Source organism: Pseudidiomarina tainanensis (genome assembly GCF_900115255.1).
GTDB classification, from domain to species: Bacteria; Pseudomonadota; Gammaproteobacteria; order Enterobacterales; family Alteromonadaceae; genus Pseudidiomarina; species Pseudidiomarina tainanensis.
The window spans coordinates 114,952-172,622 of the sequence record NZ_FOYU01000001.1; the positions used below are offsets into that span (position 1 = coordinate 114,952).

49 protein-coding genes and 2 tRNA genes (2 of these 51 only partly in view) are annotated in these 57,671 nt (G+C 46.1%); 34 read left to right on the top strand and 17 right to left on the bottom strand.

From position 1 onward, the window contains the following. From ffh to tyrA, 6 genes are all read left to right on the top strand, one after another. Positions 1 to 449, top strand: partial view of a signal recognition particle protein gene (ffh, locus tag BM292_RS00555; RefSeq protein ID WP_092854248.1) — the 3' end only. 925 nt of this gene lie to the left of the window's left edge; the window shows 449 of its 1,374 coding nt (coding positions 926-1,374); the start codon falls outside the window, past its left edge; it ends in the stop codon at positions 447 to 449. Between the two features lie 107 nt (positions 450 to 556). Further along, positions 557 to 805, top strand: a complete 249-nt coding sequence (rpsP, locus tag BM292_RS00560) for a 30S ribosomal protein S16 (protein ID WP_055438631.1) — start codon at positions 557 to 559, stop codon at positions 803 to 805. 27 nt (positions 806 to 832) lie between these two features. Next, entirely contained in the window at positions 833 to 1,363 is a 531-nt protein-coding gene (gene rimM, locus BM292_RS00565; protein ID WP_092854250.1) for a ribosome maturation factor RimM, read from the top strand. Then, entirely contained in the window at positions 1,363 to 2,139 is a 777-nt protein-coding gene (trmD, locus tag BM292_RS00570; protein WP_092854252.1) for a tRNA (guanosine(37)-N1)-methyltransferase TrmD, read from the top strand. Before rimM ends, trmD begins: the two co-directional genes overlap by 1 nt. Positions 2,140 to 2,159: 20 nt before the next feature. Beyond that, the gene (gene rplS, locus BM292_RS00575; RefSeq protein ID WP_092854254.1) at positions 2,160 to 2,519 is read left to right on the top strand and encodes a 50S ribosomal protein L19; all 360 of its coding nucleotides are present in this window, start codon (positions 2,160 to 2,162) and stop codon (positions 2,517 to 2,519) included. Between the two features lie 98 nt (positions 2,520 to 2,617). Continuing rightward, positions 2,618 to 3,745, top strand: coding sequence for a bifunctional chorismate mutase/prephenate dehydrogenase (tyrA, locus tag BM292_RS00580; RefSeq protein WP_092854256.1), 1,128 nt, complete (start codon positions 2,618 to 2,620; stop codon positions 3,743 to 3,745). On the opposite strand, the gene BM292_RS00585 is transcribed toward tyrA, so the two are convergent. Beyond that, positions 3,719 to 4,096 carry a response regulator gene (locus tag BM292_RS00585; protein ID WP_092854258.1) on the bottom strand — a complete coding sequence of 126 codons (378 nt, stop codon included), beginning with the start codon at positions 4,094 to 4,096 and terminating at the stop codon, positions 3,719 to 3,721. The two genes, tyrA and BM292_RS00585, sit on opposite strands and share 27 nt — an antisense overlap. A gap of 58 nt (positions 4,097 to 4,154) precedes the next feature. Between BM292_RS00585 and BM292_RS00590 the strand changes: the two genes are divergently transcribed. Next, complete coding sequence (locus tag BM292_RS00590; RefSeq protein WP_092854260.1) at positions 4,155 to 4,787, top strand: cytochrome b/b6 domain-containing protein; 633 nt, start codon at positions 4,155 to 4,157, stop codon at positions 4,785 to 4,787. Here BM292_RS00590 and BM292_RS00595 read toward each other — a convergent pair. After that, positions 4,784 to 5,254, bottom strand: coding sequence for a c-type cytochrome (locus BM292_RS00595; RefSeq protein WP_092854262.1), 471 nt, complete (start codon positions 5,252 to 5,254; stop codon positions 4,784 to 4,786). The genes BM292_RS00590 and BM292_RS00595 overlap by 4 nt on opposite strands. Positions 5,255 to 5,380: 126 nt before the next feature. Here BM292_RS00595 and BM292_RS00600 point away from each other — a divergent pair, with 126 nt between their 5' ends. The 4 genes from BM292_RS00600 to BM292_RS00615 all read left to right on the top strand — a co-directional run bounded on the left by BM292_RS00600 (position 5,381) and on the right by BM292_RS00615 (position 11,887). After that, on the top strand, positions 5,381 to 8,482 hold the full coding sequence (locus tag BM292_RS00600; protein WP_092854264.1) for an amidohydrolase family protein: 3,102 nt from the start codon (positions 5,381 to 5,383) through the stop codon (positions 8,480 to 8,482). Continuing rightward, the gene (locus BM292_RS00605) at positions 8,479 to 9,765 is read left to right on the top strand and encodes an amidohydrolase family protein (RefSeq protein WP_092854267.1); all 1,287 of its coding nucleotides are present in this window, start codon (positions 8,479 to 8,481) and stop codon (positions 9,763 to 9,765) included. The genes BM292_RS00600 and BM292_RS00605 overlap by 4 nt, the downstream gene beginning before the upstream one ends. A gap of 149 nt (positions 9,766 to 9,914) precedes the next feature. Further along, positions 9,915 to 10,220: an STAS domain-containing protein gene (locus tag BM292_RS00610; RefSeq protein ID WP_092854269.1), complete on the top strand. Its 306-nt coding sequence runs from the start codon at positions 9,915 to 9,917 to the stop codon at positions 10,218 to 10,220. Positions 10,221 to 10,222: 2 nt separating this feature from the next. Beyond that, on the top strand, positions 10,223 to 11,887 hold the full coding sequence (locus BM292_RS00615; RefSeq protein ID WP_092854271.1) for an ATP-binding SpoIIE family protein phosphatase: 1,665 nt from the start codon (positions 10,223 to 10,225) through the stop codon (positions 11,885 to 11,887). A 2-nt stretch (positions 11,888 to 11,889) separates the two neighbouring features. Here BM292_RS00615 and BM292_RS00620 read toward each other — a convergent pair whose 3' ends face one another. Further along, positions 11,890 to 12,228, bottom strand: a complete 339-nt coding sequence (locus BM292_RS00620) for a translation initiation factor (protein WP_092854273.1) — start codon at positions 12,226 to 12,228, stop codon at positions 11,890 to 11,892. Positions 12,229 to 12,312: 84 nt separating this feature from the next. On the opposite strand from BM292_RS00620, the gene cysB reads away from it, so the two are divergent. Next, positions 12,313 to 13,287 carry an HTH-type transcriptional regulator CysB gene (gene cysB / locus BM292_RS00625; RefSeq protein ID WP_092854275.1) on the top strand — a complete coding sequence of 325 codons (975 nt, stop codon included), beginning with the start codon at positions 12,313 to 12,315 and terminating at the stop codon, positions 13,285 to 13,287. A 29-nt stretch (positions 13,288 to 13,316) separates the two neighbouring features. On the opposite strand, the gene BM292_RS00630 is transcribed toward cysB, so the two are convergent. From BM292_RS00630 to pabB, 3 genes are read right to left on the bottom strand one after another with little or no spacing between them, the layout of a single operon-like run. Then, positions 13,317 to 14,690: an L-serine ammonia-lyase gene (locus BM292_RS00630; protein ID WP_092854277.1), complete on the bottom strand. Its 1,374-nt coding sequence runs from the start codon at positions 14,688 to 14,690 to the stop codon at positions 13,317 to 13,319. A gap of 18 nt (positions 14,691 to 14,708) precedes the next feature. Beyond that, on the bottom strand, positions 14,709 to 15,305 hold the full coding sequence (locus BM292_RS00635) for a CoA pyrophosphatase (RefSeq protein ID WP_092854279.1): 597 nt from the start codon (positions 15,303 to 15,305) through the stop codon (positions 14,709 to 14,711). Then, positions 15,302 to 16,654 carry an aminodeoxychorismate synthase component I gene (pabB, locus tag BM292_RS00640; protein ID WP_233340215.1) on the bottom strand — a complete coding sequence of 451 codons (1,353 nt, stop codon included), beginning with the start codon at positions 16,652 to 16,654 and terminating at the stop codon, positions 15,302 to 15,304. Before pabB ends, BM292_RS00635 begins: the two co-directional genes overlap by 4 nt. 156 nt (positions 16,655 to 16,810) lie before the next feature. Between pabB and BM292_RS00645 the strand changes: the two genes are divergently transcribed. Further along, entirely contained in the window at positions 16,811 to 18,322 is a 1,512-nt protein-coding gene (locus BM292_RS00645) for a fumarate hydratase (protein WP_092854281.1), read from the top strand. Next, on the top strand, positions 18,315 to 19,685 hold the full coding sequence (locus BM292_RS00650; protein ID WP_092854283.1) for a DNA recombination protein RmuC: 1,371 nt from the start codon (positions 18,315 to 18,317) through the stop codon (positions 19,683 to 19,685). The genes BM292_RS00645 and BM292_RS00650 overlap by 8 nt, the downstream gene beginning before the upstream one ends. A 24-nt stretch (positions 19,686 to 19,709) precedes the next feature. On the opposite strand, the gene rnk is transcribed toward BM292_RS00650, so the two are convergent. The 4 genes from rnk to cysZ all read right to left on the bottom strand — a co-directional run bounded on the left by rnk (position 19,710) and on the right by cysZ (position 23,469). Continuing rightward, a complete protein-coding gene (gene rnk / locus BM292_RS00655) occupies positions 19,710 to 20,090 on the bottom strand; it encodes a nucleoside diphosphate kinase regulator (protein WP_092854285.1) in 381 nt (126 codons plus the stop codon). Positions 20,091 to 20,418: 328 nt separating this feature from the next. Further along, positions 20,419 to 21,777: a 30S ribosomal protein S12 methylthiotransferase RimO gene (gene rimO, locus BM292_RS00660; protein ID WP_092854287.1), complete on the bottom strand. Its 1,359-nt coding sequence runs from the start codon at positions 21,775 to 21,777 to the stop codon at positions 20,419 to 20,421. A gap of 72 nt (positions 21,778 to 21,849) precedes the next feature. After that, complete coding sequence (locus BM292_RS00665) at positions 21,850 to 22,674, bottom strand: hypothetical protein (protein ID WP_143434057.1); 825 nt, start codon at positions 22,672 to 22,674, stop codon at positions 21,850 to 21,852. Between the two features lie 39 nt (positions 22,675 to 22,713). Continuing rightward, complete coding sequence (cysZ, locus tag BM292_RS00670; RefSeq protein ID WP_092854291.1) at positions 22,714 to 23,469, bottom strand: sulfate transporter CysZ; 756 nt, start codon at positions 23,467 to 23,469, stop codon at positions 22,714 to 22,716. Between the two features lie 204 nt (positions 23,470 to 23,673). Between cysZ and BM292_RS00675 the strand changes: the two genes are divergently transcribed. The 3 genes from BM292_RS00675 to ligA are packed head-to-tail and all read left to right on the top strand — an operon-like array spanning position 23,674 to position 30,134. Further along, positions 23,674 to 27,120 carry an AAA family ATPase gene (locus BM292_RS00675; protein WP_092854293.1) on the top strand — a complete coding sequence of 1,149 codons (3,447 nt, stop codon included), beginning with the start codon at positions 23,674 to 23,676 and terminating at the stop codon, positions 27,118 to 27,120. A gap of 33 nt (positions 27,121 to 27,153) precedes the next feature. Further along, a complete protein-coding gene (zipA, locus tag BM292_RS00680; protein WP_092854295.1) occupies positions 27,154 to 28,089 on the top strand; it encodes a cell division protein ZipA in 936 nt (311 codons plus the stop codon). Positions 28,090 to 28,091: 2 nt separating this feature from the next. Beyond that, positions 28,092 to 30,134 carry an NAD-dependent DNA ligase LigA gene (ligA, locus tag BM292_RS00685; protein WP_092854297.1) on the top strand — a complete coding sequence of 681 codons (2,043 nt, stop codon included), beginning with the start codon at positions 28,092 to 28,094 and terminating at the stop codon, positions 30,132 to 30,134. 3 nt (positions 30,135 to 30,137) lie between these two features. Here the strand turns inward: ligA and BM292_RS00690 are convergent, their stop codons facing one another. Next, positions 30,138 to 31,751, bottom strand: coding sequence for a LysM peptidoglycan-binding domain-containing protein (locus tag BM292_RS00690; RefSeq protein ID WP_092856806.1), 1,614 nt, complete (start codon positions 31,749 to 31,751; stop codon positions 30,138 to 30,140). Positions 31,752 to 31,787: 36 nt separating this feature from the next. Then, positions 31,788 to 32,501, bottom strand: coding sequence for a hydroxyacylglutathione hydrolase (gloB, locus tag BM292_RS00695; RefSeq protein WP_092854299.1), 714 nt, complete (start codon positions 32,499 to 32,501; stop codon positions 31,788 to 31,790). Positions 32,502 to 32,566: 65 nt separating this feature from the next. Between gloB and BM292_RS00700 the strand changes: the two genes are divergently transcribed. Then, complete coding sequence (locus BM292_RS00700; RefSeq protein WP_092854301.1) at positions 32,567 to 33,292, top strand: class I SAM-dependent methyltransferase; 726 nt, start codon at positions 32,567 to 32,569, stop codon at positions 33,290 to 33,292. 29 nt (positions 33,293 to 33,321) lie between these two features. After that, the gene (locus BM292_RS00705; RefSeq protein ID WP_092854303.1) at positions 33,322 to 33,717 is read left to right on the top strand and encodes a rhodanese-like domain-containing protein; all 396 of its coding nucleotides are present in this window, start codon (positions 33,322 to 33,324) and stop codon (positions 33,715 to 33,717) included. Here the strand turns inward: BM292_RS00705 and rnhA are convergent, their stop codons facing one another. Further along, positions 33,718 to 34,188, bottom strand: coding sequence for a ribonuclease HI (gene rnhA / locus BM292_RS00710; RefSeq protein WP_092854305.1), 471 nt, complete (start codon positions 34,186 to 34,188; stop codon positions 33,718 to 33,720). Between the two features lie 238 nt (positions 34,189 to 34,426). On the opposite strand from rnhA, the gene dnaQ reads away from it, so the two are divergent. From dnaQ to BM292_RS00755, 9 genes are all read left to right on the top strand, one after another. Further along, entirely contained in the window at positions 34,427 to 35,113 is a 687-nt protein-coding gene (gene dnaQ / locus BM292_RS00715; protein ID WP_092854307.1) for a DNA polymerase III subunit epsilon, read from the top strand. Positions 35,114 to 35,257: 144 nt separating this feature from the next. After that, positions 35,258 to 35,334: transfer RNA gene (locus tag BM292_RS00720), tRNA-Asp, on the top strand. A 29-nt stretch (positions 35,335 to 35,363) separates the two neighbouring features. Beyond that, a tRNA-Asp gene (locus tag BM292_RS00725) sits at positions 35,364 to 35,440 on the top strand. Positions 35,441 to 35,478: 38 nt separating this feature from the next. After that, the gene (locus BM292_RS00730) at positions 35,479 to 35,826 is read left to right on the top strand and encodes a YkgJ family cysteine cluster protein (RefSeq protein ID WP_092854309.1); all 348 of its coding nucleotides are present in this window, start codon (positions 35,479 to 35,481) and stop codon (positions 35,824 to 35,826) included. A gap of 112 nt (positions 35,827 to 35,938) precedes the next feature. After that, positions 35,939 to 38,131, top strand: a complete 2,193-nt coding sequence (locus tag BM292_RS00735) for a M3 family metallopeptidase (RefSeq protein ID WP_092854311.1) — start codon at positions 35,939 to 35,941, stop codon at positions 38,129 to 38,131. A 180-nt stretch (positions 38,132 to 38,311) separates the two neighbouring features. Then, the gene (locus BM292_RS00740; protein WP_092854313.1) at positions 38,312 to 40,906 is read left to right on the top strand and encodes a TonB-dependent receptor plug domain-containing protein; all 2,595 of its coding nucleotides are present in this window, start codon (positions 38,312 to 38,314) and stop codon (positions 40,904 to 40,906) included. A 100-nt stretch (positions 40,907 to 41,006) separates the two neighbouring features. After that, positions 41,007 to 42,212 (top strand): EAL and HDOD domain-containing protein, encoded by a 1,206-nt coding sequence (locus BM292_RS00745; RefSeq protein WP_092854315.1) that lies wholly within the window; start codon positions 41,007 to 41,009, stop codon positions 42,210 to 42,212. An 84-nt stretch (positions 42,213 to 42,296) separates the two neighbouring features. Continuing rightward, positions 42,297 to 44,522, top strand: a complete 2,226-nt coding sequence (locus BM292_RS00750; RefSeq protein WP_092854317.1) for an NADP-dependent isocitrate dehydrogenase — start codon at positions 42,297 to 42,299, stop codon at positions 44,520 to 44,522. Between the two features lie 108 nt (positions 44,523 to 44,630). Continuing rightward, the gene (locus BM292_RS00755; RefSeq protein WP_092854319.1) at positions 44,631 to 44,873 is read left to right on the top strand and encodes a hypothetical protein; all 243 of its coding nucleotides are present in this window, start codon (positions 44,631 to 44,633) and stop codon (positions 44,871 to 44,873) included. A 43-nt stretch (positions 44,874 to 44,916) separates the two neighbouring features. Here the strand turns inward: BM292_RS00755 and BM292_RS00760 are convergent, their stop codons facing one another. Genes BM292_RS00760 through BM292_RS00775 form a run of 4 tightly spaced genes read right to left on the bottom strand, consistent with a single transcriptional unit; the run spans position 44,917 to position 48,280 of the window. Continuing rightward, a complete protein-coding gene (locus tag BM292_RS00760; RefSeq protein ID WP_092854321.1) occupies positions 44,917 to 45,516 on the bottom strand; it encodes an ABC-type transport auxiliary lipoprotein family protein in 600 nt (199 codons plus the stop codon). After that, entirely contained in the window at positions 45,513 to 46,400 is an 888-nt protein-coding gene (locus BM292_RS00765; RefSeq protein WP_092854323.1) for an MlaD family protein, read from the bottom strand. Before BM292_RS00765 ends, BM292_RS00760 begins: the two co-directional genes overlap by 4 nt. A 3-nt stretch (positions 46,401 to 46,403) precedes the next feature. Continuing rightward, positions 46,404 to 47,165, bottom strand: coding sequence for an ABC transporter ATP-binding protein (locus BM292_RS00770; protein WP_092854325.1), 762 nt, complete (start codon positions 47,163 to 47,165; stop codon positions 46,404 to 46,406). Then, the gene (locus tag BM292_RS00775; RefSeq protein WP_092854327.1) at positions 47,159 to 48,280 is read right to left on the bottom strand and encodes an MlaE family ABC transporter permease; all 1,122 of its coding nucleotides are present in this window, start codon (positions 48,278 to 48,280) and stop codon (positions 47,159 to 47,161) included. Before BM292_RS00775 ends, BM292_RS00770 begins: the two co-directional genes overlap by 7 nt. A 171-nt stretch (positions 48,281 to 48,451) precedes the next feature. On the opposite strand from BM292_RS00775, the gene dnaE reads away from it, so the two are divergent. The 6 genes from dnaE to BM292_RS00805 all read left to right on the top strand — a co-directional run. Then, positions 48,452 to 51,955 carry a DNA polymerase III subunit alpha gene (gene dnaE, locus BM292_RS00780; RefSeq protein WP_092854330.1) on the top strand — a complete coding sequence of 1,168 codons (3,504 nt, stop codon included), beginning with the start codon at positions 48,452 to 48,454 and terminating at the stop codon, positions 51,953 to 51,955. An 18-nt stretch (positions 51,956 to 51,973) separates the two neighbouring features. Continuing rightward, complete coding sequence (gene accA, locus BM292_RS00785) at positions 51,974 to 52,930, top strand: acetyl-CoA carboxylase carboxyl transferase subunit alpha (RefSeq protein WP_092854332.1); 957 nt, start codon at positions 51,974 to 51,976, stop codon at positions 52,928 to 52,930. Between the two features lie 16 nt (positions 52,931 to 52,946). Next, complete coding sequence (gene tilS / locus BM292_RS00790; RefSeq protein ID WP_092854334.1) at positions 52,947 to 53,981, top strand: tRNA lysidine(34) synthetase TilS; 1,035 nt, start codon at positions 52,947 to 52,949, stop codon at positions 53,979 to 53,981. 35 nt (positions 53,982 to 54,016) lie between these two features. Continuing rightward, positions 54,017 to 54,898 (top strand): DMT family transporter, encoded by an 882-nt coding sequence (locus BM292_RS00795; RefSeq protein WP_092854336.1) that lies wholly within the window; start codon positions 54,017 to 54,019, stop codon positions 54,896 to 54,898. Positions 54,899 to 54,900: 2 nt separating this feature from the next. Next, the gene (locus BM292_RS00800; protein ID WP_092854338.1) at positions 54,901 to 56,862 is read left to right on the top strand and encodes a monovalent cation:proton antiporter-2 (CPA2) family protein; all 1,962 of its coding nucleotides are present in this window, start codon (positions 54,901 to 54,903) and stop codon (positions 56,860 to 56,862) included. A gap of 123 nt (positions 56,863 to 56,985) precedes the next feature. Then, positions 56,986 to 57,671, top strand: the 5' portion of a protein-coding gene (locus BM292_RS00805) for an efflux RND transporter periplasmic adaptor subunit (RefSeq protein ID WP_092854340.1). Its footprint extends 532 nt past the window's final position; only the first 686 of its 1,218 coding nucleotides appear in the window; its start codon is at positions 56,986 to 56,988; the stop codon falls past the right edge of the window.

Genomic DNA, 57,671 nt, shown 5'->3' on the forward strand with positions numbered 1-57,671 from the left:
CCAAGGTTGATCGCAGTAAGGCTGAGAAGGTCGCCAAGAAAGTAATGAAAGAAGGTAAGTTCTCGTTAGAGGATTTCCGTGATCAACTAGCACAAATGCGTGATATGGGCGGCATGATGGGCCTAATGGACAAACTTCCCGGCATGGGAAAAATGTCAGCTCAGGTGAAAGGGCAGCTTGATGACAAGATGACCGTTCGTATGGAAGCAATTATTAATTCCATGACCCCAAAAGAGCGTGAGTACCCGGATTTAATCAAAGGTTCGCGCAAACGTCGTATAGCGGCTGGCTCTGGTACGCAAGTACAAGATGTGAACAAATTGCTCAAGCAATTTATGCAAATGCAAAAAATGATGAAAAAAATGAAAGGCGGCGGCATGGCGAAGATGATGCGCAGTCTTGGCGGAATGGGTGGGAAAATGCCACCAGGAATGTTCCCGAAAGGCTAGTAAAAACTTGCATTCGGACTAAATTTCGGGTAAATTCCACGACCTCTTCGACCCCGGTCGGAGACTTTTTTATTTACTTAACATTAGAAACTGTATCGAGGAACGTAATGGTAACCATTCGTTTACAACGTGGTGGCGCTAAAAAACGCCCATTCTACCAAATGGTAGTTACTGACAGTCGCAATGCCCGCGACGGTCGTTTTATTGAAAACGTAGGCTTCTTCAACCCGGTCGCTCGTGGCCAGGAAGAAAAATTGCGCGTTGATTTAGATCGTGTTGATCACTGGGTATCTAACGGTGCATCACTTTCTGAGCGTGTAGCGAAGTTAGTTAAAGACGCGCGCAGCGCGGCTTAATGAATTAAATCCGTATTATAGGTGGCTATGAATACTCCTGCTGAAACCGTCGTCGTTGGTCAACTAGGCGCAGTGTATGGCGTAAAAGGCTGGATTAAAGTTCAAAGCTATACCGATGATCCGGAAGCCATTTTTGAATACAGCCCTTGGCAAATTATTAAGCAGGGTAAAACGCAAGCAGTTCAAGTCGAAGAATGGCGTCGACATAATAAAGGACTCATTGCAAAGTTAGCTGGTGTCGAAGATCGTGACCAAGCCCATGTGTTTACAGGCGCGGAAATCATTATTGATGCAGAGCAACTACCTGAATTGCCAGAGGATGAATTTTACTGGCGCGATTTGATTGGTATGACCGTGGTGAATACTGACGGTTATGACATGGGAGTCGTAGACCAGATTATGGCCACAGCATCGAATGATGTGATGGTGGTGAAAGCGAATAGCAACGATGCATTTGGTCGCTCAGAACGATTGATTCCGTTTATTCAGAGTCAATATGTACAAGCAGTCGACAAAGAAAACAAACGTATTGTTGTGGATTGGCCGTCGGACTTTTAATGACTGCAAAATTACAGGTAGGGGTCATTAGCCTCTTTCCTGAAATGTTTCAGGCCATTACCGATAACGGTGTGACTGGTCGGGCTGTTCGTGATGGGGTGTTGGATATCCAACTGATTAACCCACGCGATTTTACCCAAGATCGGCATCGCACTGTTGATGACCGCCCTTATGGCGGAGGTCCTGGCATGTTGATGATGGTGCAACCGCTCACTGATGCGATTGCAGCAGCCAAACAACAGCTTGGCGCCAATACCAAGGTGATTTATATGTCACCTCAAGGTCGCAAACTTGATCACGCTGGTGCTCATGAGTTAGCTCAGCATGACAAGTTCATCATAATCGCCGGTCGCTATGAAGGCATTGATGAACGAGTAATTACTCGTCACGTTGATGAAGAATGGTCGATTGGAGATTACGTGTTAAGTGGTGGTGAGTTACCCGCCATGGTGATGATTGACACGGTAGCACGCTTGATTCCCGGTGTTTTGGGGCATCAAGATTCAGCTAGCGAGGACTCATTTGCCGATGGCTTGTTAGATTGCCCACACTATACACGACCGGAAGTTTTAGATGGTGAGGCGGTTCCCGCAGTATTACTCAGCGGAAACCACGAAAATATACGCAAGTGGCGTTTGCAGCAGTCTCTTGGGAGAACCTGGTTGCGACGTCCTGAATTGTTAAAACACCTAGCTCTGACTGACGAGCAGAGGCAGTTGTTGGATGAATTCATTCAGCAACATGAAGATGCTTCTGATACAGGTTCGGGCAGTTAATCTAGGCAAGTGAGGCTATCATGGCAAAAGTAAACCAAAATTTGATCAAAGCGATCGAAGACGAGCAATTGAAAAGCGACCTTCCAGCGTACGCGCCGGGTGATACAGTGGTCGTTAATGTTAAGGTAACCGAAGGTAACCGTGAGCGTATTCAGGCATTTGAAGGCGTGGTTATCGCAAAGCGTAATCGTGGCTTACACAGCGCAGTAACTGTTCGTAAAATCTCGAACGGCGAAGGCGTTGAGCGTACTTTCCAAGTACACAGCCCAATCGTAGATAGCATTGTTGTGAAGCGAAAAGGTGCGGTACGTCGTGCTAAGCTTTACTACCTCCGTGAGCGTTCAGGTAAATCTGCACGTATCCGCGAGAAGTTGTCTTAATAAGCATCAAGCTTATTCGAAAAAAACCCGCCGCTGGCGGGTTTTTTTATGGTACAAATGCGCTATTACACACTAAATTGCCCTGCGGAGTTGAGGACATGCCGAATTCAAAGCACGAACAACATGAGCTAGACGTATTGCGTCAACAAATTGACGAAACGGACAGTGAGTTGGTGCGATTGTTATTACAGCGACGTCAATTAGCAAGCAAAGTTGGCGTAGTAAAACGTAAGTTAGGGCAACCTTTATATGTGCCAGAACGCGAAGCTGCAATGCTGGTCAACCGCCGCGAGCAAGCCGCTCAAGTTGGTCTATCGCCTGAATTGATCGAGGATGTGTTACGTCGAGTTATTCGTGAGTCTTATCAACAGCAGCAAGCTGCAGATGTTCATCTAGAGACGAAATCGGTGGTTATTTTTGGTGGTGCTGGCGCACTCGGTAAGTTGTTCGTTCGATTGTTCGAATCGGCTGGTGCTGCCGTCAACATCATTGAAAAAGATAACTGGGAAATGGCGGAGTTATATTGCGCACAAGCCGATTTGGTGCTGATTGCCGTTCCTGTTGTTGCCACCGTCGATGTTATTGAAGCATTACCAGTACTTCCGCCCAGTTGTGTGCTTGCTGATGTGACGAGTATCAAACAAAAGCCATTGGCAGCTATGCTAGCGAAACATAGTGGCCCAGTAGTGGGCCTTCACCCAATGTTTGGGCCGCAGCAAGTAACCCTTGCAAAGCAATTAATGGTTGCCTGTCACGGCCGCGATGAAGAAAGCTATCAATGGGTGTTAGAGAGCATTCAACGTTGGGGCGCACAGATAAAATTTATTGATGCGAGTGAGCACGATCAAGCAATGTCTTTTGTGCAGGTCTTGCGTCATTTATCGACCTTTGTTTACGGCGCTCATCTTGCCCATGAAAAAGTCGACGTACAACAGTTGCTAGAATTAAGCTCCCCCATTTATCGGCTTGAGTTAATGATGGTCGGCCGATTATTTGCGCAAGATGCTCATTTATACGCAGACATTATTTTGTCGGAGCCACACAATTTCTCAATGCTACGTCGCTATGTACGCTTGTTCGAGCAGTTATTATCAGAACTTGAACAAGGCAATAAGGCCGGATTTATTCGACGATTTGAACATATTCGTGAGTATTTCGGTGATTTCGCACAGAAATTTTTAACTGAAAGCCAACGCTTATTAGACGTCGCTGGCGATACGAAGTAAATCAGCGAGTTGCTTTGGACTAACCGGTTTATGTAGAAAAGTGTCAATGCCTGCTGCAGTACAATGTTGCGCAAAATCGTCGTGTTGATGACCGGTGATCATGGCTGCTTGCGGTGCGGCATCGCCAAGCTGAGCAACTATTTCACAGTACACATCAATCCCATTAATATCGGGTAATTCGTGGTCCAAGAGAACCAGTGCAGGGCGTTGCTCCACTGCCAGTGCAACCGCTTCTTTGCCTGTTTCTGCAGTGATGACCTCAACAGGATATTGCTGAACCATGGCACGTAACACTTCGAGCGAAATATAATCGTCGTCAACAATTAATACTTTATTAGCTGATTGGCTCATTGTTCTATCCTATACTGCTAAAAGAATAATACTGTATTGAACAGAAGGATGACTGAAAATGCAACGGGTAAAAATTTGGGATAGTTTTGTTCGGTTAAGTCATTGGTTGATGGTTATTTTGGTGGTACTCATGTGGTACACCGCAGAAGAAGGGCTGATGGATCGTCATCTACAACTTGCGGGAATACTTGGGGCGTTAGTTATTACGCGCGTTCTATGGGGATTTTTGGGGAGCGAATCTGCGCGTTTTTCGCGTTTTGTCAAAGGCCCTAAAGCTATTTCTGAACATATTTCTGAATTTAAATCTGGGCATTATCAGCCATCAAACACGCATAATGCAGCGGGCGGCTGGGCTGTACTCGCATTGTTATTATTATTATTGGTGCAATTCGGTTCGGGATTATTTGCCAGTGATGACATCTTTTATTCGGGGCCATTAGCGAGCAGTGTTGGCAGTGATTTCAGTGAAATAGCCGGTGAAGTGCATGAAACGATTTTCAATGTCTTACTGGCTGTGATTGTCGTGCACGTTGTCGCGATTATTCTGTATCGGCTTCGTGGTATCAACCTGATAAGTGCAATGATACACGGTTATCGCGAAGGGGTTGCAGCACCGAAACTGGTACCAGGTATCGTTGGAATAATCGCAGCAGCGATTATCGCTGCTGCGTTATATTATTGGATTAATTAGTCTTTATACTGATCATGGCAGCCCTTGCAGTTACGAGCGGCTGTCATGAAGGCATTCCGGATAGCGCCCTGATCACCAGAAGCAGCTGCCTGTTGCAATGCTTTAGCATCTTGTTGTAACTGCTCTGAACGCTCAACGAAATCTTCCCAGTTATCCCAAATAGCAGGTAACGCATCAGTATTATTACCTGGCATTGCACCTTCTTGGCTAAAACCAATCCAAGGAATGCTCGTTAATGCGGCAAAATCATTCGCACGCTCGGTAAAAATAGCGCCGTCGAATTCGATATCACCTTTCACCATATCGCCCATCACGGCAAAGTTGTTTTGCATAATTGATAATGCCTTTTGCCGGTACTCGACAGCTTTGTCAGCATCATTAAACGCATGTTGTGCAATTGCACTTGCAGAAACAGTCAGTGCAACAATGCTGACGAAACTACCTGCGACCTTGAATATTGACTTCATGTTGTTCTCCTAATTGTGTTGTTTAACGACTGCAATACGCTTTTCATCCTTAAATGGATTGCGCATGGTCATTGATCCCCATTAATGTGGACATGATAACCGTAAAAATCATAAAAGGGGAACCAGATGAACGGGATTAAACATCTCAGTAAACTGGCACTGTCAGTTTGTGCAGCGTTGCCGTTGGTGGCAGTGGCTTCGCAAACGACACCAGTGCGTGGTTTACATGATAATTCGTCAACATTTATTGCATTGCAAAATGCAACAATTGTGACGGAGCCAGGAAAAAAGCTAGAAAACGCAACGTTGGTGATTAAAAACGGCAAAGTTGTCGCTGTTACTCGCAATAACCGAGCGCCAGAAGGAGCCCGCGTTATTGATGTGAGCGGACACACCATCTATCCGGGCTTCATTGATGCCTATAGTAACTACGGTGTACCGGCTGTTGAAAAACCGGAACGCGCGCCGTATCGCAGTACCACACCGCAGTACAATAATAAACGTGAAGGTGGTAATGCAGCGAATGACGCAATTCACTCACAAGTTGACTGGGTGGATAAATTTGCAACGGATAGTAAATCAGCAAAAGATTACATCAATCAAGGCTTTACCGCGGTTCAAAGTGCTCGATTAGACGGTATTTTCCAAGGGCAAGCGGTTACCGTATCACTAGCGGATACGATTGCTAATAATGCCGTTTATAACCCACGTGCGCGCCATTTTGGTTCGTTTGATAAGGGCTCATCATTACAGCAATACCCATCATCGTTAATGGGCTCAATTGCGCTCATTCGTCAGACTTTGTCTGATGCAAACTGGTACGAGCAAGCCTATGGCAAAGATGCTTACAATCGTCCTGTTGAATACAATGCCGCATTAGCTGAGCTTGCCAACGTTGAACAAGAAGGGCTGGTATTCAAAGTTTCTGACGATCGCTCACTGTTGCGCGCGTACGATGTGCTTTCGCAATTCCAAGTTCCGGTAACGTTCTTAGGTTCTGGCTATGAATATGCCCGTCTGGATGCGATCAAAAACACTAAGTCAGCGATTATCCTGCCGCTTAATTTCCCAGCAGCTCCAGATGTTAAAGGGGTCGATGACCATTTAGATGTCAGCTTAGCTGATTTGCGTCATTGGGAACGTGCGCCAGGTAATGCGGCGGCTTTGGCTCAGGCAGATATCGACTTTTCATTTACATTGCATGAGTTGAAAAAGGCCGATGATTTTTGGCCGAATTTGCGCCGTGCTGTGCAGCATGGTTTAGATGCGGATAAGGCGCTTGCAGCGTTAACCACGGTACCGGCGAAGATTGCTGGTGTTAGTGATAAAGCCGGTAAACTGGCTCCGGGTTACATGGCCGATTTCGTGATTGCTGAAGGCGACTTGTTCACCAGCGGCACGATTAAATCAGTTTGGTTACAAGGTAGCGAGGTTGAGCTTGCGCCGCTAAATCAAGCTGATTTCGGCGGAACATTGGCTGTGACTGTAGCGAACCAGCAAGCAGAACTTGTATTGAAATCAGGCAAATCGATTTCAGGTGAGTTCAACAGTAATAAGATTCGCGACGCCAAGCGCACCGATTCGACAGTTGAGTTCGTGGTTGATGCAAACTTCGCTGGTTTAGACGGTGCATGGCGTATGCGTCTTGAACAAGCATCTGCGGACGGTTTTACTGGCGTTGCAATTGCACCAGATGGTCGCGAGCTCCCGCTAACTGCAAATCGTACGGCTGCAGGTGAGTCGGCAACAGATAGCACAGCAAATACCGTTTCTGAGTACGTCAGTAAAGTAACATTCCCAAATGTGGCTTATGGCTTAGACGGTTTGCCTGAGCGTCAGAATGTGCACATTAAGAATGCGACTGTTTGGACAGCCGATGAAGCTGGTGTGCTCGAGAACACTGACGTTTTGATTCGCGATGGTGAGTTCTACCGTATTGGTAAGGACTTACGTACGCCTTCTGGTTACACGGTGATTGATGGCACTGGTAAGCATGTCACGCCAGGGATTATTGATGAGCACTCGCACATTGCAATCGAAGGCGGTGTAAATGAAGGTTCTGAAGCAATTACCGCAGAAGTACGCATCGGTGATGTGGTGAATCCAGATGATATCCATATCTATCGTTCACTTGCCGGTGGTACCACTATGGCGCAGTTGCTGCATGGTTCTGCAAACCCAATTGGTGGTCAGGCGCAAGTCATTAAATTGCGTTGGGGTGCGGATGCAAACACATTGAAGTTCGACGCAGCACCACCAAGCATTAAATTTGCGCTAGGTGAAAACGTGAAACAAAGTAACTGGGGAACCACGTTCACGGTACGTTATCCGCAAACCCGTATGGGTGTTGAAGCGGTTATGCGTGATGGTTTCACAGCTGCGCGAGAGTACAAACAGCGCATGGATGCCTACGAAAAATTAAGTCGCAGTGAAAAAGCGAAAACCGCGCCACCGCGTCCTGATTATCGTTTGCAAACGTTGCTTGAAATTCTGCGTAGCGAACGTTTTGTTCACGCTCACTCTTATGTTCAATCAGAAATTCTGATGCTGTTACGATTGGCGGAAGAGTTTGGCTTTACCTTGACCACCTTTACGCACATTCTTGAGGGCTACAAAGTCGCTTCAGAAATGGCGAAGCACGGTGCCGGTGGTTCGACATTTGCAGACTGGTGGGCATTTAAATTCGAAGTGTATGATGCGATTCCGCAAAACGCCTGTTTGATGTCAGAAAAAGGCGTGTTAACGAGTATCAACTCAGATAGTAATGACCTGCAACGTCGCTTGAATACCGAAGCTGCGAAATCAGTGACTTACTGTGGTATGTCTGAGCATGAAGCGTTGCAAATGATCACGTTGAACCCAGCGAAACAACTGAAAGTAGATCAGTACGTGGGTAGTATCAAAGAAGGTAAACATGCCGACTTTGTTATCTGGAATGGTCACCCACTTAGCGCTTATTCAGCAGTTGAGGAAACTTGGATCAATGCTCGTAAATATTTTGACCGTGCGCGTGACATGCAACTGCGTGCTCAGTTAGAAACTGAAAAGCAGCAATTGATTCAGAAGTTACTACGTAGCCCTGAAAGCGCTCGAAACGGCAACGGTAATGGCTATAAGAAACCTCAACCAACTTGGCATTGTGATGATAATCATGATGTTTGGAGCGAACAATTTACCGTTCATGGCAAACATCTACATGTGCAAGCACATCAAGGAGAGCAACTATGAAAAAGTTAATAACAGCCGTTGTTGCTGCGAGTTTGAGTGCGGCAGCCGTTGCCCATGATATGGTTCCTGGTAAAACGCAAGAGCAACCAGTGTTGTTGCAAGGCGGTACGCTTAACACGGTCACCAATGGTGTGTTAGCCGATACCGACTTGTTGTTCGAAAACGGCAAAATCACCGCGATTGGCTCGAACCTAGCAGTACCTGAAAATGCCCGTGTTATCGATGTAACGGGTAAGCAGGTTTATCCAGGTATTGTTGCATTAGATACAACCTTGGGTTTGATCGAGCTCGCTGCGGTTCGTGCTACCAATGATTTGAGTGAAGTCGGGGATATCACACCGGAAGTGAGTGGACATACAGCTTACAATCCTGATTCAGAAGTTATTCCTACTGTTCGCTACAACGGTATCACGCACGCTGAAATTGTCCCGCAACGAAATCTCATTGCTGGTCGTTCAAGCTTGTTACAAACTGATGGCTGGACGTTCGAAGACGCTGCCGAAGCGCTCAACGTTGGCGTTCATGTTAATTGGCCTCGAGTTGGCATTAACACTTCGTGGTGGGAACGCCGGTCGCCGGAAGAGCAACGTAAAGCCAATGCTGAAGATTTGAAAAAATTGAAAGCAGCATTTGTTGATGCGAAAGCTTATTACGATGCGAAGCAAGCGAACGAACTCAATGGTACTGATGTGCGTTGGGAAGCAATGACTGGACTATTTGATGGTTCCAGTAAGTTGTTTGTTCATGCTCACGACAAACGCCAAATGGAGCAAGCGATGGAGTTGGCCTCAGAGTGGGGCTTTGAGCTTGTTTTGGTAGGTGCCCGCGACGCTTGGCGTATTGCTGATAAACTTGCAGCGCAAGATATCTCAGTTGTCTACGGCGAACCGTATGGCTTACCGACGCGTCATGATGAAGCTTATGATCAGGCTTACGCAGCGCCAGCGGCTCTCGCAGCAGCCGGTGTTGATTTCGCAATCGCCTATTCAACTGGCTTTTGGGATATTCGTAACCTTGCTTTTGCAGCTGGTAATGCCGTGGCTTTTGGTCTTGATAAAGACCAAGCATTAGCGGCGATTACGCTAAAACCTGCAGAAGTGATGGGCGTAGCGGATAAAATTGGTTCACTAGAAGTTGGTAAGCACGCATCACTCTTTGTTTCTGACGGGGATGTGATGGATCAACTCGGCCAAAAAGTGCGATTGATGTTTATCGATGGTGCGGAAGTTGATCTTAACAATCGTCATAATCAGCTGTATCAAAAATATCGTCAAAAACCGTAAAGAAATGCTTATTTGATGAGCCTTACGAGAAAGCCAGAACACTGTTCTGGCTTTTTATTGTGTTTTAGCAAAACTATCAAAAGTAAGTATTGTGTTAGTGCACAGTAATTGGCAGTATTTATAGAAAGCTATCTAAAAAGGAACAAACGATGCCATTACACCGCCAATTTGCCAATGACGGAAAAGAGCTGATTATCGCCATTAAAGGAAAATTCGATTTCGGTTTGGTTCAAGAATTTCGTCAGGCATACAGTAATGTAGGTGACCAACAACCGACCGTATTTATCGATTTACGAGAAACTGAATATTTAGATAGCTCCGCGTTGGGGATGCTTCTTAATATGCGTAAATCGTTAGGGAAATCAGTTAAAAGTATACATATTATTAATTGTCGACCTGAGGTAAGAAGTATTTTAGATATTTCGCGCTTCGATAAATTATTTGTTATTGAATAGTGATGGCTAATTTTTACGAGCCTGCAACCCCATCGTGTCACGTTACGGTTATCGATGACGGCTCAAGTATTGCGCGAGAAGTTATTGCGCAACTCTATTCAGCTAAACACTGTGATGTTGCCACTTGTTCGTTAGCGGAATTTCCAAACAAACCGATACGTAATAACTCAATTGTTTGTATAGTTGCGGCAGGTGATATTGGATCCGATTCTCTGAGTAGAATACGAGAGTTCATACCGTCAAAGACGATTAAAAGTATTGTGATTACTGACAACCCAATACTATTTGAACGGTTAGGTATGCTAGCCTCAGATGCTTTGTTATGGCCGTTAGCATCCGGACTTTTGCAACAACGTCTACTCTATCTGCAGCAATTACAGGTAGCCCAAGATCAAATCGATGGTTTACGACAATCGTTAGCTTGGCACAAAGCACGTGTCGACCGAGAGCATCAGCTCGTTGAACACATCTTTCAAAACGCTCTGAGTCGCAATTATCTCGAATATGCCCACGTTCACACCTATTTGACCCCAGTGTCTAAATTCAACGGCGATTTGTGCCTGATTGCACCAGGTCCGTTGGGAAATATTTATATGCTTATGGCCGACTTTACCGGACATGGCCTAGCTCCGGCTACCGGTGCGTTGCCGCTCTCACAAGCTTTTTTTGCAATGTCTGATCGCGGCGTTTCTGTAGCTGAAATGGTCACAGAGTTTAACTACCGTATGAGTCGGCTTTTACCTGATGACATGTTTTGCGCCGCAATTTTATTGGAATTATCAGCAAACGGTGAGCGTGTTACGTATTGGAATGGCGGTATGCCCGCTGCATTGTTGTTTAACGAACATGGTGAAATTTTAAAGCGCCTGAGTCCGGCGCACATGGCATTAGGTGTTGTTGATGATCATGAATTTGATAGTCGCGTCGCAACATTTCGAGCCCCGCGTGGTAGTTCAATCGCTCTGTTTACCGATGGCGTAACAGAGTTACTTGGTCATCAACATAAGTTCTTAGGCTCAGAAGCGCTTGAAATGTTGTTATCGCGCTATCCTCGCAATGAGGACTTTGCTTCATTAGTTGATGAACTCGAACGGTTTCGAGGCGAAACGCCACTACATGACGATTTGTCGTTAGCCATCTTAAGTTGCCAACCCACGGGCTTAGGAGAAGTGAAACCTGAACCTGAGCAGTTTGGCCTACCGTTTATTTTTGAATCAGTGCTCCAGCCTGAACATTTAATGACGATAGATCCGGTGGCGCATATTCTCTCAGCGCTGAGTCAATTGCCGCATCTGCGCCGCCACCGTACCACAGTGTATTTATTCTTAGCCGAAGCATTTAACAATGCGCTTGAACACGGGCTACTAGAACTTGATTCATCTATGAAACAAGATCCCGAAGGCTTTGCAGAGTACTATCGACTTCGCTTAGAGCGTTTGCACGGATTACAACAAGGTGAGATTCGTATTCGAGTCCACTTTGAGCCAAGTTCCAAACAATTGACCGTGAGTGTAACAGATAGTGGCAAGGGGACTGCAGATGTCGCAGCTTCGGCAAAATATACTGAAAAGAGCCACGGGCGCGGTTTGGAGCTATTACGCCAGATGACTACAGACCTAAGCTGGGATGCAGCAACGCGAACCGTATCATTTAAGTATCTGCTGTAAAATTAGCCACCAGCTAATTTTACTTTGAAGCCATGTTGCTCCAACCAAAGTTTTGCCTTTTCCCGCTGATCGCCTTGTAACTCAATAGTGCCATCCTTTACGGCACCACCGACGCCGCAGGTTTTGCGTAACTGCGAAGCATAATCAGCGAGAAGTTTGGGTTGTTGTGGCAGATCGATTAACACGGTAACGCCTTTCCCTTTGCGGCCTTTCGTCTGACGTTGAATTCGAACGACTTGTGACGTATCGACGGGACTTACCGTATCGTCGCTAACATTTTCGGGCGTCGCTTCGGCTTGTTGAAAACCGAGTTTTTGAAGTTGCTCTTGTAGACTGCTCACAATTTCCTCAAATTCAACTTGGAATAAATAGACTAGGTGTTATATATTTTTGGCATAAGTGTTTGGTCATAAACGAGCTATGCCATGAAGTTGCAGCAACTGCGTTATATTGTCGAAGTATTAAATCATAATCTCAACGTTTCAGCGACTGCTGATAGTTTATATACCTCTCAGCCGGGTATTAGTAAGCAGGTGCGCATGCTTGAAGACGAACTGGGCGTGCAAATCTTCGAACGCAGTGGCAAGCATCTAACCCATGTGACACCTGCGGGTGAAGAAGTTATTGCGATAGCTCGTCAAATATTATCGCAGGTAGAAGCCATTCGCGCGGTTGCCGGTGAATACACCCAACCCAATCAGGGTAAATTGAATATAGCCACCACGCATACGCAGGCGCGGTATGCACTGCCGAATATGATCAAATCCTTTATGCAACGTTACCCAAATGTCAGTTTGCATATGCATCAAGGTTCACCCGAACAAATTAGTGAGGCGGCGGCAAAGGGGGTTGCCGACTTTGCAATTGCAACCGAGGCATTGCATTTATATCAAGACCTCATCATGTTACCGTGTTATCACTGGAATCGTTCTATCATTACACCGCCGGATCATCCGTTAGGCAAATTGAGTGAAGTGACAATAACCGACTTGGGTGACTATCCAATTGTTACCTATGTGCATGGCTTTACTGGCCGCTCAGAGCTTGATCGGGCATTTAATCAAGCCGGTATTAAGCCCAATGTCGTATTTACTGCAACCGACGCTGATGTGATTAAAACCTATGTACGAATGGGATTGGGCGTCGGGGTAGTTGCCAGTATGGCGATTGATGCGAATAACGATGCTGATTTGATTAATATTCCAGCAGCCCATTTATTTGCGCCAAGTACGACGAAAATTGGTTTCCGAAAAGGGACGTTTTTGCGTAGCTACATGTATGATTTTCTAGAAGGTTTTGCGCCTCATTTAAATCGTTCACTGGTTGACTCGGCGATGATGAAAAAGTCGCAAGATGAGATCGATCGATTATTCCGAGATATTGAGCTGCCCACACTTTAATCGAGGCGGAGCAGCTCATTTATCAGCGGTTAACACTCGATGATATTAACGGCAAGCCCACCACGTGCGGTTTCTTTGTACTTAGTTTTCATATCATTGCCGGTATCCCACATGGTTTTGATAACCTTATCCAACGATACTTTGTGATCACCGCTACCACGCAAGGCAAGCCGAGCGGCGTTGATAGCTTTAATTGACCCCATTGCATTGCGCTCAATGCATGGTACTTGCACCAAACCACCCACAGGATCGCAGGTTAAGCCCAGATTATGTTCCATACCGATCTCTGCAGCGTTTTCAACGGCACTCACTCCGCCGCCCATTAATTCGGCGAGTGCACCGGCGGCCATTGAACACGCAACACCGACTTCGCCCTGACAACCCACTTCAGCGCCGGAAATTGACGCATTCTTTTTATATAGAATACCAATCGCTGCTGAAGTTAGTAAAAAGCGAACGACGGTTTCCTCATCCAGAGGCGCAATGAACTTATCGGCATATTTCATGACTGCCGGTATAATTCCTGCTGCGCCGTTTGTCGGCGCAGTGACCACGCGACCGCCCGCAGCGTTTTCTTCGTTTACCGCGAGCGCAAAGAGATCAACCCAATCCATGGTCTGCATTGGATCAGCCGACTTTTCATTCTTTAAACGTTGATATAAGCCCGGGGCTCGACGCCGAACTTTAAGGCCACCAGGAAGAATGCCTTCGGTACGAATACCTCGCTCAATGCATTCATCCATGGTTTTCCAAATATGCATCAGGTTTTTGCGGATATCGGCTTCACTACGAAACACTTTTTCGTTTGCTAGCATCAAAGAACTAATACGTAGCCCTTGCTCGTTACAGTGTTTTAATAGTTCATCACAACTATCAAATGGATATGGAATTGGCTTCGAAGATTGTTCAATAGCCTCTTCTAGCGACTCTTCAAAATCGGCATCGCGAACAATAAAGCCACCGCCAATTGAATAATAAAGGTCTTTGTAAATCACTTCATCGTTCTTATAGAGGCGCAACTCCATTGCGTTAGCGTGACGCGGCATCGTTTTGCGACGATGGAAAACGATGGCACCTTCACGCGGAAATTTAATTTCATGCTCACCCAATAACGCCAAGCGCTGGGTATCTTCGGTACGCTTTAAAAACTCATCTACGGTTGTGGTATCAACAGTTTCTGGCTGCTCACCGGCCAGCCCAAGAATAACTGCCTTGCCGGTACCATGGCCTTTACCGGTCTGGCCCAATGATCCAAACAGTTCCACCACAATCCCGTCGACATTTGACAAGCCAATGGCTTTATCTGCTGCCAATAAAAATTCATAGGCAGCGCGCATAGGGCCGACGGTATGCGAACTTGAAGGGCCAATGCCAACTTTGTAGATATCAAACACACTGATCATAAATTAACTATGCTTCCATTAGTCGTTTAAGGGGCGATATATAAATTGCCGTTCAGGATACACGTGATCAGCTAGTTCACGCAAAATTCCTGCCGTAGCACCCCAAATATTTCTTTGCTGATAGGGAATAAAGTATACCTGATCGTATATGAAACGTCGTAACCGGTATACATAATGTTTGTTTTGATGGAGCACTTCGCGCAACGGCACGGTGAAAATTTCAGCAACCTCGCGATGATCGCGTTGCAGAGGCTGGCGCGGGTTGATCAGCACAACGTAGGGACGAATCAGAAAATTACTCATGACTGGGTAGTCGTGTAATTGACCAACCAATGTAATGTCTTCTGGTTGTAATCCGATCTCTTCTTGTGCCTCACGTACGGCGGTGGCATACAAATCGCGGTCATGTGGCTCTTGCCGTCCGCCGGGAAAACTTATTTGTCCGGCGTGATGGCGTAATTGGGCACTCCGCTGTGTCAGTATCAAGTGAAGCTCGCCGTTGTCTTCAAACAACGGAACTAATACGGCAGCTGGGCGCAGACGCTTTATCAACGGACGCTGAATGTTTGGTGCTGGGTGCAATTGAAAGCGGCGCAAAAAATCATGACGTGTCATGATTGACGAGCTCCAAATTGCTGTGTTAACACGGGGATAATGCGCGCAACCTTATCAAAGGTTTCTTGATATTCACTCGCACAATCCGAATCGGCGACGAGACCGCCACCAGCCCAACAATGTATGGTTCCTTGTTGCACATTCTGCAATCTTTCAGATCGCGTCGCCACGAGTGTGCGAATCGCAATACTGGTATCTACGCGTCCGTGCTGGGAGAAATAGCCAAAACTGCCACAGTAAAAACTACGGCGGTGGGGTTCGAGTTCGTCAATAATTTCCATCGCGCGAATTTTCGGCGCGCCGGTAATTGAACCGCCGGGAAAACAGGCTGCGAACAATTGAATATTGTGGTCGGTTGAAGTCAGTTTACCGGTAACCGTGCTCACTAAGTGATGAACCGCTGGATACGATTCAATAGCAAATAATTTCGGGACGTTAACTGAACCTGGGATACACAAACGGCTCAGATCATTTCTGAGTAAATCGACAATCATGACATTCTCAGCGCGATCTTTGGGCGAACTTTGTAGCTCTGCCGCTAATTGCTGATCTTGTTTACTATCGGTTGCTCGCGGACGCGTGCCTTTGATGGGCTTGGTTTCAACGTTCCCGTGTTCATTGATGGCCAGAAATCGCTCCGGTGAAAGTGATAATAGCGAACCGTGCTCAAGCTGCATAAAAGCCGAAAAGGGCGCATTATTGTTCTTGCGGAGCAATTCGTATGCGTTCCAAGTGTCGCCTGCGTATAAACTGCTAAAGCGTTGCGCAAGATTAATTTGGTAACAGTCGCCGGCGCGTAAGTAGGTTTGAACCTGAGCAAATTTATCGGCGTACTCGACCGCCGACATGTTGCTTTGCCAAGTTGTCAGCAATTCAAAGGTTGTTGGCTGTGGTTTGCTATCCGGCTGGGTTAACCAAAACGTCTGTAATGCCTCCAGTTCTTCGGTGGGAGCTAACAGCCAAGTTTCACCCGTTTTCCGATTGCGCATCAAGGCTTGGGTATATAGGCCGACGCAAAGCTCGGGGAGAGTGATATCAGCCTGCGCTATAGCCGGGATTGTTTCGAGTGCTCTACCTGCATCATAACTCCAGGCTCCGGCGAGGCCACCGTGAAACGGCAAGTGACTCGGCCCTTGATAAACCGGTAGCGAATTTAAGGCGCTTTCTAGAACCTCTGGCCATTGTAGCGATGCTGTAACGACTTGTTTGGGTTGGCGAAAGATAAAATCCCACTGTCCCGCAGTATGATCACAACTATCAAGAAATAGCGCCATCGGTTCATCTTTGCAGCGGCGAAATAGCTCAACAAAAGAATCGGTAATGGGTAACTGAACGGCTTGTAGGGACACAACATTTTCTCCGTTGCTTGAATACGCATCAGCATAACATAATCATGCATCATGGAAGAGCCATAGAAACTAGTCAGCCAGCTTGCAAAACGCTATGATAGCGTCAACTTTACGTTACCCCTTGAAATTCGAACCAAGCTAAGTTCCGAGGTATTCATGGCTACAATTCGTCAGGCAGATTTTATCGAGAGTATCGCAGATGCTCTACAGTATATTTCGTACTATCACCCATTAGATTTTGTGCAAGCGCTAGAAAAGGCATATCACCGCGAGCAAAGCGAAGCGGCTAAGAATGCGATTGCGCAGGTATTAACCAACTCACGTATGTCGGCACAAGGGCATCGTCCAATTTGTCAGGATACCGGTATCGTGACATGTTTTGTGAAAGTTGGCATGGGTGTGCAGTGGGATAAAACTGACTTGACGGTGCAGCAAATGGTGGATGAGGGCACACGCCGTGCCTATATCAATCCGGACAATCCGTTACGCGCATCGATTGTTGCTGACCCAGCAGGTAGCCGCAAAAACACCGGCGATAATACGCCGGCCGTTGTGCATATTGATATGGTGCCGGGCGAGCATGTGGAAGTGATGATTGCTGCTAAAGGTGGCGGTTCTGAAAACAAATCAAAAATGGTTATGCTCAATCCAAGTGACAATATCGCCGATTGGGTTGTTGAAACGATGCCTAAACTAGGCGCAGGCTGGTGTCCGCCAGGTATGATTGGTTTGGGTATCGGTGGTACGGCCGAGAAGTCAGCGGTATTAGCAAAAGAAGCTTTAATGGATCCGGTCGACATTCAAGAATTACTCGACCGTGGCGCGCAAAATGCCGAAGAAGAATTACGTTTAGAAATTTATCATCGGGTCAATAAATTAGGTATCGGCGCTCAAGGTTTAGGCGGTGTAACGACGGTTATGGATGTAAAAATCAAAACCGCACCGACGCATGCTGCATCGAAGCCGGTTACCTTAATTCCGAACTGCGCAGCGACTCGCCACGCGCATTTTGTGCTTGATGGCTCGGGTCCTGCTGATCTACAACCACCTAAATTAGAAGATTGGCCGGATATTACGTTTGAATTGGGTGATGATGCACGTCGCGTTAACCTTGATACTGTAACGCAAGCGGATATCGAAACTTGGAAGACCGGCGAAACGGTATTGCTATCGGGCAAAATGTTAACCGGTCGTGATGCAGCTCATAAGCGCATTAAAGACATGCTCGATCGTGGTGAAGATCTCCCAGTCGACTTTACCAATAAATTTATTTACTACGTCGGTCCAGTTGATCCGGTTGGTGATGAAGTTGTTGGTCCAGCAGGCCCAACAACAGCAACGCGAATGGATAAATTCACTGATTTGATGCTCGATCAAACCGGCATTCTTGGCATGATCGGCAAAGCTGAACGTGGCCCAGCAACGGTCGAGAGTATTCGGCAGCATAAAGCAGTTTATTTAATGGCCGTTGGTGGTGCAGCTTATCTGGTGGCAAAAGCCATTAAGAAAGCGCGTGTGGTTGCGTTTGAAGATCTCGGTATGGAAGCGATTTACGAGTTTGAAGTAGAAGACATGCCAGTCACCGTGGCCGTTGACAGCACCGGTGAGAACGCTCACGAAACCGGGCCAGCTATTTGGCGCGTAAAACTGGAAGCTGCTGATGCTTAATTTGGAACTGTGGCAATTTATTGCAGCCGTGAGTGCGGCTGCAGTATTTGTTGGGTTGTTGGTTTGGTTAGTGCTGGCGCCACGGAATAAGTCGTTACAGCAAGAAGCGATGCAACAGCAAAGTTTTTTAGAGAACCAACTGCAACAACTCCGTGCACAGAACGAGCAGTTAAGTACAAGTTTTGAACAACGTTTGGCGCAGCGTGAACAGCAGCTCCAGCAAGTGCAACAACAACGTAGTGACTTGCAGGCTGAACTGGCTGGCGTTCGCGCTGATTTGAGCGCCAAGTTGCAAGGTGCGGAAGAGAAGCAAAAGTTGTTGGAAGCCAGTGAAGAGCGTTTGAAGAAAGAGTTTGAGCGCTTAGCACAACAAATCTTCGAACAAAAATCAGAGCGCCTTCAAGCTAGCAGTAAACAAACGCTAGAAACGACATTAGCTCCGTTCAAACAACAACTAGAAGCGTTTAAAACCCAAGTCACGCAACAATATACGGAAGAGTTAAAGCAACGCTCTGAGCTGACAGCTCAAGTAAATTCGCTGCGCGACTTGAATAAGCAAATGGCTGCCGAAGCAGAAGCTTTAACGCGTGCACTCAAAGGCGACACCAAAGCGCAGGGTACCTGGGGTGAGGTGGTGCTTGAACGTATTCTAAGCCAATCTGGTTTACGTGAGGGCAATGAATATCACACGCAATCGCAGCATAAAGATGATGATGGCAAAACCTTCAAACCCGATGTGGTGGTTCACTTACCCAATGATAAAGATGTGGTGATTGACTCGAAAGTATCGCTGGTTGCTTATGAGCGTTATTTTAATAGCGACGATGATGCAGAGCGTGAACAGGCATTAACTGAGCATGTGAACTCGCTTCGTAACCACATTAAGGGATTAGGTAAAAAAAATTATCAGCAACTCGACGGCGTGCGAACTCTTGATTATGTGTTGATGTTTATTCCGATTGAGCCGGCGTTTTTACTTGCGGTTGATCGCGATCCTGAGCTGATTCGATTGGCGTTAGATAACAACATTATGTTAGTCAGCCCAACCAATTTGTTAGTCGCTTTACGTACCGTCAATAATATTTGGCAGTACGAATATCAGAACCAAAACGCGCAAGTTATCGCTACTGAAGCGGCAAAACTATACGACAAGTTTGTTGGCTTTATTGACGATATGCAAAAGATTGGCAACGCGATTGAAAGTGTTCGCAAGCATTACGATGGCGCAATGAATAAGCTCTCAAGTGGGCGCGGAAACTTAGTCGGCCGCGTTGAAAACTTCCGTAAGTTGGGTGTTCAAACCAGCAAACAGATCGATAGCAAGTTGCTTCAAGATGACAGCACTGAAGACGATAACGGCTAGTGTTGCATATGACGAGCGCACAAGTTAATTGTGCGCTACTTCGATAATTTCAATGCGTTGTTGACCGCGTGGACTATCCCAATCGATTTGTTGCCCTTCAGATAAACCTAGAATAGCCGCACCGATTGGTGCAAATACCGAAATGCCGCCATCGATTGCCGCGACTTCTGATGGTAAGCACAACACTTTGGTAAACGTTGCGCCGGTCGCAATGATTTTGAAAGTAACCTTGCTACCAAGCGCTACAACGTTAGCCGGTAAAGCGTCATTCGCCACCACATTGGCGCGCGCTAACTCGCCCTCAAGTTCATCGGCGCAATCTGGCAACGGTTTGGTCGATGCTAATAAAGACTCAATTTGAATGAGATCTTTTTTTGTAATGATAATTTCTGGCTGTTGATTCATATAACAAACTCTCTTAATCAATAAAACGCGTTACAAAAGTCGGCCAATACTTGGCCTGATTGATGTTTCATTTAAATTCTTAGAAAAAATATTGGTTATTCGTGAGGTTCAGCAAAGCGCGCCGGACGTATCCGATTACGCCCGGCTTATATAGGTAAGGTCAGTGTAGTAACAGTATGTTGCGCATTTTCTTGCGCAATATAGTGGTTCATAGGTTTCCTTAAAGTTCCTTCACCTAATCATAGTGTCAGGAAAAATAAAGGCAAGAAAAAAAGCCTCGCGCACAGTAGGTGGCGAGGCTTTTAGAAGTATTTGCAGTAAACTCAACTCAACGTTGTACGGTTCCCCACAAATCATATTCGTCAGCGTGCTCAATAAGTACTTGAACGCGATCGCCTGGTTGTACATCAAACTCACCATTAAGATATACCAAACCATCGATTTCTGGTGCATCCGCATAACTGCGGCCAATCGCACCTTCGTCATCAACTTCATCGATTAACACACTGAGTGTACGACCAATCTTCGCTTGCAGACGTGCCGCACTAATTTCTTGCTGAACTTCCATAAACCGTGCGTAACGTTGTTGCTTGATCTCCTCTGGAACTGGGTCTGGCAATTCATTCGCTTTTGCACCTTCAACGTCGGAGTAGGTAAAACAACCGACACGGTCAAGTTGCGCATCGCGCAAAAACTGGAGTAACTCTTCGAATTCTTCTTCGGTTTCACCAGGGAAGCCAACGATAAACGTGCTGCGTATGGTTAAATCAGGACAGATGTCACGCCATTTACGAATGCGTTCTAACGTGCGATCTGCTGAACCCGGGCGTTTCATTAACTTGAGGATACGCTTATTGGCATGTTGTAACGGAATATCCAAATAAGGCAGCAACTTACCTTCAGCCATCAATGGAATGACATCATCAACGCTGGGATATGGATAAACGTAGTGTAAGCGTACCCATATACCGAGCTGACCAAGTGCCTCACACAATGCAAGCATACTGGTTTTAACTGGTTGGCCTTCCCAAAACCCAGTTTTATGCTTCACATCAACACCGTAAGCACTGGTATCTTGCGAAATCACCAATAACTCTTTAACACCAGCATTGGCAAGACGCTGAGCTTCGCTGAGAACATCACCAATAGGGCGGCTAACCAAATCACCACGCATGCTCGGAATAATACAGAACGTACAACGGTGGTTGCAGCCTTCAGATATTTTCAAGTATGCAAAATGACGTGGTGTGAGTTTCACGCCAGTTTCTGGAACTAGATTTTCAAACGGAATTTGAGTTGGCTTCGGAACGTAGCGATGCACATGTCCCATCACCTCCTCATAAGCATGCGGCCCCGTAATTGCTAGTACGTTTGGATGAACTTCACGAATTTCATCATCTTTCGCACCAAGACAACCGGTAACGATAACTTTGCCATTTTCGTTTAGTGCTTCGCCAATGGCGTCAAGAGATTCTTGTACGGCTGAGTCGATAAAGCCACAAGTGTTCACAATGACCATGTCAGCATTGTCATAGCTATTAACTATGTCATAGCCTTCGGTACGAAGTTGCGTGAGGATGCGTTCAGAGTCAACGAGGTTTTTGGGACAGCCTAAGCTGACAAAGCCAATGCGAGCTGCAGTTTCGCCGTTAGCAACGGCTTCTGGCTGGAATTTTTCAACGGTCATGTAGTGCTCAGTTAGTTACAGAATAATCTGGTGAAATTATATCACGCTTATTTTATCCAGTGCTAATCGACTCTACCGCGGGGAACTCTCCAACCAGAAATCTTGGGCTTGAATAAAGTGCGGATTATTTTGAACTTCTGGAATGACCTCATTAATTTGTCTGACAGTATCGTCACCCCAAGCGTTTTTGGTGCATGCAACGGCTCCGAGAATAATATCGCCAACCAGTTGCGTGACCGGAATAAATGCGAGCGAACGGCCTTCTGTTTCCTCGTAAAAACGCTTGACCATTGGGTAATCAATTGTGAAATCAAGACGCTTACTGAGTATCATCGACATCATGCTGGTATTCGCAGTATCGCCGGAAACATCAATGTGTTGTGGCGTTCCGATGACATATTCTTCAAGTAGTGGTTGTAGCTTCCCGTACAGCCGACCAACGGGTTGACCAAATCGATATAATTGATCACGAAGTAAAAGCTCAAGATCGATAGGGTTGCCGTATTTTTCGGTTAATTCAGCAACTAAACCAGGACGCGTAATGATTCCATGTGTTGGATAAGTATGGGTTGGATTCGAAAATGCAATCAACTCTTGTTCGTTACTACGATGGATCATACATGGAAAACAAATGTTTTTTTCCTGCTCCCACAACATACCAATACGTAATTGGGGAAGGTATTCAACCTTATGTTTCGTGTTCGGTAGCGCTTCTTTGAAAGCGTCGACTAAAGCGTCACAGAGCCCTTGATTAGCATACGGGCCTGAGACGATATGGAAAGGTGGCGCTATGTTAGCTGCCCAAACAATTTCGTGTGGTTGCTGCTGAGCAGCGAGTGGCCAACTCCAGCTGGTCACAATGATAAGAAAACTGAGTAATAATCCTTTATTTTTCATATTATCCTGCAACATTTACTCGTGTTACAAAAATAGTAGTCATTCTCGTAATGGATTACCAGACTCATTCATCGCAGATTGTATGTGATCTACCCACATTGCCGTTGCACCGCAAACGGCAACCGGAATCATCATCAGATTGATAATTGGAATACTTGCTAACAGCGCGACAATACAGCCAAACGATAAGCTCTTACCAGAATGACGCCAGAGTTCTTGGCGCATAGTACGAAATGGCACCTTATGGTTATCAAAAGGATAATCCGCATATTGAATGGTCATCATCCAACCACCAAACAGAAACCATAGAATTTGCCCTAAAATAGGCACAAATAAGAGTAATAGACCGAAGCCAAGAATACGCGGCAAGAAGTAGATAATTTTCTGAAATTCGCGTCCGATGATGCGCGGAATATCCTTTATCATACCGGCGACACCGCCATCGATAGGACCTTTCCCGGTGAGTTTGATTTCGACTTGCTCAGCAAGCAAACTATTAAATGGCGAGGCGATAATATTAGCAACGCTAGTAAACGTCAGCGCAAATATCAAGACAATACCAATGACAATAAGTGGCCACAAAAGAACTTCGAGCCAGTAAAGATAAGCTGGCAACCAAGCCATTAATTTCTCAACGCCAATTGTCGTGTAATGAAATGTTGCGTAAATCGCTGCGCTAAACAAGACAATGTTGATTGCTAAAGGAATCAAAACGTAACGTCGAAGTCCTTTTTGGAAAGCCAGCTCAAAGCCTCGCTGCACATAACTCCCACCAAATTCACTATAAACTTGCATCGTAATCCCTTTATCGGCTGTGTTTCTTTGATAAATTAATTATAACTCGTCTAAAGGTTTCTAATTTCTTGAAAATGTAAGTGTTAGTTAATCATTCTAGAACGTGTAAAGCTATTACAAAATTTACTATTATCTGCTAATGTCGAAACGATAATTAAACATGCAAAGTTTCTTCTTTTGGTAGCGAACTGATAACGATTATAAATGCGCCTAAAACACATTAAATTGGTTGGTTTTAAGTCGTTTGTAGACCCCACCAAGGTTCCATTTCCGCATCAGATGACGTGTGTGGTGGGCCCTAACGGTTGCGGTAAGTCAAACGTCATCGACGCGGTACGCTGGGTTCTCGGAGAGAGCTCGGCGAAAAACCTGCGTGGCGATGCCATGACGGATGTCATATTCAATGGTTCCAGCTCGCGTAAGCCAGTTTCTCAAGCCAGTGTCGAACTCGTTTTTGATAACTCTTCTGGGCGTATTCAGGGTGAATATGCAAACTATGCCGAAATTTCCGTAAAGCGACTAGTCACCCGAGATGGTCGCTCAGATTACTTCCTGAATAACAGTAAGTGCCGTCGCCGCGACATTACGGATTTGTTTTTAGGCACCGGCCTAGGGCCGCGGAGTTATGCCATTATTGAACAGGGTATGATCTCGCGTCTCATCGAATCCAAGCCTCAAGAGCTGCGAATTTTCATTGAAGAAGCTGCTGGTATTTCTAAGTATAAAGAGCGGCGCCGCGAGACTGAAAACCGTATGCAACATACCCGCGACAATCTCGATCGGTTAAACGATGTTCGTGACGAGTTAGGTAGTCAGTTGGACAAACTGCAACGCCAGGCTGCAGCGGCAAGGCGCTACAAGGATTTGAAATCTCAAGAGCGCAAATACAAAGCCGAATTGCAGGCATTACGTTGGTTAGCGCAAGAGCAACAAGCAGAACAAATTCGCACGACGATTCGAGAGCAGGAAACCGAGCTTGAGCGTTGGCTCGCCGAGCAACGTGGTAGTGAGCGCGGAACTCTTGAGTTGCGCGAACAAGCGGAAGAGACGAAGCAAAAGCTGGATGAGATTCAGCAGCAGTTTTATCAGTTGGGCAATGACATTACCCGCCATGAACATGAGCTACAAGGGTTGCGTCAGCAACAACAACAACGTGAACAGCGTCGCCACCAATTACAGGCGGAGATTGGGCAATTTGAACAAACGTTAGAAGATGACAAAGCACAGTGGCAGGAACTTGAACAGCAAAGAGAAATGCTGGCACCAGAGTTTGAATTAGCTGAGCAGCAACTCCAAGAAGCAGAACAGCGACTTGAGACGGAAGAGCATGCCTGGTTGCAATGGCAGGATGATTACCAACGTCATCTTGATGAACTGCAAAGACACCGTGAGGCGCAGCAGCAAGTGCAATTGCAACAGCAGCGCATTGAGCATCAACTTCAGCGGCAGCATGAAGAGTTGCAAAGAAACGGCAAAGAAGTTGTCGAGCTTAAGCAGCAATTGAATGAGATTACTAATCCAGAGTTACAGCAGCAAATTGATGAATTATCAGCTGCCCGAGAGCAATTAAAAGAACAACTTAGTGTTACCGATGCAAATATTGTCACTAATTCGTCGATGCTAGAGCAACTTCACGCTCAACGCGAACATCAGCAAAGCATGCAGCAGCAACTGTTGGGCCGGAAAAGTTCACTGGAGCATCTGTTGCAAGCCGCGCAAGCTGAAAGTTGGCCGGTCGCTGTACGAGAATGGTTACTAGAGCAGGGTATTGAACCGCTCGGTCAAGTTCGTGACTTGCTGCAAGTGAATACGATATGGCAATTTGCGGCAGAGCAAATTGTTACTGACTGGCTGGATGCTTGGGTTTTGCAAGAGCGCCCAAAACACTGGCCGGAACACTTGGGTGCGCGAATCGTCGTGCTAAGGGAACAATCTGTTGCTTCTAACAGTTTAGCCGAAGCTGTTTCCGGACCTTTGCGTCAATGGTCGTTGCTGAATGAAGTTAAGTGTGGTGAAGAACCTAGCGCAAAATCCATTGTCATTAACTCAGTTGGGCAACTGTGGTCAGTAGCGGGCTATCAAGCTCCACAAGTGGCTGCTGAAGATAGTCAGATTGCGCAACAACACGAATTACAGAGCGTTACCAGAGAGTTGCTGGAGCTCGAACAACAACTAACCGAAATTAATGAAAAGTTAGCCAAACAGAAGTCGGTCGCTGCAGATTTGCACCAGCTGCGTGAACAACAACGCGAGCATCTAAGTGAAATGCAAGCGCAGTACCTGAGCTTGTCGGAGAAGCTGCAATGGCAGACTCAACAGCGAGATTCGTTGACTACTAAGTTACAGCTCCTTGACGAGCAGAACGCTGCGACGAATCAGCAGTTGGAAATGCTTCAAATTGAACGCCAAGAACTCATTGAACAAGCTGATGTATTGCTCGAACAAGGCCAGCAACGTCAAGATGACGATTGGCAAGCACGGCGAGTAAAATTGCAGGAATCGCGTCAACAAGCACAAAATGCTCTGAGTACTGTACAAAAAAGCCACCAACAGCTGGTTTTGCAAATTCAGCAAACCGATTCGCAACGACAGCATTTGCAGACGTTAATCAGCCGGATTGAGGCACAAAAGCAACAAGCGAAGGAACAGCTATCCTTATTGGAGCAGCCAGACGAAGATAGCCATGAGCAATTAGAAATACTAGCTCTGCAACTTGAAGAATTGATCCAAAGACGTGAGCAAGTGGACGAGCAGCGTCGTGAGTGGGCGAATCGATTGAGTGAGCAAGAGGCTCAAATTCGAGAAATTAGTTCGGGTGCTCAGGGTGTACAAGGCCAAATAGAGAAAGTGCGGGTAAAACTGCAAAGTAGCCAAATGGAATTAGCTGCATTACAAGAGCGCACCCGTAATGTATTAGCGGTGTTGCAGGAAATGCAACAGCCACTTAAGCCAGTCCTCGAGCAATTATCTGAAGAGGCGAATGAAAAGGCTTGGCAAGCAGAGCTTGAACGCCTGCAAAACGCGATTCAGCGGTTAGGCGCAATCAACCTAGCGGCCATCGAAGAAGCTGAAGTGTTGGCGGAACGTAAAGAATACCTGGACCAGCAACACGAAGATTTGTCCTCGTCGCTGGAAACACTAGAAACGGCAATTCGCAAAATTGATAAAGAGACTCGTCAGCGTTTCCGTACCACCTATGATGCTGTGAATAGTGGCTTGCAAGAACTATTTCCAAAAGTGTTCGGTGGTGGTAGCGCTTATCTTGAACTAACCGATGACGATTTGTTGGAAACCGGCGTTACTATCATGGCGCGGCCACCAGGTAAGAAAAACAGTACAATTCATTTGCTTTCTGGTGGTGAAAAAGCGCTAACGGCTTTATCATTGGTTTTTGCAATTTTTCGTTTAAATCCGGCGCCATTTTGTTTACTTGATGAAGTTGATGCGCCGCTGGATGATGCGAACGTTGGGCGTTTTTGCCGACTTGTTGAAGAAATGTCCGCGACCGTTCAATTTATTTATATCAGTCATAATAAAGTGGCGATGGAAATGGCATCCCATTTGGCTGGGGTTACCATGCAAGAAGCCGGCGTATCGCGGCTAGTCGCAGTGGATATTGACGAAGCCGTGGCGCTCACCGAAGCGTCCTAATATGAAAACGAATGACCAAGTGAGTAGCATGTTATGAGTACGATGCAGATTGTTTTTAGTATCATCGGATTAGTGCTGATTGCCGCCATTGTGGGGCATGGTGTGTGGACGATTCGGAAAAATGAAAAGCGTCAGCAAGAGCAAGCTGCGGCTGTGGAACAAAAACGTCAGCGTGCCAGCTCCAGTGATTTTGATGACGATGGTATTGGTGAGGTTCGTGTCGTGAAGCGCACGCCGAGTGCGACACCAGCTAATCCATCTGTCAGCGCAGCTGAACAATCTGTCGATACCACTAAGGTTTCTAACGATAAACCGAAGGCAGAACAAGCGCCAGCGGTTGCTCCGACAATTCGAGCCACCGATGAAGAACCTGAGTTAGATTTGCCAGAAGTGACTGTTGATGATGAAGAGGTGAAGGCGCGTGCGGTTGCAGCGAAGCCAGCGCCACAACAAGCTGATAAGAAAGATATTTCACCCCAGCCGGCGCAACAAAGTATGGATTTGCCGTTGGAACGCGACGATGACGAGCCCATTATTACCGAAGAGCCAGAAGAAGTTATCGTACTGCATGTAACGGGTAACATTGAAGGTGCAATTTTATTACAACAAATGACCGAGTTAGGCTTTAAGTTTGGCGATTTTGACATCTTCCATCGCCATGTTGATACAGCAGGAAATGGCCCTGTATTGTTTAGCTTGGCGAACATGTTCAATCCCGGTAGTTTCAATATCGATACGATCGAAACGTTCCAAACCGAAGGCGTTGCATTGTTTTTAGCGCTTCCTATTAAAAGCAATTCGCTGCAAGCTTTTAACATGATGCACAACGCTGCCGTGAAACTTGCCGCAGCCGTTTCGCGCGGACATGTCTTAGACGAACACCGTAACCCGCTCACGCGTCAGGCTGTGCAGCATATTCATCAGCGTATTCGTGAGTTCGAGCGTAAACGTTTAATTAAGCAAAATTAATCATGACTAAAGATTTATTTGATGAAACACCGAGCGCGTCGCTTGAGCAACAGCAACGCGCGACTTATCTCCGTGATCTTTTAACTCGCTATAACCGCGAATATTACGAACTCGATGAGCCGTCAGTGCCTGACGCAGAGTACGATCGACTCTTCCGTGAACTACAGCAATTAGAACAAAGTTATCCAGAATTACAACACGCTGACTCACCTACGCAGAAAGTCGGGGGGCAAGCGCTTGACGCATTCTCACAGGTTACCCATGAAACACCGATGTTGAGTCTAGATAATGCGTTTTCGGAAGATGAATTTGATGCGTTTGCAAAGCGTGTTGCTGAGCGCCTTGATAGTGCCAGCGACGTGGCGTTCTGCTGTGAACCGAAACTTGATGGTGCAGCGGTAAGTATTCTTTATGAAAACGGCAAGCTTGTTCGTGCCGCTACGCGTGGCGATGGACAAACCGGTGAAGATATTACCGCTAACGTTCGAACTATTCGTAATGTGCCGTTACAGCTTCTTGAAGATTTTCCGGAACGTTTAGAGGTACGTGGTGAAGTGTTTATGCCAATCCACGCCTTCGAGCAATATAACGAGAGAGCCGCTGCTGCAGGAGAGAAAACCTTCGCCAACCCACGGAATGCTGCTGCAGGTAGTTTACGGCAACTCGATAGCCGCATGACCGCGCGTCGCCCGTTGCATTTTTATGCCTATAGCATGGGCGTGGTTAGCCCCGATGCCGATTTAGCGGCGACTCACTTCGAACGTTTGCACCAATTGCAACGCTGGGGCTTGCCGATTAGTGAAGAAATTAAGTTAGTCAGTGAGGCGGCCGGCTGCCACGCGTATTACCAAGACATCTTGCAGCGTCGTGACAGCTTGCGTTACGAGATAGATGGTATTGTATTAAAAGTGAATTCGATTGCGCTGCAAAGCGATTTAGGATTTGTTTCTCGGGCACCGCGCTGGGCTATCGCTTGGAAATTTCCAGCACAAGAAGAGTTAACGATTATTCGAGGTGTTGATTTTCAAGTTGGACGAACCGGTGCAATAACTCCTGTGGCGCGTTTAGAGCCAGTGGCTGTAGGTGGTGTTACGGTTTCCAATGCAACGCTTCACAACGCTGATGAAATTGAACGGCTGGATATTCGCATGGGCGATACTGTTATTATTCGTCGCGCCGGCGATGTCATTCCGCAGGTCGTTCAAGTTGTTCATGAACGTCGCCCAGAAAATGCTGAACAGATTGTTTTTCCGCAACATTGTCCGGTTTGTGAGTCGCATATTGAGCGTGCCGAAGGCGAGGCGGTGGCACGGTGTACGGGTGGTTTGATTTGCGCTGCGCAGCGACGTGAAGCGTTGAAGCACTTTGCATCTCGCAAAGCCATGGATATAGATGGTTTGGGCGATAAATTAATTGAACAGCTTGTTGAGCGCGATTGGGTTAAATCGCCTGCTGATTTATACCGTCTGCGAGTACGTGAACTTGCTCACTTGCCACGAATGGGCGAAAAGTCAGCAGAAAAAATTGTAGCGGCAATTGCCGCAAGTAAAGAAACAACATTACCGCGCTTTCTGTACGCATTGGGTATTCGCGAGGTTGGGGAAGCAACGGCCGCTAATTTAGCGAGTCACTTTAGTGAGTTATCGCTAATTTCAACTGCAGATATTGAGGCACTAGAACAAGTGACTGATGTTGGTGGCGTTGTCGCAAGCCATATTTATCAATTTTTTCGCGAGCCCCATAATCAGCAAGTCATCGAAGAGCTACTCGAACTTGGTATTGTCTGGCCGGCAGTCAAGAAAATCGCGGAGAGCGAGGCGACGCTTGCAGGTAACACATATGTGCTAACGGGTACCTTAACGCAAATGACGCGTGATGAGGCGAAGCAAGCGCTGCAAGCGAAAGGGGCTAAGGTGTCTGGCAGTGTGTCGGCAAAAACTACAGCTGTTATTGCTGGGGATAATGCTGGTTCGAAGTTAACGAAGGCTGAACAGCTGGGTGTCACAATTTTGAGTGAGGCCGATTTAATCGACCTCCTCAAATAACTCTTAAGATTGGGTATTCAACCGGGTTACGTCAACATACAGTTTCAGTTGCTGACCCGGTTGCAAGTAATTGCTGCGGCTAATTTGATTCCATTTTTCAATATCAGTAATGGTGACATTAAACCGAGAAGCAATACGGGCGAGTGAGTCTCCCGAGCGGACTTTATAGTTGAGACTACGCACCACACCAGCCGGTTTTTCCGATTGAGGCAACCAAACGACTAGTGTTTTGCCGGGGCGTAACGGGTCGGTTGGTGCCATACCATTCCAGCTTGCTAGCTTGCGCAAATTAACATTGTACTCGCGACTGATATCCCACAAAGTGTCGCCACGTACAACTTCGTGCTCTACTTTGTAAGCTCCGCGTGATTCAGATTGTTTACTAACCAAACGCTGCTCGGCTGATAAACTGTAGTCATCAAGATCGCGCGTGGCCACCGGAACTAACAAATGTTCGCCAGCGCGAATAATATGCCCTGAAATGTTATTCGCCTGCTGAATCGCTTTCGCTGTAGTGTGGTATTGCTTCGCAATAACCAACAAACTCTCACCTGACTTCACCTTATGGCGTGTCCACTGCACCAGCTCTTTGCTGTCTGCAGTAGCCAACCATGCTTGAAGCTTTTCAGCATGTTCAATCGGTAACAGCAGTCGGTGAGGGCCAACTGGGTCGGTTGCCCAACGGTTATAGGCTGAGTTGTAATGGTGCAGCGTATCTAAATCGAGTTCTGCCATTTCCGCAGCTTTCGCCAGATCGATTTGGCTTTGCGCTTCGACAATCGCTAAGTAAGGCGTGTTATCGATAGGCAGCCAGTGCTGAGCATAATCGTCGTAGTTCTTCAAAATATCAGCTAGCGCCAATAGTTTGGGTACATAAGCGCGTGTCTCACGGGGTAAATCGAGAGACCAAAAATCGGTTGGTTTACCGGCGCGCTTATTTTTCCGAATGGCATTAGCGACACGCCCCTCGCCTGAGTTATATGCTGCAAGAGCATGTAGCCAATCGCCATCAAAGCGCTTTTGTAACGCATCTAAGTAATCCAAAGCCGCATGTGTTGCTGCGTAAACATCGCGACGGCCGTCGTACCACCAATTGATCTCTAAACCATAGTGGCGAGCGGTACCCGGTATAAATTGCCATACGCCAGCGGCTCGACCATGAGAATAAGCAAATGGATCGAATGCACTCTCGACAATTGGCAATAATGCTAATTCGAGCGGCATATTACGGCGTTCTATTTCATCAACAATTAAGTACATGAAGGGTTGTGCGCGTTTTGCAACCCGCTCCATGTAGGTCGGGTTATTGAGGTACCAGTTACGCTGGCTGACTAAGCGCGGTACTTCAGGAGCTTCCATGGTGAGTTGTCGTTTAATACGAAGCCATAAATCAGCTTCTTCTTGTGGTGTAAGCTCGACCTCGGTAACGGTACTGACTTCCAATTCAGATGTTTCAGCTTCTTTTTCAACATCATTTATTGGCGCCGCAATACGCTCTTCTGGAACCGTTTGCACGGTCGTACTGGCGTCTGCAGGTTGATCTTGCCACGGCAGAGTAGAGCAGCCACTAAGGATGCTTGAAGATATTGCGATAGCTAACCATTTTTTCATGTACATCATTCCAAAACTCTAAATTGCTGGCAGTTTACGGGATTAGAACTGGTCTTTCCACTGTCGCAGTCGAGCGAACTCTGCAACCGTTGGTGCCCGCAAAAACGGATTAATTTGTTTTTCGAAGCCGATCGTGCTGGGTAACGTTTTTAACCCATGTTCACGCAGCGCTTTCACTTGTTCACTATACCGGCGAATTTCCTGATTATTAGGTTCGGCCGCCAACGCAAACTCAAGGTTTGCTGCAGTATACTCATGAGCACAATAGACGTTGGTAGCGTCAGGTAGTTCAGCTAAGCACTGTAAAGATTTGTGAAACTGTTCAGGCTTACCTTCGAACATTCGGCCACAGCCAGCAGAAAATAATGTATCACCCACGAAAACGTGGCCTGGAGTATAAAAACAAATATGATCGAGGGTGTGCCCTGGTGTACAGAAAACGGTGTATTCACGGTCATCGCCATCAACTGAAAAGCGTTCAAGGTGTTCGAGTGGGCGACTCACGCCCTGAATATGTCCGCCACGAGGGCCATAAACCGGAACGTCATAATCTTTTAATAAATCGACCAAGCCGTTGGTGTGGTCCCAGTGATGATGGGTAATAAAAAACGCCATAATACCGACATCATGACCGCGTAACCAATCGCGAACAGGTTCTGCTTCGCCGGGATCGACAATAATTGCATCCGAGCCAGCATATGGCTGAATGGCCCAAATATAGTTATCATCAAATGCAGGAATCGCAGCGATATGCATGTAATCACCTAATGAATTAATGAATATAAACACTTTATAGGCGCAGATTATAAAGGGGGCAAGCAATGATGTTAATGCCAGCGCGTCGAATAACGTCGACACCTGCACCAACAAGCTGGTCACAGCTGCCTCATGGCGAATGGCTCCAAGCAGAGTTAAGTAAGGCGTTGGCACCGAGTTGTGCAAAAGTTTTTGGCTATCACTTTGCCCGGGTTGGACAGCTTGCGAAGGCGTTGGAACTGCCAGATTTAAGAGTACAACATGAGTTTTCTGCTGCGCTTACTGCAGGGGCTGATATTCAAACCGATCTAGAATATTGGCCATTTGCCGAAGGTGTACTCGATGCTGTTATAATGATCGGCCAGCTTGAATTTGAGCGAGATCCACACCAAGTATTGCGAGAGCTTAGTCGCAGCCTTATTGCTGATGGCCACTTAATTCTGGCCAGCTTTAATCCAGTCAGTCCAGCGGTATTGGCAGGATTCTGGCCAAATAATACGAAAAAAGTACCATGGCGTGGGCGTTATTTTAGCAAAGCACGTATTAATGATTGGCTAGCTCTGTTAAATTTTGAAATTATTGATAGCGGTTATGTTGCACCAACGATGATGTTTGCGAAAACAAACTCACCAAGTGTCGGTTTGGGTCACATTGCAAGATACCTTCCGCAAGTTGGGTCAATGTACTACATCGTCGCTAGAAAACGAGAGTTTCCGCTGACGGTAGTGCGGCATAAACAGCGAGCAAAACCTCGTGTTAATGCATTACCGGTGGCAAATCGAGTGAAATAATCTGATTAAGAACTAAATAGGAGTTGTTGATGTTAAGTTCACAGGAATTATGTGCTAAGGCGCGCTCAAACGTGTCTGAAATTGATGTTCACGAGTTACAACAGAAAATTGCTGAAGGCGCGCGCGTCATTGATGTGCGTGAACCGGGTGAATTTGCCGCAGGTCATATCCGCCAAGCAGTCAACATGCCGCGAGGTGTATTGGAAATGCAAATAAATCAGCACCCAGCGGTCGCTGGCTATGATGATGCATTGCAGCGCATTGCGGCAGAGCCACTTTATTTAATCTGTCGCTCAGGCGGACGCTCTGCTTTAGCTGCAGAATCACTCGTTCGCATGGGATTTGAACAAGCGAAAGTTATTTCCGTCGCCGGTGGCATGCAGGCGTGGGAAGAAGCGAAATATCCACAGGTAGCAGGTGAGTAATTAGCTACTGGGATTAAAACCCGTGTCGTCCTGCAGTTTCGAACTTTCTGCGGCGGCACGGGCCAATTCGTCACAACGCTCATTTTGCGGGTGGCCATTATGGCCCTTAACCCAGTCCCAACGAATCGTGTGGCGCTGTACTGCAGTGTCGAGCGCTTGCCATAAATCTGCATTTTTTACCGGCTTTTTTGCCGACGTACGCCAACCGTTCTTTTTCCAGTTGTGAATCCACGATTGAATGCCCTGACGCAGGTACTGACTGTCTGTAGTTAAGATGATATCGCACGGTCGTTTTAGCGCTTCCAGACCTTTAATTGCAGCGAGCATTTCCATGCGGTTATTGGTTGTTAACTTATAACCAGCTGAGAGTTCTTTTTTATGTTCACCGTACTCGATAACAATACCGTAGCCACCTGGCCCTGGGTTGCCAAGGCATGAACCATCAGTATAGATATGCACCTTTTTAGACATGAAAGCGTTACTCGTTCTTAGTTATTTGTTACTGGTTATTCGAACAACCGAGTCTAGCAGATATGCAAGACAATGTGCGTTAGATAAATTTAAATGTATTTACTTGTCCCATCACACTAAAACAAGCACACTAATAACGAATAATGAATAATGAATAATGAATAATGAATAATGAATAATGAATAATGAATAATGAATAATGAATAATGAATAACGAATAACTAATAACGGAATCCCCATGCGACAAATAGTACTTGATACAGAAACGACCGGTTTAGACCCCGCACAAGGGCACCGCATTATCGAAATCGGTGCAGTTGAAGTTATTCGTCGAAAATTAACCGGACGTACCTTCCATGCTTATATCAATCCGCAACGTGTGGTTGAGCAAGAAGCAATAGAAGTTCATGGTATTACCAATGAATTTCTAGAAGATAAGCCAGTATTTGCACAGATCGCCGATGAGTTTCTGTCGTTTATCGATGGCGCGGAACTAGTCATTCACAACGCAGCATTTGACGTCGGATTTATTGATCATGAATTTCGACTGCTCCGCAACGGATTTGGTAAAACGACGGATTATTGCCAAATACTCGATACCTTGATGCTGGCTCGAGAAAAGCGCCCCGGACAAAAGAACAACCTTGATGCGTTATGTCGTGCTTATGGTATCGATAACTCAAACCGTACCTTTCACGGGGCTTTGCTAGATGCCGAGTTATTAGCTGACGTTTATCTGATGATGACTGGTGGGCAGACTAGACTTGAATTAGCCGGTCAAAATAAGAATGCTCAAGGTAGCCATAGTACTGGATGGACGCGTATTGAGAATAAACCACCGTTAAAAATCGTTACGGCAACCGCAGAAGAAGAGCAACAGCACCAAGCTCGATTACAGCTTATTCAAAACCACATTTGGTCATAAAATCTATACTTTTTGCTGGTTTTGATGATTTTTCACGCAAACGAATCAAAAGTTGAAAAAAAAGGTTGACGATAGAATCCGGCGCTCGTAATATTCGCTCCGCATTCAGGGGGACCCATCCGGGAAACTCGGAATTAGGAAAGCGGAGCGGTAGTTCAGTTGGTTAGAATACCGGCCTGTCACGCCGGGGGTCGCGGGTTCGAGTCCCGTCCGCTCCGCCACTTTCCTGAAATTGGTTTCATACCGCTGCGGAGCGGTAGTTCAGTTGGTTAGAATACCGGCCTGTCACGCCGGGGGTCGCGGGTTCGAGTCCCGTCCGCTCCGCCATTTCAAACGATTATCTGTTCTTATTGGAGTGTCGTACGATGAGTTTGGCTAACGCCTGCTTGACGTGTGGGGCTTGCTGCGCGTCTTATCGTGTGTCGTTTTACTGGGGCGAAGCTACTGGCGCTCCTGAAGGCTATGTTCCCAGCGAACTAACCGAATCATTTCATCCTCATCTATTGTGCATGCAAGGCACGAATCAAAAAAATCCGCGTTGTGTCGCTCTCGAAGGCGAAATTGGGCAACAGGTTAGTTGTTCTATTTACGCGAATCGACCGAGTCCATGCCGTGAATTCAGCATCTCTGAAAATGGTTCTAATCCATATTGTGATAAAGCGCGCGCAAAATATGGCTTAAGTCAGCTCATTCCTGTGCAAGAAGTAGCCTAGAAGCCGTTAGATTGGGGCAAATTGTTACAATTGTGCCATGAACGGCTCTTGAGCGTGGTTGCTATGAGGGGTACATTAGTACAGTTAAATACAACCACAAGGGAGAATCATTATGCGCAAGAGCCTCATCGCTGTTGCTATCGGCGCGGCATTAACGGTTGCCGCATGTTCAGATAAAGATGCGACTCAGCAAGTTACTGACACGGCACAAACTGAACAAGCACAGACTCAACAAACCCAGTCTGCTGAATTCAATCAAAATAACCCATTCTATGCTGAGAGCACTTTGCCATACCATGCTCCAGATTTCTCAAAGATCAAATTTGAGCACTATAAACCAGCGTTTGAAGCAGGTATGGCCGAGCATGCTGAAGAAATTGCAGCAATTGCTAACAACCCTGAAGCGCCTACGTTCGAAAACACCATCGTTGCAATGGAACGTTCTGGTGCATTGTTAGGTCGCGTTTCTTCTGTTTTCTACAATGTCGCAGGTTCTAACGGTAACGACGATACTCGTGCACTACAAGGCGAGCTGGCGCCGAAAATGGCGGCGCATCGTGACAACATCATGTTGAACCCAGATTTGTTTGCTCGCGTTAAAACTGTTTACGAAAACCGCGACAGTCTTGATGGCGAAGCATTGCGTTTGGTTGAAGATACCTACAAAGGTTTTGTTCGCGCTGGCGCTGAATTAAGCGAAGACGCGAAAGCACAAATTCGTGAAATCAACAGCGAAATTTCTTCGCTAACAACTGAATTCCAACGCAACTTAATGAATCTTGCCAAAGAAAACATGGTTGTTGTTGAAGATAAGGCGCAATTAGCAGGCTTGAGTGAAGCTGAGATCAAGCAACTTGCTGAAGCTGCAACGGCTGCAGGTCATGATGGTAAGTATGCGATTTCCATTACCAATACAACACGTCAGCCAATTCTAGCGTCGCTTGAAAATCGTGAATTACGGCAGCGTGTTTGGGAAGCTTCAGCATACCGTGGTACTGGTAATACAGCGACGGACAACCGCCCATTAGTGAAACGTCTCGCTGAATTGCGAGCAGAAAAAGCGCAACTCCTCGGCTACGATAACTGGGGTAAATATGTTCTCGAAACCAGCATGGCTGGAACTCCTGAAGCGGCACAAAAAATGCTACGCGATTTGGTGCCTGCGGTTGTGAGCAATGTCGAAGCCGAGCAAGCTGAAATCCAAGCAATGATTGATGCGGAAGGCGGCGACTTTGAAGTTCAACCGTGGGATTGGGCATATTACGCAGAAAAAGTGCGTGCTGAAAAGTATGCGCTTGATGCAGAAGAAGTTAAGAAATACTTCGAATTCAACCGTGTTGTAGAAGACGGTGTGTTCTTTGCAATGAACCAATTATTCGGTATCACGTTTGATCAACGCGATGATATTCCGACATATGGCGATAATATCCGTGTTTACGAAGTGAAAGACGTTGACGGTGAAACCTTAGGTCTGTTCTATGGCGACTGGTTTACTCGCGATGGTAAGCGCGGTGGTGCATGGATGAGCTCGTTTGTTAGCCAATCGAACTTGCTCGATCAGAAACCTGTTATTTTGAATAACCAGAACATCAAAAAAGCAGCAGAAGGTCCAACTTTCTTGAGCTTTGATGAAGTGAGCACCATGTTCCACGAAATGGGTCATGGCTTACACGGTATGTTCTCAGACGTCATGTACCCGTCACTTGCCGGTACCTCTGTATCGCGTGATTATGTTGAGTTTCCGTCAACTTTCCAAGAAGACTGGATGCTCAATGAAAAGGTGTTGAATAACTTTGCGAAGCATTATGAAACTGGCGAACCAATGCCAAAAGAATTGCTTGATAAAGTGATGGCAGCGAAGAACTTTAATATGGGTTACGACACGCTTGAGTATATTGCGTCAGCCCTGTTGGATTTCGAATATCACACGTTAACGCCAGAAGCCGCTGCAAGCATTGAAGACGTTGCTGCGTTTGAAGCCGCAGCGTTAGAGCGCAATGGCGTCGCAGTTGATGCGGTACCACCGCGTTATAAATCAACGTTCTTCGCGCACGTATTCGCTGGCGGTTACTCAGCAGGGTACTACGCATACATGTGGTCTGAAATTTTGGCTGCCGATGCATTCAAATATATGCAAGAGCAGGGTGGTCTGACTTTAGAAAACGGCCAAAAATTCCGTGACACCATCTTGTCAAAAGGAAATAGCAAAGACCCAATGCAGCAGTACATTGATTTCCGTGGTCAAGAACCAACTGGTGAAGCACTTCTTGAGCGTCGCGGTTTAACGACACCGAAAATCGATTAACATAAATACAAAGTTAAAAAGGGGTAAAGCTTCGGCTTTACCCTTTTTTTTGTTTAATAAATAGCTGAATACTGTCAGTAAGGTGATGTTTAAGCTTAAAAATTTGATTTTTGTCAAAAATGCATCATAAATAAAGGTGACCATTTTGTCACATTAATAAAACAACCAGGAAACATTATTATGACAAGTTTAGCTAAGTCATTTAACTTATCGCTGAGTGCTCTTGCTGTCGCGTCATTGCTGCCTAGCGTTGCTGCGGCACAAGACCAATCAGAAAGTCAGAATGCTGATGAGGCACAAGAACGGATTATTGTAACGGGTTCACGAATCAACCGTACTGACATGGAAACCGCTTCACCGATTGATATTATTTCTCGGGAAGACATTGAAGCTTCGGGCTTCTCAAACCTTCAACAAATTCTAGAACGCTCACCGGCGGCAGGTGCAGGGACGTTTTCGACTCGTGGAAATAGCCAAGATTCAACGGCTAACGGCGGTGCTGCAGTAAGTTTACGCGGCTTCGGTGCCGACGCAACGCTAGTATTAGTTAATGGTCGACGGGTTAATGTATCAGCGTTCGCTGAGGGGGTAGCGAATTCGTTTGTCGATATTAATACTATTCCGGTATCTGCAATTGAACGTATTGATATCTTAAAAGATGGTGCGTCAGCGCTCTACGGTTCCGATGCAGTTGCCGGTGTCGTAAACGTTATCTTGCGTAAAGACTTCGATGGTATGGAATTAAGTCTAAGTCATGGTAGTACCACCGGACCAAGTTACGACGAAACTTCAATGAGTACCGTGTGGGGTACCGGTTCAGGGCGTAATAATACCACAGTAATTTTTGATTATTATCGCAACACTTCAATTATGGGGAGTGAAATGGGTCGTTTTGGTACAGCAAACCAAGCGCCGTATGGTGGTAATGATTTTCGGTCATCACGCGGATATCCGGGTAATTTTATCCTAAATGGCGAAGTTGTGATCGACCCAGGCTGCCCGGAAGAAAATACGTTTGGTCAAACCTGTGTGTATGATTACGGTCCCGCTACGATGACTTGGCCTGAAGCAGAACGTGTAGGGGCCATGGTTCTATCAAACTTTGAAGTTAGCGCTAATGTTGATGCATACATTGAGTTTGCTGTACAACACAACAGTTCAAAAGCTGGTGGCGCAGCAACACCTCTAGACGGTGATGCTGGTTTATATGTGCCAGCAGATCATCCAAACAACCCTTTTGGTGAGTACGTCGATATTAACCGCTATCGAACAGTTGATGCAGGTAATCGAGTTTGGGATATCGAGTCTGATACATTACGGTTCGTCGCAGGTTTGCGCGGTATGCTTGGCGCTTGGGATTGGGATGTATCGGCAACCAAAGCACGTAGTCGCGGATTGCAGACCGGCAATAAAGACCAAGGTTGGGTACGTACAGACTTCTTGCAAGAGGAAATTAATGCAGGTCGATATAATCCATTTGGCGGTGTTACCAATGATCCGGAAGTTATTGATGCCATCACAACCAGTCTCGTCCGTCGTGGCGAATCCCATCTGACTGCAGTCGATGGAAGCATCACCGGTGAATTATTCCAGTTAGGCGATAACTATGTATCGATGGCGGCTGGCTTTGAATATCGCGAGGAAGATGTTGTCGACACACCAGATGACCAGTTCCAGCGTGGTTTGATTTTTGGTACCGAGTCGGTGTCAGCTCAAGCAGAACGAGATCAGTGGGCAGCCTATGCTGAGTTTCTAGTGCCAGTGAGTGACGCTGTCGAGGTCAGTTTAGCCGTACGCCATGATGATTATAGCGATTTCGGTTCAAGTACCAACCCGCAAGGTAAGATTCAATGGTTTGTCACTGATGACTTTACCTTAAGAGCTTCGGCCGGAACCGGATTCCGTGCGCCATCACTCGCGCAAATTGGTCTAGGTCCGTCACAAGTATCCCAATTCTTTACTGATACCTATCGCTGTCCGACTCCTGATCCGAGCAATCCAGCGTGTGCTGCAACCGATTACACAATTGTGTTTAGCGGTAACCCAAATCTGGAAGCTGAAGAATCCGAAAGCTGGAACATTGGTGGTGTTTGGCAGATCAATGACGCTTGGGATATCAGTGCTGACTATTGGTCAATCACTCAAGATAACAAAATTGATCGCAATGATTTTGAGTTAGTTTATGAAGCTGAGTGTAACGACCAGAATAGTACTGTTTGTGTTCGTTTAGATCCGTTACCAGGGCAGGAACTTGGTTCGTTATCTACCTTATACAACAGCTATATCAATATTAGCTCGCAAGAAGCGAGTGGCCTTGATCTCTCTACCAACTATTTAATGTCATTGAATGATATGGGTGATCTGAAATTCGCACTAGATTGGACCTACATGACTAAGTTTGAGAAAAACGGTATTGATTATGCTGGTGAATATAACTATCCAGAGCACCGTTGGATTGGTAGTGTTGACTGGAGTCGCGATGCATGGGGCGCAACAGCCATCGTGACATACATCGGTGAATTTGAAGACTATCAGTCTCCACAAGATGTCGAGGCGAGTAAAGCGCGTACCGTAGATGCAATGATGTTGCTCGATTTACAAATGCGCTATGACTTTAGCCAAAGCACCCGTTTAACTTTTGGTGCTAATAACGTACTTGATGAAGAGCCGCCATTTGCTATTGGCGATGGTGACGGCGATTTATATGGTTATGCGTCCAGTGTCCACAATCCTCGTGGTGCATTCGTATATGCCAAAGTAAACTTCAAGTTCTAACATCGTAAAATGCAATGTTAAAAGGAGGATGGAGCTAGCTCTGTCCTCCTTTTTTTGATATACAGGTTAGTAAATAATTTGTAATCAATCGAGTACGAAAATGTCCGAGATTTTATTTGCTTCACAGCCTATCTATAGTCGCAATAATGATGTTTATGCACACGAGTTGTTGTATCGTCACGAAAACGGTGTCAGTGCATTTGAAGTCGGCGACAGTGTGGCGACTAGTGAAGTTTTATACAATCTCTGCACGGGGCTCCTCGATTACGTTGAACACGTGAAATTGCCTGTATGCGTGAATGTCTCAACAGAATTTCTACTCTCTGGTTTATTCCTCCCATTAGCCCCAAATCATGTCATTGTCGAATTGGTTGAACGAATAGAACCGACGCCTGAAATCATTGATGCGGTTAAACGCTGGGTAGATAAAGGTTTTCGATTTGCTTTAGACGACTTTGAATTTCAAGATAGTTGGACTCCGCTGTTAGAGTTTGCATCAATAATTAAGGTTGATATTGAGAGAACATCGTTTGATATCGCGCAACAACGGTTTGAGCAATTAAGCCAGCTTGATGCGTTATGGCTCGCCGAACGCGTTGAAGATGAAGCAACCTACGAACGGTATAAAGAACTCGGTTTCGATTTATTCCAAGGCTACTACTTAGCGCGCCCAACGGTGGTAGAAGGTAAACGTGTTCCTTCAGCAGCTGCTACTCAATTAACGCTAGTTATCAATCAATTGTTTAGTGAAGACCCTGAACTGTATGAGATTGTCGCGGCACTGCAAACCGACCCGGTGTTGGTGGTGAACCTTCTGCGTATTGCGAATAGCCCCTATTATGGCCTGTCGCGAAAAATCGAGTCGTTGAAAGAAGTTGTCATGTTGCTCGGCCTTGAGCCGCTAAGAAAGTGGGTACTGCTGATTGTTTCGGTAAAAGGGCAAGCGCCAACCAAAACGAAACTCGTTCTAATTCGAGCTTACATGTGCAGTGAACTCGCTCGCAAAAAAGATCCATTTAATCGTCTCTCAGGTGCGGCGTTTTTAGCGGGATTATTGTCCGGTTCTGATGTGTTACTCGGTATCGACAAGGAAACATTCCTAGAAGACTTACATATTTCAGAGCACGTACGTGAGGCTGTCTTGCAGCAAACTGGCGAACTCGGCAAATACCTCACTCAAATACTCGACTTTGAATATGATTTAGCCATGAGAAAGCCGGTGGAAGAGCATGGTGATTTGTTCGAAATCTATCAACAATGCCACTTCTTAGTTGATGAATTACTGAACAATGTGGTAATTGACTAACTGCTAAGCGCTAGTGATTTGCGGCATATCCTGCTATAATTCGGGCCACTTTTTTCTGTCCTGAACTAATGAATAGGAATCACTATGTCGAATGATAGTTCAAAGATTATTTATACCGAAACTGATGAAGCACCTCGTTTAGCAACATATTCATTGCTTCCGATTATTCGTGCTTTTACGGATGCTGCCGGTGTTTCTGTTGAAACCCGTGATATCTCATTAGCGGGTCGTATTATTGCGAACTTCCCTGAGTATTTAAAAGAAGAGCAACGCATTGGTGATGCTCTTGCTGAGCTTGGTGAATTAGCTAAAACCCCAGAAGCAAATATCATTAAGTTACCAAACATCAGTGCTTCAATTCCGCAGCTAACTGCTGCAATCAAAGAATTACAAGCGCAAGGTTATAATCTTCCGAACTATCCGTTTGAGCCACAAACCGATGAAGAGCGCGATGTTAAAGCGCGTTACGATAAAATCAAAGGTTCGGCTGTAAACCCAGTTCTTCGTGAAGGTAACTCCGATCGTCGTGCGCCAGCATCAGTAAAAAACTATGCGAAGAAGCATCCGCATCGTATGGGTGCATGGTCAAAAGACTCACAAACTCATGTTGCTCATATGAGTGATGGTGATTTCTATAGCAGCGAGCAATCAACAACGTTTGCGCAAGCCGACGATCTTAAAATTGTTCTCAACACACCTGCAGGTCAAACTGTTCTGAAAGACTCAGTTAAGGTATTGGCTGGTGAAGTTGTTGATGCGGCACGTATGAGTGCTGCTCAGTTGCAAGCATTCTTCGCAAAAGAAACTGCGGCGGCAAAAGAGCAGGGCGTATTACTTTCTTTGCATTTGAAAGCCACTATGATGAAGGTCTCTGATCCAATCATGTTTGGTCATGCTGTCAAAGTTTTCTTTGCTGATGTTTTTGCGAAGCATGCCGATTTGTTCAAAGAATTGGGCGTTGATGCAACCAATGGGTTCGGTGATGTGTTAGCGAAAATCGCTGAACTGCCAGCCGACCAACGTGCAGAAGTTGAAGCTGATATTCAGGCGGTATACGACCAGCAACCAGAGTTAGCAATGGTTAACTCTGACAAAGGTATCACCAACTTGCACGTTCCAAGTGATGTGATCATTGACGCATCAATGCCTGCGATGATTCGCGACGGCGGCAAAATGTGGAACCGTGCGGGCAAAACCCAAGATACTTTGGCAATGATTCCAGATCGCTGCTATGCGGGTGTATACCAAGCAACCATCGATTTCTGTAAGGAGCACGGTGCATTCGATCCAGCGACAATGGGTACAGTACCAAACGTTGGTTTGATGGCGCAAAAAGCAGAAGAGTATGGTTCACACGATAAGACCTTTGAAATTCCTGCTAACGGCACCGTGGTTGTGCTAAACAAAGCGGGCGAAACTGTATTCTCTCACGAAGTTGAGAAAGGCGACATTTGGCGCATGTGCCAGGTGAAAGATGCGCCAATTCGTGATTGGGTGAAATTAGCGGTTAATCGTTCACGTTTAAGTGGTATGCCTGCGGTATTCTGGCTTGATGAGAAGCGCGCGCATGATGCAGAACTAATCAAGAAAGTAAATGAGTATCTGAAAGAGCATGATACTAACGGCCTTGATTTGCGTATTTTGGCACCGACTGAAGCTACGCAACATACTTTAGCGCGTATGAAAGATGGTAAAGACACGATTTCTGTCACCGGTAACGTTCTGCGCGATTACTTGACAGATTTGTTCCCAATTCTTGAGTTGGGTACATCTGCGAAAATGTTGTCAATTGTTCCGTTAATGAATGGCGGTGGCTTATTTGAAACTGGCGCCGGCGGTTCAGCTCCAAAACACGTTCAGCAATTTGTTGAAGAAAACTATTTGCGTTGGGATTCACTTGGTGAGTTCTTAGCATTGGCCGCTTCACTTGAGCATTTGGCGCAGCGTAACAATAATGACCGCGCACAAATTCTTGCCGATGCGCTTGATGCTGCAACTGCGAAGTTCTTAGAAAACGACAAATCGCCAGCACGTAAGCTCGGTCAGATTGATAACCGTGGCAGCCACTTCTACCTTGGCATGTATTGGGCAGAAGCGCTTGCAGCGCAAAGCAAAGACACCGCATTAGCTGAGCGTTTTAGCAAATTAGCTAAGTTCTTAAATGAGAACGAAGCGAAGATTGTTGAAGAACTCAACGGTGTTCAAGGTCAGTCAGTTGAAATTGGTGGCTATTATCAACCAAACGCTGATCTGGTTGATAAGGCGATGCGCCCATCGCAAACGTTGAATGGCGCATTAGCAAGTCTGTAATTTATTTCAGTTAGAGACTAAGTCAGGGCATCCCTAGCGGATGCCCTTTTTATTTGGTTAGTGCTAGAATGCGCCTCTATTTTCCTTCTTACTTTTTAAGGACGTTGTATGACAGATGCGGTTGAGTATATTCAGAGCCCGTTATGCCAAGATTTTTCGGCAGAGGGTTTAACGGTAAGTATTGATATCTATCGCACCGAAGACAGCGATTGGATTCTTGAGATTGTTGATGCAGACAATAACTCGACAGTTTGGGAAGACCACTTCGAAACGGACACTGCCGCCCTTGAAGAGGCGCTAGACGCATTGAAGCAAGAGGGTATTCATGCTTTTGTTGGCTCGTTTAGCTAACGCTCCCTGTTATTGTTCATAGCAATAAATCACAGTATCGACGTTACATTGGTGACGTCGCTAACCATTCCAGTAAATCTTGGCCGACTTCGGCGCTTGCTGAACTTAGCGCAGTTACCGCATCACTTGTCTCATTGCCGCTTAATGGCCTTTGTGCGCTGAAACTCATGCTTTTGACGACTTTGCGTTGTTTGGTGGCAATCAGTTGCGCATCGTAACGCACTATCGCAACCGGCCCAGCAGAAGTTTCTTCAATATGAAACGACTGTAAGCGCCCAGCAAGCCGCCAATCGCTATCCAGACCTTGTTGTTCCGAACTAATATTGCTGAAGCGACTGTCGCGCCATAATGCATCAAGCAACCAACTTTGCCATAGCGCTGAAATTGAGGTACTCCATTTGGCATTGGGGTAAGCCAAAATACTGCCAATATCGGTAATTCGAACTATACGCTCGAGTTGTAACGCATCATTCAGCTCCGGTTGTGAAACGCGAATGTTAGATAACTTTACAGGCCTATTTTGTTGAGCAACGGGTGCTGGTTGCAGTGTGTAATAGTCGATAGGCGTTGCCTGAGGTAACACGCTACATGCGCTCGCAAAAACAGCAAAGCCAACTGCTAAAGTAACGGTTCTTAGCATCATGGTTGGTACTCCTTCATTTGTTCTGTTTCGAAGCGCGCAGCAATCGCATTTATTCGTTTTAGCGTAACCTGTAACTCGAGTAAGGTTGGTCCAACTTCGGCAATTCCTGCCATGCCAGCATCAATATTACCGCGATTTTGTTGCATCAGTTCATTAAGTTGATTGCTGGCAGCCGCTAGGTTGCCGAGAGTTTCTTCCGCTTTGTTAAATAAGGGCTCGCTACGCTCGGTTAATTCACTCTCCAATGCCACCAAAGAATCATTCAATTGTTTGGTACTTTGCTGCAGGTTGTCGAGAACGGAAGCAAAGTTCTGCGATTGCTCAGCGAGTTCACCACTAAAGGTATCGATGTTAACTAGAATCGACTCAATGGCTTGCATATTATTTTCAGAAAAAAGTCGGTTGGCGTTATTGATGACCTGACTGACGCTGACAAAAAGCTCTTCGGTGTTGAGGCGTAATTGAGTTAGTTCAGATGGTTCTGCGACAATTTCAGGAATGCCATCTTGTTGATTAATCGGCTGGCTCTTAGCCACGCTTTGTTCTAGTGCAATACCGCTCGCGCCCGTTATATTCAGCAACGTCCGAGATGCCTTGGTCGCTTTTGTAATAGGTGTTTCCGCAGTAATCCGAATACGTGCTCGCACCATGCGCGCATCATTTTTGTCCAGACTTAGCTGTGTTACTTCACCGACACTAATACCGTTAAATTGCACAGGGCTACCAACCGTTAAACCAGAAACCGGTTCTTTAAACAGAACATCGTAATTTTTATAAGCTTGTTCTGAGTCAGCTTTTGCTAGCCAAAGGCTAAATGCTAATGCTGCAATAAGTAGCAATAGGGTCGCAATACCGACAATAATATGGTGCGCTTTGGTTTCCATGATTTAACTCTCCGCGGTAATAGCTGACTGATTAGAATGTGATTCAATAATGGCACGTCCGCGTGGACCATGAAAATAAGCCTGAATCCAAGCGTCTTCATGCTCCGCAACTTTCGCTAGGCTATCAATAGCAATGATGTGCTTCTTAGCAAGCACAGCAACCCGATCACATATGGCGTAGAGCGTGTCTAAATCATGCGTAACGAGCACAACGGTTAAGCCAAGTGCTTTTGATAGGGTTAAAATTAGTTGGTCAAAAGCAGCCGCACTGATTGGGTCCAAACCGGCAGTCGGTTCATCCAGAAACACCATATCCGGTTCTCGAATCAACGCACGAGCGAGTGCTGCACGTTTGATCATGCCGCCGGAAAGTTCGGCTGGATAGCGTTCGCCAGCGGCGCTATCTAGCCCAACGAGTGCTAGCTTCAAACGAGCTAAGCGCAACGCCTCATGACGTGACAATGAGGTATGTTCAAATAACGGCAAAGCGACGTTTTCGGCCACAGTCATGGACGAAAATAAGGCGCCATGTTGAAATAGCATACCAATTTGCTTTGCACGTAAATGAACGGAACCTGTGGCAGGTTGATTTAAGCCAATAGCAGTACGCAGCAACACCGATTTACCAGCTCCGGAACCGCCGACCAACCCTAAAATCTCACCGGTATTAACATCCAGGTTAAGGCCTTCGTGAATCACCGAATCGCCAAACTTCGTAGTAATGTTTTCAAGTTTTAAAATCGGTTGTACGTTGGTCATTACCATTGCATCTCCATAAAAAACAAAGCCGCAATGGCATCAAGTAAAATCACGGCGAACAACGCTTGAACCACACTTGAGGTTGTATGTTCGCCAATTGAGCGGGCACTGTTCGTTACTTTAAAACCTTCAAGACAACCAATCACCGCGATAATAACGGCAAAAAATGGCGCTTTGCTTAGCCCAACCCAAAAATGGCGAATCGGTACTTCATTTAAAATCGTTAAGTATTGGGTTGGCGAGATATCAAGACTCGCAATGGCGACCACAGCGCCGCCAATCAACCCAGCCAGCGTTGAGATAAAGCTAAGTAGCGGCAACATAATCAGAAGTGCCAAAATGCGAGGAATAACGAGTAGTTCAACACTATCGAGCTGTTCAACTTGCATCGCATCGAGCTCTTCGTTGACTTTCATGGCGCCGATTTGAGCGGTAAACGAGCTCGCTGTTCGTCCCGCGAGTAATATTGCCGCCAATAGCACGCCAAGCTCCCGCATAAAGCCAAACGCAACGAGGTCGACGGTATAAATCGTGGCGCCAAAATCACGAAGTACGGTGGCCCCTAAAAAGGCGACCACCGCACCCACCAGGAATCCCATTAATGCGATAATCGGGATAGCCGCCAAACCGGCTTGCTGCATATGAAAAAACCATGAAGTGATGCGCCATCGTTGCGGCTGTGGCAGTACTTGCAACATTGTTAGCAATACACGTCCAATAAAATTCATCAGAACAATAAATTGATAACCGAGTTTGGATACCCACGCGCCTAAATCAGCAATAAATGAGTACCAAGGCCTTGTTGCTTGGGGTGCTGACTGCGCTTGGATATCGTAGGCACGCAGTAATTGATGAAAAATGTCACGATGCGTAGGTTGAAGTTGTTGAGCCGATTCGAGGAGTTTTTTAAGCTGAGTTGGGGATATTAATTCGGCAAGTAAACTCGCAGTATTCAAGTCGAGACGTTCAAGCTCAGCGAAGTCTAAAAATTGGATCGGTTGTTGCGACGCGACTTGGTGTAAAGATTTATCAATGGCTGAGTAATTCTCAAAGCTCCACGCGCCACTTAGTTTAAGTAACTGTTTTGAACTATCGTATGCAACAAAGCTAGAATCTGACATTGCGCTCAACTTAGTGATTCGATTAAGAAATACTATAACAACCTTTCAACTTTTAGTCAGTTTTTAGGCATTTTTTACAGGGTTTTGTTAAGGCTAAAATCACTACATGACATACATCAACGCATACGGCACAATAGGCGAATGATGACTAGATACTGTATGAAATAGCGCATGAGCGATGTAAAACAACCGCCGCAATTTATTCACTTACGCATTCACAGCGATTTTTCTATGATCGATGGATTAGCGAAAGTGAAACCAATCTGTGAAGCAACCGCAAGTATGGGGATGCCTGCGCTCGCCTTGACTGATCAAATGAATATGTGTGGTTTGGTTCGGTTTTATCGCACCACCCACGATAAAGGCTTAAAGCCGATTGTTGGCTGTGATTTGTGGGTGTTGCCTGAAGGTTGGTCAGAAGATTCGCAAGACGAGCCATTCAGATTGACCGCGTTGGCGATGAATAACGACGGTTATCAGCAGCTTACGCAGCTGATTAGTCGGGCCTATTTAGCCGGGCATCGCTGTGGTAAGCCTTGTATTAACAAAGAATGGCTAGCTGAACATCAGCGTGGAATCATTCTTCTATCCGGTGGCCGTGAAGGCGATATCGGCAGAAAACTTTTACAAAACCGTCAAGACGAAGCGCAACAGTTGCTCGAGTTTTATCAGCAACATTTTTTCGACCGCTTTTACCTCGAGCTGCAACGAACAGGACGAGCCGGCGAAGATGAATATGTGCATGCCGCAGTCGTATTGGCCGCTGATTGTGATGTTCCGGTTGTGGCAACCAATGAAGTGATGTTTCTCAAACCAGAAGATTTTACGGCACACGAAGTACGCGTGGCGGTTTCTGATGGTTACACGCTCGATGATAAGCGCCGTCCGAAAAAATATAGCTCGGAGCAATATCTTAAAAGTCCAGATGAAATGGCTGAGTTATTCTCGGACATTCCAGAAGCTTTGGCGAATACTATTGAAATAGCCAAACGATGTAATGTCACGGTTACTCTAGATGAGTATGTATTACCAGAGTTTCCTACCGGCGGCATGACGCCGGAAGATTTTTTAGTCAAAAAATCGCAAGAAGGGCTTGAGCAACGCCTTGAAGTGTTATTTCCCGACCCAGAAAAACGTATGGAGTTACGCAAGCCATACGACGAGCGTTTAAAAATCGAACTCGACGTCATTAACCAGATGGGCTTTCCGGGATACTTCTTAATCGTTATGGAATTTATCCAGTGGTCTAAAGACAACAATATTCCGGTCGGACCGGGGCGTGGTTCCGGTGCCGGCTCATTGGTTGCTTATGCGTTGAAGATCACGGATCTTGACCCACTCGAACTGGATTTGCTTTTCGAGCGATTCCTTAACCCAGAGCGGGTGTCGATGCCCGATTTTGATATCGACTTTTGTATGGATCGCCGTGATGAGGTGATTGATCATGTGGCGGAGCTATATGGTCGTGAGGCGGTATCGCAAATTATTACTTTCGGTACGATGGCAGCCAAAGCATCGATACGTGATGTAGGCCGTGTTCTGGGGCATCCATACGGCTTTGTCGATAAGATTACCAAGTTGGTGCCAGGCGACCCTGGCATGACGTTAGAAAAAGCGTTTGAAGTCGAACCGCGCTTGGTCGAAATGTACGAACAAGATGATGATGTTCGGGAAATTATCGACATGGCGAGAATTCTCGAAGGTGTCACGCGTAATGCCGGTAAACACGCCGGTGGTGTTGTCATTGCACCGGAGCGAATTACAGACTTCTCGCCGCTATATTGTGATGAAGAAGGTAAACAGCCGGTTACTCAGTTTGATAAAAACGATGTTGAGGCTGCCGGATTAGTAAAATTCGACTTTTTGGGGCTGCGGACACTCACGATTATTCAGTGGGCACTAGATATGGTGAATGCGAATCGTCGACGTGATGGTCAGCCACCAATCGATATTAATCACATTCCGCTTGATGATCCTGCTTGTTTTTCGCTCCTAAAAAAGGGGGCGACCACGGCTGTATTCCAGTTGGAATCGTCGGGTATGAAGCAGTTAATTAAAAAGCTGCTCCCCGATAGTTTTGAAGACATTATTGCTTTGGTGGCGTTATTTCGACCTGGCCCATTGCAATCAGGCATGGTTGATAACTTTATTGACCGTAAGCATGGTCGTGAAGCGATATCTTATCCTGATAAAGACTACCAGCATGAATCTTTGAAGCCGATTCTTGAACCAACCTATGGCGTTATCCTTTATCAAGAGCAGGTTATGCAAATTGCTCAGGTATTGGCGGGTTATTCATTAGGTGGCGCAGACTTGCTGCGCCGAGCGATGGGTAAGAAAAAGCCGGAAGAAATGGCAAAGCAGCGTGCAGTATTTGAAGAAGGCGCGCGCAAGAATGGGATCGATGGCGACCTAGCCATTAAGATTTTTGACCTTGTGGAAAAATTTGCGGGTTACGGTTTTAATAAATCGCACTCGGCTGCCTATGCGTTGGTTTCGTATCAAACACTCTGGATGAAAACCCATTATCCCGCTGAGTTTATGGCGGCCGTGATGTCAGCTGATATGGACAATACTGACAAAATTGTCACGCTGGTTGATGAATGTGAGAACATGGGCTTGAAAGTACTTCCTCCTGATGTGAATGTTGGGCGGTATAAATTCACTGTCGATGAGCAACAGCAAATTGTTTATGGCATTGGCGCCATTAAAGGTGTTGGCGAGGGGCCAATTGAAGCCATTTTAGCTGCCCGCGAAGATGGCCCATTTACCGATCTCTTTGATTTCTGCTGTCGAGTTGATTTGAAAAAGCTCAATCGCCGTGTGTTGGAAAAATTAATTAAAGCTGGTGCGATGGACTCATTAGGTCCGCATCGTGCGACAATAATGGCAACACTCGAAAAAGCAATGCGCCAAGCCGAGCAACATGCACGTGCAGAGGCGATGGGTCAAAGTGATTTATTCGGCGTACTGACATCAGCAGCTGATGATGTTGAGATTGAACATGAGTTTGTAACGGTACCAGCTTGGCCAGAGGCAATGTGGCTTGAAGGCGAGCGCGAAACACTTGGGCTATACTTAACAGGTCATCCGGTAAACCGGTATCGAAAAGAGTTAAAAAATTATGTGCCGTGCGTCCTAGCTGACGTGCGACCAACAGGTCGCGACCAAACAACAACGGTAGCAGGGCTTGTGGTCGATGTGCGTACCATGTTGAATCGACAAAATCAACGTTGGGCGATTGTGACATTGCATGACAAAACGGCTCGTTTTGATGTTCGTTTTTATGCTAAAGATTATGAAAATTATCAACACTTACTCGAAAAAGACCAAATTTTAGTGGTAAAAGGAGAGGTCAGCTTTGATGATTACTCCTCTGCCAATACAATGACGGCGCGAGAAGTGATGACTATTGTTGGCATGCGTGAACAATACGCCAAAGTATTACGCCTTACAGTGCGTCAAGAACAACTAGAGGGGCAAGGGCTCGTTCAATTACGCCAATTGATTGAGCCGTTTAAACAGGGCACGTGCCCGTTGCATATCCGTTATGTGCGCCCCGATTTAACGGCAGAATACGTGGCGGCCACAGAATGGTATGTGACCCCAACCGATGAATTGATGTATGAGTTGCAGCAACAGCTTGGTCAGCAGGCGGTTGAACTCGAATTTTAATGGCAAATGGGAGCCATAATGAGTCTTAAATTTTTAGATTTTGAACAGCCTATTGCAGAACTTCAGGCGCAAATCGAAGAATTAAAAGCGGTTGGCGCTAAAGGTGATTTCGATATTTCTATTGAAGAAGAAATATCGAAGCTTCAAGAGAAGCGCGAGCAATTAGTTGAAAAGATCTTTGGTGATTTAGGTGCTTGGCAAGTCGCACAATTGGCGCGCCATCCGTTACGCCCGTATACGCTAGATTACATTAAGCACATTTTTGATGACTTTGATGAGTTAGCTGGCGATCGTGCGTTTGCCAATGATGAAGCGATTGTTGGCGGAACAGCTCGAATTGATGGCACACCAGTGATGATTATTGGTCATCAAAAAGGGCGTGAAACCAAAGAGAAAATTCGCCGTAATTTTGGTATGCCGAAACCTGAAGGTTATCGCAAAGCGTTGCGCCTCATGGAAATGGCGGAACGTTTTAAAATGCCAATTATTACCTTTATTGATACCCCTGGTGCATATCCTGGTATTGGTGCCGAAGAGCGTGGTCAATCAGAAGCGATTGCACGTAACTTAAAGGTTATGGCGCGCTTGAACACACCAATTATCTGTACCGTTATCGGCGAAGGCGGGTCTGGTGGTGCGTTGGCTATTGGCGTGGGTGACCGAGTCAACATGTTGCAGTACTCAACCTACTCAGTTATTTCTCCTGAGGGTTGTGCATCGATTCTTTGGAAAAGTGCTGAAAAAGCGCCACTAGCAGCTGAAGCGATGGGTGTCACAGCACAACGTTCAAAAGAGCTCGGCTTAATTGATTCGATTATTGCGGAGCCAATTGGTGGCGCGCATCGTGATCATGAAGAAATGGCGCGCCGCTTGAAAAAGCAACTGTTAACGGATCTTGATGCTCTAGTGAATCTCGATAGCGAAGCTCGTCTTGAGCAGCGTTATCAGAAATTGATGTCATTTGGTTATTGCTAATATGGAGTGATGCGCGTTGAATAATGCGACATCGACAGCAAAGCATGAAGGGGACAGTGGCAACACTGATCCCCTTTATACGTTATTCAAGCAACGCTTGTTAGCACTCAATCCACAGCCAAAGCAGCAGATTGTGGTGTGTTTAGGGGGCGGTGCCGATTCTCAAACCGTATTAGATTTAACGGATAGTTTTCGCCAAGAATTCCCTCAATTTAATTATCTTGCAGTGCATTTGGATCATGCCTTTCACCCGAGCTCCGCAGAGTGGGCCCAAGGTTTGATTTTCGATTGTGAAGATCGCGATTTCACCATGATTTGCGAGCCGCTCAAAGTTTTGTCAGGTAGTCGTATCAGCAAAGAAGCTGCCGGTCGAGAAGCACGCTATCAGCGATTGAGCGAAATTGCCGATGCGAATGCTATTTTTTTGCTGGGGCAACATCGTAACGATCAAATCGAAACGTTTCTTCTGCAGTTGAAACGTGGTGCTGGGCCCAAAGGGCTGGCAGCTATGGCAATGCAGAGCACAAAGGGACTGCAGCGATGGTTACGACCGCTGTTAGATGTCAGCAAAGAAGAAATTTACCGATACGCCCACGCTCATCAGTTGTTTTGGATTGAAGATGACACCAATTACGACACCAGTATTGAACGAAACTTTCTGCGGCATGAGGTGATTCCAAAACTCGAGCAGCGCTGGCCACACTTTGGCCAAGCAGTATTACGCAGTGCTCAACTGTGTAGCGAAACTCAGGAATTGATGGAACAATTACTTGCAGATCGTGTTAATCCGCACATCGATAGCGATGGCCGATTAGCAACGCGTTGGTTGGAAAATTCAGCAGAGCAATTGCAACGAGGCGTTTTGCGGTATTGGCTGCAACAACATCAAGCGGCAATTCCTTCGTATGCGCAATTAGAACAGCTACGTACACAAATGTTATTGACCACGAATAATGCGACCCCCCGTGTAGAGTGGGGGAATTGTGTCGTAACTCGGATTACCGCAGATAATAAAGACAGACTTCTTGTTCTCACCATGAAGCCACGTTAATTTTAGTGTCTTCATCTTCTTGCTCAAGGAACAGCATGGATCAACGTAAAGCTATTCTGTACGCACTTGCCGCAGTATTACTGTGGTCAACCGTCGCCACCGCATTTAAATTAGCCCTGCGCTATCTTACGCCATTGCAGTTACTCACGATTGCAGCTCTTACGAGTTTACTCACCTTTACTTTGATTCTATCGGTACAACAACGCTGGCGCGAAGTCTGGCAAGTTGGGCGAAATCGTATCGGATTCTACGCGCTGCAAGGATTTATTAATCCGGCGGCATATTACTGGGTATTATTTGCCGCCTACGATCAGTTACCTGCGCAACAAGCGCAAGCGATCAATTACACTTGGGCAATCACTATGTCGTTGTTAGCGGTGCCATTTTTACATCAAAAACTCACCGCAAAAGAACTGTTTGCTATGCTGTTAGCGTACGTTGGCGTTTTCTTAATAGCGACAGGTGGAAATTGGGACTTTGCGCAAACGAATTGGGTTGGTATTGGGTTGGCGTTATTCAGTACGTTGCTATGGGCAAGCTATTGGCTGATCAACACAAAAAATACCGACAAACCGGTACCAGCGTTATTTTGGTGTTTTGCATGGGGCTCCGGTTGGTTAGTTATCTTTAATCTAATGAACATGATTACTGATACAGAATCCACGTATGTAAACCTTAGTTGGCAAGGAATTGGCGCAGGAATTTACGTTGGATTGTTTGAAATGGGTATCACCTTTTTCTTGTGGCTCACCGCCATGCGGTTGGCTACAAAAACCGCGCAGATTTCAACGCTGATTTTTTTAAGCCCATTTATTTCATTGATCTTAATTTATTTTATACTCGGTGAAACCATTCAAATAACCACACTCGTTGGTTTATCACTTATTTGTGTAGGTTTGTATCGACTCAGGGAGTGACCGTGAATAGCGGGTTTACTGACATTTTATTATTGTTGGCTATTGCTGTCGTATTGGTTTGGGCGTTTCGAAAAGTCAAACTACCAGCAATCTTGGCCTATTTAACGGCTGGTATCATCGCAGGCCCTGATATTATGGGCTGGATTGCTGATCCGGACGAATACCACTTTGTAGCAGAACTCGGCATAGTCCTTTTACTCTTTTCACTCGGTCTCGAATTCTCGTTGCCAAAAATGATAGCGATGCGCGGTCAGGTATTTGGCCTCGGCGCGGGGCAAGTTGTGATTTGTACGACTTTGTTCGCGGTTCTCGCTGTTTACTTTGTTGAAGACTGGGTGAGTGCGTTTATTATCGGTTGTACGCTGGCACTCTCATCAACCGCAGTTGTCATTAAACAACTGGGTGAGTCTTCACAACTGACGTCAAAGAAAGGTCAAATGACGGTCGCAGTCCTATTGTTCCAGGATGTTGCTGTCGTCCCCATGTTGATTGTTATTCCGTTACTTGCATCAAGCAGTGATATCTCGATGTGGGAGAGCCTTGGTTATGCCTTATTGAAGGGAACGGGAGTAGTTCTGGTATTGATGGCCATTGGTAAGTGGGTATTGCCGCATGTGTTTCGTGAAATCGCGAAGTTGCGAACTGACGAACTATTTGTATTGGCAACATTGCTCGTTGCGCTCGTGGCTGGTGGTATGACGCACTTGTTTGGCTTATCGATGGCATTAGGCGCGTTTTTAGCCGGTATGATGCTTGGTGAAAGTAAATATAAGCACCAATTAGAAGCGGATATACGACCCTTTCGCGACATTTTGATGGGCCTATTCTTTATTACTGTAGGCATGCAGTTAGATCTTGATGTGTTTGTGGCAAATATTCATTGGATTATTGGCATTGTCCTCGGCGTTGGCGTTGTCAAGTTAGTGATTGTCCGAGTTCTTGCCGGATTAATGGGTGAGCGCAAAGAAGATGCTTGGGGTTCAGGGTTGATGCTGTTCCAAATGGGAGAGTTCGGCTTTGTGCTGGCATCACTTGCATTGAGCTTTAAGTTATTCGATCAAACCACCGCTTCAATTTTGGTTGGTGTCGGCGTGTTTGGCATGGCACTAACGCCATTAGTTATTCAACGATGTAAATCGTTCGTGAGTTATATTATTCGCCCGACGACACAACCAGAAGAAGATAATCTGCCGTATCCTACGGATGAGCATTCTCGCGTTCTTATTCTCGGGTTTGGTCGCGTTGGCCAAACAATCGCTCGATTTTTAACGAACGAAGGAATTGATTATTTAGCCATTGATCATGATGCCAAGCGGGTTCAAGAAGCGGTTGCTGGTGGTCAAAAAGTATTCTTTGGTAATGCCATCCGCCGCGATATTTTGCGCGCTGTCCATGCAGATGAAGCGGAACTCATCATTATCAGTTTTGCCGATGACGAACGTGCGATTGATGTACTCAAAGCAATCCGAAATCTTAATGAACATGCTGAGATTATTGTTCGCAGTCGCGACGATGTGCGACTGAAAGCTATGATGGAGGCAGGTGCCACCCAAGTCGTGCCGGATACTCTTGAAGCGAGCTTGATGTTGGTTTCGCAAATTCTCAGTCGCTCTGGTGTACCGATTCGCAAAATCCTTTCACGACTGGATCACGCGCGGCGTTCACATTACGGCGACATGCATGGATTCTATCCTGGAGAAACGACAGATATGGATCCTGAAAAACTTGATCGGTTGCAGTTTCTCCATGCGGTATCACTGCCTAAAAATGCCTTCGCATGCGGTAAAAAATTGATCGAGTTGGGCCTTGAAGACTTGAATCTACAAATAAAATCGGTGCGCCGTGGTGAACAAGAGTTTATAGAGGTTCATGGCGACTTTGAATTGATGACTGATGACATTGTATTACTTTCCGGCGGCCCGCGGGCTATAGAGGCTGGTGAGAGTTATTTGTTAAACGGTTAAACATGGAAAGTGGACTTGTTTACAACTGCTAACATATTGTTACTAACGGCTTAGACAAGAATTAGTCATACTATAAGCCAAGAAATTTATCTTCAGAATATTCACCTATGGAACTGGGAAGTTATGGCTTTTAAGAAACGCGCACTATTACCCCCACTCATTTTGGTCATTGCAATTTTGCTTCTGGTATTAATGACGGCATTGCGTCCGCAGCCTCCACAACGAAGCAATGAACGACCGCCAGTGTTGGTCGAAGTTGTTGAAGCGCAGCCTGAAAATATTCGCTTTGAAGTCGAGGGGCAAGGAAATGTGCGGCCGAAACACATGACCAATCTTGTTTCGCAAGTCAGTGGTCAAGTTATCGAAATTTCTGCGAACTTTGTGAACGGTGGATTCTTTGATAAAGGTGAAGTCATTATTCAGATCGACCCAGCCGACTATCGTGTTGCCTTGCAGAGTGCTAAAGCTTCATTGGCGCAAGCAAAAGCAGCATTGGCAGAGGAAAGTGCACGGGCAAAAGTGGCCAAAGACGAATGGGAGTCGCTCCAGATGGGCGAGATTCCAGCCTTAGGTATTCGCGAACCACAAGTTGCTAGCGCTGTTGCTGCGGTGCAATCCGCAGAAGCGGCTGTGGCAAAAGCACAACGTGATTTAGATAGAACCACAATTCGTGCGCCATACGCGGGTATTCTACAAAATAAAAATGTGGATATCGGTCAATTTCTGACGATGAACACACAAGTCGGGACGCTCTATGGCTCAGAGGTTGCTGAAATCAGAGTGCCGCTGAGTGATCGCGATTTAGCTTA

Bases quoted from the DNA above. Each gene is read 5' to 3' on its own strand.
- rpsP (WP_055438631.1), top strand. From the start codon at position 557: ATGGTAACCATTCGTTTACAACGTGGTGGCGCTAAAAAACGCCCATTC.
- rimM (WP_092854250.1), top strand. From the start codon at position 833: ATGAATACTCCTGCTGAAACCGTCGTCGTTGGTCAACTAGGCGCAGTG.
- trmD (WP_092854252.1), top strand. From the start codon at position 1,363: ATGACTGCAAAATTACAGGTAGGGGTCATTAGCCTCTTTCCTGAAATG.
- rplS (WP_092854254.1), top strand. From the start codon at position 2,160: ATGGCAAAAGTAAACCAAAATTTGATCAAAGCGATCGAAGACGAGCAA.
- tyrA (WP_092854256.1), top strand. From the start codon at position 2,618: ATGCCGAATTCAAAGCACGAACAACATGAGCTAGACGTATTGCGTCAA.
- BM292_RS00585 (WP_092854258.1), bottom strand. From the start codon at position 4,096: ATGAGCCAATCAGCTAATAAAGTATTAATTGTTGACGACGATTATATT.
- BM292_RS00590 (WP_092854260.1), top strand. From the start codon at position 4,155: ATGCAACGGGTAAAAATTTGGGATAGTTTTGTTCGGTTAAGTCATTGG.
- BM292_RS00595 (WP_092854262.1), bottom strand. From the start codon at position 5,254: ATGAAGTCAATATTCAAGGTCGCAGGTAGTTTCGTCAGCATTGTTGCA.
- BM292_RS00600 (WP_092854264.1), top strand. From the start codon at position 5,381: ATGAACGGGATTAAACATCTCAGTAAACTGGCACTGTCAGTTTGTGCA.
- BM292_RS00605 (WP_092854267.1), top strand. From the start codon at position 8,479: ATGAAAAAGTTAATAACAGCCGTTGTTGCTGCGAGTTTGAGTGCGGCA.
- BM292_RS00610 (WP_092854269.1), top strand. From the start codon at position 9,915: ATGCCATTACACCGCCAATTTGCCAATGACGGAAAAGAGCTGATTATC.
- BM292_RS00615 (WP_092854271.1), top strand. From the start codon at position 10,223: ATGGCTAATTTTTACGAGCCTGCAACCCCATCGTGTCACGTTACGGTT.
- cysB (WP_092854275.1), top strand. From the start codon at position 12,313: ATGAAGTTGCAGCAACTGCGTTATATTGTCGAAGTATTAAATCATAAT.
- BM292_RS00630 (WP_092854277.1), bottom strand. From the start codon at position 14,690: ATGATCAGTGTGTTTGATATCTACAAAGTTGGCATTGGCCCTTCAAGT.
- BM292_RS00635 (WP_092854279.1), bottom strand. From the start codon at position 15,305: ATGACACGTCATGATTTTTTGCGCCGCTTTCAATTGCACCCAGCACCA.
- BM292_RS00645 (WP_092854281.1), top strand. From the start codon at position 16,811: ATGGCTACAATTCGTCAGGCAGATTTTATCGAGAGTATCGCAGATGCT.
- BM292_RS00650 (WP_092854283.1), top strand. From the start codon at position 18,315: ATGCTTAATTTGGAACTGTGGCAATTTATTGCAGCCGTGAGTGCGGCT.
- rnk (WP_092854285.1), bottom strand. From the start codon at position 20,090: ATGAATCAACAGCCAGAAATTATCATTACAAAAAAAGATCTCATTCAA.
- rimO (WP_092854287.1), bottom strand. From the start codon at position 21,777: ATGACCGTTGAAAAATTCCAGCCAGAAGCCGTTGCTAACGGCGAAACT.
- BM292_RS00665 (WP_143434057.1), bottom strand. From the start codon at position 22,674: ATGAAAAATAAAGGATTATTACTCAGTTTTCTTATCATTGTGACCAGC.
- cysZ (WP_092854291.1), bottom strand. From the start codon at position 23,469: ATGCAAGTTTATAGTGAATTTGGTGGGAGTTATGTGCAGCGAGGCTTT.
- BM292_RS00675 (WP_092854293.1), top strand. From the start codon at position 23,674: ATGCGCCTAAAACACATTAAATTGGTTGGTTTTAAGTCGTTTGTAGAC.
- zipA (WP_092854295.1), top strand. From the start codon at position 27,154: ATGAGTACGATGCAGATTGTTTTTAGTATCATCGGATTAGTGCTGATT.
- ligA (WP_092854297.1), top strand. From the start codon at position 28,092: ATGACTAAAGATTTATTTGATGAAACACCGAGCGCGTCGCTTGAGCAA.
- BM292_RS00690 (WP_092856806.1), bottom strand. From the start codon at position 31,751: ATGTACATGAAAAAATGGTTAGCTATCGCAATATCTTCAAGCATCCTT.
- gloB (WP_092854299.1), bottom strand. From the start codon at position 32,501: ATGCATATCGCTGCGATTCCTGCATTTGATGATAACTATATTTGGGCC.
- BM292_RS00700 (WP_092854301.1), top strand. From the start codon at position 32,567: ATGATGTTAATGCCAGCGCGTCGAATAACGTCGACACCTGCACCAACA.
- BM292_RS00705 (WP_092854303.1), top strand. From the start codon at position 33,322: ATGTTAAGTTCACAGGAATTATGTGCTAAGGCGCGCTCAAACGTGTCT.
- rnhA (WP_092854305.1), bottom strand. From the start codon at position 34,188: ATGTCTAAAAAGGTGCATATCTATACTGATGGTTCATGCCTTGGCAAC.
- dnaQ (WP_092854307.1), top strand. From the start codon at position 34,427: ATGCGACAAATAGTACTTGATACAGAAACGACCGGTTTAGACCCCGCA.
- BM292_RS00730 (WP_092854309.1), top strand. From the start codon at position 35,479: ATGAGTTTGGCTAACGCCTGCTTGACGTGTGGGGCTTGCTGCGCGTCT.
- BM292_RS00735 (WP_092854311.1), top strand. From the start codon at position 35,939: ATGCGCAAGAGCCTCATCGCTGTTGCTATCGGCGCGGCATTAACGGTT.
- BM292_RS00740 (WP_092854313.1), top strand. From the start codon at position 38,312: ATGACAAGTTTAGCTAAGTCATTTAACTTATCGCTGAGTGCTCTTGCT.
- BM292_RS00745 (WP_092854315.1), top strand. From the start codon at position 41,007: ATGTCCGAGATTTTATTTGCTTCACAGCCTATCTATAGTCGCAATAAT.
- BM292_RS00750 (WP_092854317.1), top strand. From the start codon at position 42,297: ATGTCGAATGATAGTTCAAAGATTATTTATACCGAAACTGATGAAGCA.
- BM292_RS00755 (WP_092854319.1), top strand. From the start codon at position 44,631: ATGACAGATGCGGTTGAGTATATTCAGAGCCCGTTATGCCAAGATTTT.
- BM292_RS00760 (WP_092854321.1), bottom strand. From the start codon at position 45,516: ATGATGCTAAGAACCGTTACTTTAGCAGTTGGCTTTGCTGTTTTTGCG.
- BM292_RS00765 (WP_092854323.1), bottom strand. From the start codon at position 46,400: ATGGAAACCAAAGCGCACCATATTATTGTCGGTATTGCGACCCTATTG.
- BM292_RS00770 (WP_092854325.1), bottom strand. From the start codon at position 47,165: ATGGTAATGACCAACGTACAACCGATTTTAAAACTTGAAAACATTACT.
- BM292_RS00775 (WP_092854327.1), bottom strand. From the start codon at position 48,280: ATGTCAGATTCTAGCTTTGTTGCATACGATAGTTCAAAACAGTTACTT.
- dnaE (WP_092854330.1), top strand. From the start codon at position 48,452: ATGAGCGATGTAAAACAACCGCCGCAATTTATTCACTTACGCATTCAC.
- accA (WP_092854332.1), top strand. From the start codon at position 51,974: ATGAGTCTTAAATTTTTAGATTTTGAACAGCCTATTGCAGAACTTCAG.
- BM292_RS00795 (WP_092854336.1), top strand. From the start codon at position 54,017: ATGGATCAACGTAAAGCTATTCTGTACGCACTTGCCGCAGTATTACTG.